General features: G+C 42.9%; 57 protein-coding genes (1 of these 57 running past the window's edge). 53 read left to right on the top strand and 4 right to left on the bottom strand.

Going from position 1 to position 57,671, the window contains the following annotated elements; genetic code table 11:
* Nucleotides 1-192: 192 nt before the first annotated feature.
* From GQA99_RS13805 to GQA99_RS13835, 7 genes are all read left to right on the top strand, one after another.
* Complete coding sequence (locus GQA99_RS13805) at nt 193-1,674, top strand: replication endonuclease (protein ID WP_276615959.1); 1,482 nt, start codon at nt 193-195, stop codon at nt 1,672-1,674.
* A 119-nt stretch (nt 1,675-1,793) separates the two neighbouring features.
* Nucleotides 1,794-2,282, top strand: a complete 489-nt coding sequence (locus tag GQA99_RS13810; RefSeq protein WP_160054539.1) for a hypothetical protein — start codon at nt 1,794-1,796, stop codon at nt 2,280-2,282.
* Between the two features lie 43 nt (nt 2,283-2,325).
* Entirely contained in the window at nt 2,326-3,504 is a 1,179-nt protein-coding gene (locus GQA99_RS13815) for an SIR2 family protein (protein WP_160054541.1), read from the top strand.
* Nucleotides 3,501-5,306, top strand: a complete 1,806-nt coding sequence (locus GQA99_RS13820; protein ID WP_160054543.1) for an ATP-binding protein — start codon at nt 3,501-3,503, stop codon at nt 5,304-5,306. Before GQA99_RS13815 ends, GQA99_RS13820 begins: the two co-directional genes overlap by 4 nt.
* 1 nt (nt 5,307) lies before the next feature.
* Nucleotides 5,308-5,514 (top strand): KTSC domain-containing protein, encoded by a 207-nt coding sequence (locus GQA99_RS13825; protein ID WP_160054545.1) that lies wholly within the window; start codon nt 5,308-5,310, stop codon nt 5,512-5,514.
* 114 nt (nt 5,515-5,628) lie between these two features.
* Nucleotides 5,629-6,129 carry an SLATT domain-containing protein gene (locus GQA99_RS13830; RefSeq protein WP_160054547.1) on the top strand — a complete coding sequence of 167 codons (501 nt, stop codon included), beginning with the start codon at nt 5,629-5,631 and terminating at the stop codon, nt 6,127-6,129.
* Between the two features lie 129 nt (nt 6,130-6,258).
* Nucleotides 6,259-6,867, top strand: coding sequence for a hypothetical protein (locus tag GQA99_RS13835; RefSeq protein WP_160054549.1), 609 nt, complete (start codon nt 6,259-6,261; stop codon nt 6,865-6,867).
* A gap of 20 nt (nt 6,868-6,887) precedes the next feature.
* Here the strand turns inward: GQA99_RS13835 and GQA99_RS13840 are convergent, their stop codons facing one another.
* A complete protein-coding gene (locus tag GQA99_RS13840) occupies nt 6,888-8,192 on the bottom strand; it encodes a tyrosine-type recombinase/integrase (RefSeq protein WP_160054551.1) in 1,305 nt (434 codons plus the stop codon).
* Between the two features lie 308 nt (nt 8,193-8,500).
* Here GQA99_RS13840 and GQA99_RS13845 point away from each other — a divergent pair, with 308 nt between their 5' ends.
* Nucleotides 8,501-8,980 carry a DUF2947 domain-containing protein gene (locus GQA99_RS13845; RefSeq protein ID WP_160054553.1) on the top strand — a complete coding sequence of 160 codons (480 nt, stop codon included), beginning with the start codon at nt 8,501-8,503 and terminating at the stop codon, nt 8,978-8,980.
* 122 nt (nt 8,981-9,102) lie between these two features.
* On the top strand, nt 9,103-9,675 hold the full coding sequence (locus GQA99_RS13850; protein WP_160054555.1) for a chalcone isomerase family protein: 573 nt from the start codon (nt 9,103-9,105) through the stop codon (nt 9,673-9,675).
* 159 nt (nt 9,676-9,834) lie between these two features.
* Here GQA99_RS13850 and GQA99_RS13855 read toward each other — a convergent pair whose 3' ends face one another.
* The 3 genes from GQA99_RS13855 to flgA form a co-directional block, all read right to left on the bottom strand.
* Nucleotides 9,835-10,260 carry a flagella synthesis protein FlgN gene (locus GQA99_RS13855; RefSeq protein ID WP_160054557.1) on the bottom strand — a complete coding sequence of 142 codons (426 nt, stop codon included), beginning with the start codon at nt 10,258-10,260 and terminating at the stop codon, nt 9,835-9,837.
* Nucleotides 10,261-10,355: 95 nt separating this feature from the next.
* Nucleotides 10,356-10,685 (bottom strand): flagellar biosynthesis anti-sigma factor FlgM, encoded by a 330-nt coding sequence (gene flgM, locus GQA99_RS13860; RefSeq protein ID WP_160054559.1) that lies wholly within the window; start codon nt 10,683-10,685, stop codon nt 10,356-10,358.
* A gap of 73 nt (nt 10,686-10,758) precedes the next feature.
* Nucleotides 10,759-11,466, bottom strand: coding sequence for a flagellar basal body P-ring formation chaperone FlgA (gene flgA, locus GQA99_RS13865; protein ID WP_160054561.1), 708 nt, complete (start codon nt 11,464-11,466; stop codon nt 10,759-10,761).
* A 447-nt stretch (nt 11,467-11,913) separates the two neighbouring features.
* On the opposite strand from flgA, the gene GQA99_RS13870 reads away from it, so the two are divergent.
* From GQA99_RS13870 to GQA99_RS14085, 44 genes are all read left to right on the top strand, one after another.
* Complete coding sequence (locus GQA99_RS13870; protein WP_160054563.1) at nt 11,914-12,834, top strand: chemotaxis protein CheV; 921 nt, start codon at nt 11,914-11,916, stop codon at nt 12,832-12,834.
* Between the two features lie 66 nt (nt 12,835-12,900).
* A complete protein-coding gene (locus GQA99_RS13875) occupies nt 12,901-13,734 on the top strand; it encodes a CheR family methyltransferase (protein WP_160054565.1) in 834 nt (277 codons plus the stop codon).
* Nucleotides 13,735-13,870: 136 nt separating this feature from the next.
* Nucleotides 13,871-14,269, top strand: coding sequence for a flagellar basal body rod protein FlgB (flgB, locus tag GQA99_RS13880; protein WP_160054567.1), 399 nt, complete (start codon nt 13,871-13,873; stop codon nt 14,267-14,269).
* A 2-nt stretch (nt 14,270-14,271) separates the two neighbouring features.
* On the top strand, nt 14,272-14,688 hold the full coding sequence (gene flgC, locus GQA99_RS13885; protein ID WP_160054569.1) for a flagellar basal body rod protein FlgC: 417 nt from the start codon (nt 14,272-14,274) through the stop codon (nt 14,686-14,688).
* A 24-nt stretch (nt 14,689-14,712) separates the two neighbouring features.
* Nucleotides 14,713-15,492 (top strand): flagellar hook assembly protein FlgD, encoded by a 780-nt coding sequence (gene flgD / locus GQA99_RS13890; protein ID WP_160054571.1) that lies wholly within the window; start codon nt 14,713-14,715, stop codon nt 15,490-15,492.
* A gap of 59 nt (nt 15,493-15,551) precedes the next feature.
* Nucleotides 15,552-16,937, top strand: a complete 1,386-nt coding sequence (flgE, locus tag GQA99_RS13895) for a flagellar hook protein FlgE (RefSeq protein ID WP_160054574.1) — start codon at nt 15,552-15,554, stop codon at nt 16,935-16,937.
* Nucleotides 16,938-17,188: 251 nt separating this feature from the next.
* Entirely contained in the window at nt 17,189-17,932 is a 744-nt protein-coding gene (gene flgF, locus GQA99_RS13900) for a flagellar basal-body rod protein FlgF (RefSeq protein ID WP_160054576.1), read from the top strand.
* Between the two features lie 11 nt (nt 17,933-17,943).
* Entirely contained in the window at nt 17,944-18,732 is a 789-nt protein-coding gene (gene flgG / locus GQA99_RS13905; protein ID WP_160054578.1) for a flagellar basal-body rod protein FlgG, read from the top strand.
* Nucleotides 18,733-18,741: 9 nt separating this feature from the next.
* Entirely contained in the window at nt 18,742-19,416 is a 675-nt protein-coding gene (gene flgH / locus GQA99_RS13910; RefSeq protein ID WP_160054580.1) for a flagellar basal body L-ring protein FlgH, read from the top strand.
* A 10-nt stretch (nt 19,417-19,426) separates the two neighbouring features.
* Complete coding sequence (locus GQA99_RS13915) at nt 19,427-20,524, top strand: flagellar basal body P-ring protein FlgI (RefSeq protein WP_160054581.1); 1,098 nt, start codon at nt 19,427-19,429, stop codon at nt 20,522-20,524.
* Between the two features lie 17 nt (nt 20,525-20,541).
* Nucleotides 20,542-21,678: a flagellar assembly peptidoglycan hydrolase FlgJ gene (gene flgJ / locus GQA99_RS13920; protein WP_160054583.1), complete on the top strand. Its 1,137-nt coding sequence runs from the start codon at nt 20,542-20,544 to the stop codon at nt 21,676-21,678.
* Complete coding sequence (gene flgK, locus GQA99_RS13925; RefSeq protein WP_160054585.1) at nt 21,678-23,597, top strand: flagellar hook-associated protein FlgK; 1,920 nt, start codon at nt 21,678-21,680, stop codon at nt 23,595-23,597. The genes flgJ and flgK overlap by 1 nt, the downstream gene beginning before the upstream one ends.
* A 10-nt stretch (nt 23,598-23,607) precedes the next feature.
* Complete coding sequence (gene flgL, locus GQA99_RS13930; RefSeq protein WP_160054587.1) at nt 23,608-24,813, top strand: flagellar hook-associated protein FlgL; 1,206 nt, start codon at nt 23,608-23,610, stop codon at nt 24,811-24,813.
* 171 nt (nt 24,814-24,984) lie between these two features.
* Nucleotides 24,985-26,463, top strand: a complete 1,479-nt coding sequence (locus tag GQA99_RS13935) for a flagellin (protein WP_160054589.1) — start codon at nt 24,985-24,987, stop codon at nt 26,461-26,463.
* A gap of 221 nt (nt 26,464-26,684) precedes the next feature.
* A complete protein-coding gene (locus tag GQA99_RS13940) occupies nt 26,685-28,160 on the top strand; it encodes a flagellin (protein ID WP_160054591.1) in 1,476 nt (491 codons plus the stop codon).
* Between the two features lie 185 nt (nt 28,161-28,345).
* On the top strand, nt 28,346-28,774 hold the full coding sequence (locus GQA99_RS13945) for a flagellar protein FlaG (RefSeq protein WP_160054593.1): 429 nt from the start codon (nt 28,346-28,348) through the stop codon (nt 28,772-28,774).
* Nucleotides 28,775-28,901: 127 nt separating this feature from the next.
* Nucleotides 28,902-30,263 (top strand): flagellar filament capping protein FliD, encoded by a 1,362-nt coding sequence (gene fliD, locus GQA99_RS13950; RefSeq protein WP_160054595.1) that lies wholly within the window; start codon nt 28,902-28,904, stop codon nt 30,261-30,263.
* A gap of 142 nt (nt 30,264-30,405) precedes the next feature.
* A complete protein-coding gene (locus GQA99_RS13955) occupies nt 30,406-30,738 on the top strand; it encodes a flagella biosynthesis chaperone for FliD, FliT (RefSeq protein WP_229785928.1) in 333 nt (110 codons plus the stop codon).
* 8 nt (nt 30,739-30,746) lie between these two features.
* Nucleotides 30,747-31,151, top strand: a complete 405-nt coding sequence (fliS, locus tag GQA99_RS13960; protein ID WP_160054597.1) for a flagellar export chaperone FliS — start codon at nt 30,747-30,749, stop codon at nt 31,149-31,151.
* A 668-nt stretch (nt 31,152-31,819) separates the two neighbouring features.
* A complete protein-coding gene (locus tag GQA99_RS13965) occupies nt 31,820-33,250 on the top strand; it encodes a sigma-54 interaction domain-containing protein (protein WP_160054599.1) in 1,431 nt (476 codons plus the stop codon).
* A gap of 743 nt (nt 33,251-33,993) precedes the next feature.
* Nucleotides 33,994-35,247: a sensor histidine kinase gene (locus tag GQA99_RS13970; RefSeq protein ID WP_229785929.1), complete on the top strand. Its 1,254-nt coding sequence runs from the start codon at nt 33,994-33,996 to the stop codon at nt 35,245-35,247.
* Complete coding sequence (locus GQA99_RS13975; RefSeq protein WP_160054601.1) at nt 35,240-36,589, top strand: sigma-54-dependent transcriptional regulator; 1,350 nt, start codon at nt 35,240-35,242, stop codon at nt 36,587-36,589. Before GQA99_RS13970 ends, GQA99_RS13975 begins: the two co-directional genes overlap by 8 nt.
* Before the next feature lie 188 nt (nt 36,590-36,777).
* Nucleotides 36,778-37,119: a flagellar hook-basal body complex protein FliE gene (fliE, locus tag GQA99_RS13980; protein WP_160054603.1), complete on the top strand. Its 342-nt coding sequence runs from the start codon at nt 36,778-36,780 to the stop codon at nt 37,117-37,119.
* Nucleotides 37,120-37,191: 72 nt separating this feature from the next.
* Entirely contained in the window at nt 37,192-38,871 is a 1,680-nt protein-coding gene (gene fliF / locus GQA99_RS13985) for a flagellar basal-body MS-ring/collar protein FliF (protein WP_170293546.1), read from the top strand.
* A complete protein-coding gene (gene fliG, locus GQA99_RS13990) occupies nt 38,864-39,910 on the top strand; it encodes a flagellar motor switch protein FliG (RefSeq protein ID WP_160054607.1) in 1,047 nt (348 codons plus the stop codon). Before fliF ends, fliG begins: the two co-directional genes overlap by 8 nt.
* 61 nt (nt 39,911-39,971) lie before the next feature.
* Complete coding sequence (fliH, locus tag GQA99_RS13995) at nt 39,972-41,144, top strand: flagellar assembly protein FliH (RefSeq protein ID WP_160054609.1); 1,173 nt, start codon at nt 39,972-39,974, stop codon at nt 41,142-41,144.
* Nucleotides 41,141-42,481 carry a flagellar protein export ATPase FliI gene (gene fliI, locus GQA99_RS14000; protein WP_160054611.1) on the top strand — a complete coding sequence of 447 codons (1,341 nt, stop codon included), beginning with the start codon at nt 41,141-41,143 and terminating at the stop codon, nt 42,479-42,481. The genes fliH and fliI overlap by 4 nt, the downstream gene beginning before the upstream one ends.
* Before the next feature lie 3 nt (nt 42,482-42,484).
* Nucleotides 42,485-42,931 carry a flagellar export protein FliJ gene (gene fliJ, locus GQA99_RS14005; protein WP_160054613.1) on the top strand — a complete coding sequence of 149 codons (447 nt, stop codon included), beginning with the start codon at nt 42,485-42,487 and terminating at the stop codon, nt 42,929-42,931.
* Between the two features lie 354 nt (nt 42,932-43,285).
* Complete coding sequence (locus GQA99_RS14010; protein WP_160054615.1) at nt 43,286-44,800, top strand: flagellar hook-length control protein FliK; 1,515 nt, start codon at nt 43,286-43,288, stop codon at nt 44,798-44,800.
* 92 nt (nt 44,801-44,892) lie between these two features.
* Nucleotides 44,893-45,414 carry a flagellar basal body-associated protein FliL gene (gene fliL, locus GQA99_RS14015; RefSeq protein ID WP_160054617.1) on the top strand — a complete coding sequence of 174 codons (522 nt, stop codon included), beginning with the start codon at nt 44,893-44,895 and terminating at the stop codon, nt 45,412-45,414.
* Between the two features lie 29 nt (nt 45,415-45,443).
* Nucleotides 45,444-46,472 carry a flagellar motor switch protein FliM gene (gene fliM / locus GQA99_RS14020; RefSeq protein ID WP_160054619.1) on the top strand — a complete coding sequence of 343 codons (1,029 nt, stop codon included), beginning with the start codon at nt 45,444-45,446 and terminating at the stop codon, nt 46,470-46,472.
* 10 nt (nt 46,473-46,482) lie between these two features.
* Nucleotides 46,483-46,866 carry a flagellar motor switch protein FliN gene (fliN, locus tag GQA99_RS14025; protein ID WP_160054621.1) on the top strand — a complete coding sequence of 128 codons (384 nt, stop codon included), beginning with the start codon at nt 46,483-46,485 and terminating at the stop codon, nt 46,864-46,866.
* Nucleotides 46,867-46,938: 72 nt separating this feature from the next.
* Nucleotides 46,939-47,349, top strand: a complete 411-nt coding sequence (fliO, locus tag GQA99_RS14030; protein WP_160054715.1) for a flagellar biosynthetic protein FliO — start codon at nt 46,939-46,941, stop codon at nt 47,347-47,349.
* 17 nt (nt 47,350-47,366) lie between these two features.
* Nucleotides 47,367-48,110, top strand: coding sequence for a flagellar type III secretion system pore protein FliP (fliP, locus tag GQA99_RS14035; protein ID WP_189386239.1), 744 nt, complete (start codon nt 47,367-47,369; stop codon nt 48,108-48,110).
* Between the two features lie 12 nt (nt 48,111-48,122).
* Nucleotides 48,123-48,392: a flagellar biosynthesis protein FliQ gene (fliQ, locus tag GQA99_RS14040; RefSeq protein ID WP_160054623.1), complete on the top strand. Its 270-nt coding sequence runs from the start codon at nt 48,123-48,125 to the stop codon at nt 48,390-48,392.
* Nucleotides 48,393-48,395: 3 nt separating this feature from the next.
* Nucleotides 48,396-49,199 (top strand): flagellar biosynthetic protein FliR, encoded by an 804-nt coding sequence (gene fliR, locus GQA99_RS14045; RefSeq protein WP_160054625.1) that lies wholly within the window; start codon nt 48,396-48,398, stop codon nt 49,197-49,199.
* A 9-nt stretch (nt 49,200-49,208) separates the two neighbouring features.
* Nucleotides 49,209-50,342 carry a flagellar biosynthesis protein FlhB gene (flhB, locus tag GQA99_RS14050; protein ID WP_160054627.1) on the top strand — a complete coding sequence of 378 codons (1,134 nt, stop codon included), beginning with the start codon at nt 49,209-49,211 and terminating at the stop codon, nt 50,340-50,342.
* Nucleotides 50,343-50,458: 116 nt separating this feature from the next.
* Nucleotides 50,459-52,558 carry a flagellar biosynthesis protein FlhA gene (gene flhA / locus GQA99_RS14055; RefSeq protein ID WP_160054629.1) on the top strand — a complete coding sequence of 700 codons (2,100 nt, stop codon included), beginning with the start codon at nt 50,459-50,461 and terminating at the stop codon, nt 52,556-52,558.
* A 29-nt stretch (nt 52,559-52,587) separates the two neighbouring features.
* On the top strand, nt 52,588-53,973 hold the full coding sequence (flhF, locus tag GQA99_RS14060) for a flagellar biosynthesis GTPase FlhF (protein WP_160054631.1): 1,386 nt from the start codon (nt 52,588-52,590) through the stop codon (nt 53,971-53,973).
* 4 nt (nt 53,974-53,977) lie between these two features.
* Complete coding sequence (locus GQA99_RS14065) at nt 53,978-54,859, top strand: MinD/ParA family protein (RefSeq protein WP_160054633.1); 882 nt, start codon at nt 53,978-53,980, stop codon at nt 54,857-54,859.
* On the top strand, nt 54,852-55,571 hold the full coding sequence (locus tag GQA99_RS14070) for an RNA polymerase sigma factor FliA (RefSeq protein WP_160054635.1): 720 nt from the start codon (nt 54,852-54,854) through the stop codon (nt 55,569-55,571). The genes GQA99_RS14065 and GQA99_RS14070 overlap by 8 nt, the downstream gene beginning before the upstream one ends.
* Nucleotides 55,572-55,616: 45 nt before the next feature.
* A complete protein-coding gene (gene cheY / locus GQA99_RS14075; protein WP_007649667.1) occupies nt 55,617-56,000 on the top strand; it encodes a chemotaxis response regulator CheY in 384 nt (127 codons plus the stop codon).
* A gap of 13 nt (nt 56,001-56,013) precedes the next feature.
* Nucleotides 56,014-56,751 carry a protein phosphatase CheZ gene (locus GQA99_RS14080; RefSeq protein ID WP_160054637.1) on the top strand — a complete coding sequence of 246 codons (738 nt, stop codon included), beginning with the start codon at nt 56,014-56,016 and terminating at the stop codon, nt 56,749-56,751.
* 15 nt (nt 56,752-56,766) lie between these two features.
* Nucleotides 56,767-57,671: the 5' portion of a chemotaxis protein CheA gene (locus GQA99_RS14085; RefSeq protein ID WP_160054639.1), read on the top strand. It continues 1,330 nt past the right edge of the window; only the first 905 of its 2,235 coding nucleotides appear in the window; it begins with the start codon at nt 56,767-56,769; its stop codon lies beyond the right edge, outside the window.

A 57,671-nucleotide genomic window follows, 5' to 3' on the forward strand; every position in this document is an offset into this window, starting at 1 on the left:
AGACGGCTTCATCTTTAAATACCTGCGGATAACTCTTATGTGATTTTTTTAAACTCATATCGACCCCTTAATTTATTGACCATACTGTCTCAAAATTAAGTGTCCGATGGAATTAGACCACTACACCCGTTAACGGATTCCGTCTTAACCAATCTACAAAACGATTGTTTAACTGATGATGAACACTCCAAGGTGATGGGAATGATTAAACGTGCTTGTGATGAGTCATGGTGGAAACCAAAACTAAGACGACTTCACAATCGGCAAATCGAAACTATTTCACGTTTATTAAATCAAGTGAGCAAACATCGTGGTATTTATGCCAGTAACATTACCGTTGAGAATTTTAAATCTCAGTGGAAAAGTAATCGTGAATTACTTGAAAATACATTAGCCACTAATGAGCTTGATTACAGTGTAAATCTTGCAGAGCTATCAGATCTTAATGTCTCAAACCCTAAAATTCGTAAAGCTGAGCTGATGGTGCGCATTCGTGGATTTGAAGATTACGCAACAAAAATGGGTTATAAAGCGGTTTTTCTTACAATGACAACCCCATCTAAATATCATCGTTGTTTTGCTAAATCTGGTGCAGAAAACCCTAAATGGCAAGGCGCAACACCTTTGGATGGGCTAGATTATCTCAATCGAACATTCCAAAGAATTAGAGCATCACTTAATCGTGACAAAATTACTCCATTTGGCTTTCGAGTGGCAGAGCCTCACCATGACGGCACACCCCATTGGCATTTATTGTTATTTGTTGAAACTGAACAGCAACAACAATTAGTCGAAACCTTTCAAGAATATTGCCTACAAGAAGATGGTGACGAACAAGGTGCAAAAGAGCGCCGTTTTAAGGTTGAATACATCGACCCAAATAAAGGTTCAGCAACAGGTTACATTGCTAAATATGTTGCTAAAGGAATAGACGGCGAGGGGATTGAACACGACCTTTATGGTACTGAGTCTGTCACCGCAGCCACACGAATTCGTGTTTGGGCTTCTTGTTGGGGCATTCGTCAATTTCAGCAAATTGGTGGGGTAGGTGTTACACCTTGGCGTGAATTAAGACGGCTAAGTAAAATCACTGACGAAAGCCTAGAGTGGGTAGAACAAATTAGGCAAGCCGCAGATGACTCAGATTGGGGTCGTTACACTGAACTCATGGGGGGCGTTTTTTGTAAACGTGATGATCAGCTAATTAGACCTTTATACGAACATAAAAAACAAAAGCCTTTAAATCATACTTTTGATGACAATTGCCGCAATGCCTATGAAGACTCTAGGGATGCAGTGGCTCAACCTACTTTGAGTTCAATCGGTGTGCCAATACCAATTTCGGAAAATGCTAAGTGTCATCAGGGATTGAACACTAATGGCATTTCTGGAAATTCAGGAAAATTCCAAGATGCCAATGCGGAAATTAATGCGGGAATAGATTCTGATAGAAGCGAGGTATTACCTAAGCAATCCTGTAATTCAGTTCATGATAATGCTGAATCTAGTATCTATAAACTTAATCGATATGGTGACGAACTTATCGTGCAGTTAAAAGGCATTGTGGCTTTAGGCTTTGAGATCGTCACTAGAGTACATGAGTGGACGTTAAGCTATTCACAAGCTAATGGGAAAATTGAGCCTAATCGCTCTAACTTGGAGTTCTGTCAATAAGTGTACGTAATCCGAAATTAATAGTTAAATGAGGTCGTAATAAAAATGTTCAACTAAGATAGAAAAAGGAGTATTGTTAGTGCGTTATAGAATATTCAACATATGCTTAAGGAAGAGTAATGGACCCATTTTCACAATTGTTTGCAGCCTACCTGCACACGGTAAGCAATAGTATTGCTGAAGTGTATGTTGATTCAATGAACACCACGGTTACCTCGCAAAGCTTAGTATACAACGATACTAATATCAGATTTCAGCATCAGCTATGGAAGATAAAACCCAATAGCGTTTGTTCAGACCTTGAGCAACAAGCCACTCAATTCTCTAAATGCACTCAACAAGCCAAGACTATGTTCACTGAACTTTGCACTCAGCTATCCAGCATGGAAAATCTGAATCAGAGAGGGCGAAGCTTGTCTAACATGTACTGTAATGCATCTTTGAATTACAAACCTATGGTTGCTTATATCAGTGAGCCCGAGCAGAAGACAGATCAAGAGTTAAGGCAGAAAGAGTGCAATTTGATGATCCTTAAGGCAATGCAGGATAGTAGTGATGAAATGTTAAAACAAAAAAATACGGTTTGTGATAATTCATTGCTTCGTTAGAAGCCTCCGTTAATGAAAATAATAATTTTAGATAAGGCACCAAATGACAACTACAGTCCATAACCCTGATCAATATATGTATGACTTTCAGCATGTGCTAACTCATAGTAAAAAGAAAATTGGAATACTGTTAGGTGCTGGAGCCCCTGTAAGCATTGATGTTGGTACTGACGGTAATTGGAAACCTTTAATTCCTGACATAAAAGGACTTACTAAAATTGTTAGCGATAGTTTATCTGGTGCAGATATCACGGCTTTCAATGCTCTAGCCTCATCATTAGGTGACAATAATATTGAACTTATACTTTCACGAATTAGATCTCTTGCCGAAGTAATTGATGAAGCGGAAATTCATGGTTTAAATTCTGCGGGTTATATATCTCTGTCTCAAAAAATTTGCCAAAAGATCAAAGAAGTGGTGAATCAATCATTACCTAAAGGAGAAAATCCATATTCTCACTTAATCTCTTGGATTAATGGAATTAATAGAGATTATGCAGTAGAGATTTTTACAACCAATTATGATCTTCTTTTAGAAGAAGCTATGGAGAAAGCTAAAACCCCATATTTTGATGGTTTTTCAGGTGCAAAAGCAGCTTTTTTTGATCCATCAAGTATTTCAAGTAATGACATGCCCCCGAGGTGGATACGACTATGGAAATTACATGGTTCAATCAATTGGTCTAAAAATGAAAACGGTGAAATAGTCCGTGGAGATGGACTAGACGAAGGCAATATGGTTTATCCATCCCATATAAAATATGACCAAACTCAATCAGCTCCATTTTCATCTTTATTTGAGCGATTAAAAAGTTTTCTTCTCGAACCGGACAGCTTATTACTTACCACAGGCTTCTCCTTTGCTGATGCTCACATCACAGCTAAATTAGATGAATGCTTATCAGAAAATAAGTCCGCAGCGATATTTGCATTCCAGTTCAAAAAATTAGCTGATGAAAAAAATGCAACTACAGCAGCCCTACGTAGGCCTAACATTAGTGTTTATTGCAGTGATGGTGCCGTAATTAATGGAGTTAGTGCAAAGTGGAAAATAGGGGATGAACCAAGTAGAAATTGGGGGCGGATTAGGCAGGAATATTGGGATAATGACAAATTTAATTTAGGTGATTTTGTTAAGTTTGCCAAATTTTTAGCCAACTCAGGCGGTGGTAAAAGTTCATCGCCGTTAACATCGCACGAAGGCGAAGGAGATGTTAAATGAGTAAAAACCCAACACTTCTAGGAAAAATAATTTCCGTATCAGGTTCGTCTATAACTGTTGAGTTAACTTCTCAAGTTCGATCTGGCTTGTTAATTATTGAGGGGAAAACTCATAGAGTTGGTCAAGTAGGGAGCTTTGTTCGCATTCCACAAGGTTATAACAACCTATTTGGCGTAATATCAGAGACAAATGAAAGCCCATCACCAACTGACGAACGTAAAGAGTTTGATCAGAAGAGAATCATCAAAGTTGAGCTAGTAGGTGAATCTATTGGCTATGACTTTGAAAGAGGTATAAGTCAATATCCATCAATTAATGAAGAGGTTCACCTTGTAACCGAAGATGATCTTAAAAGAATTTACGGTGAAAAAAGTAATGGCCAAGTAGTCATAGGTAAACTATCAAGCTCCGACAGCATCAATGTCAGTGTTGACTTAGATAGCTTAGTAAGCAGACATTCAGCAGTTCTTGGTTCAACAGGCTCAGGAAAGTCCACTAGCGTATCTAGTCTTATAAGAGCAATTATTACATCCCACACCTCTGAGATCGTCATGCCTTCTGCAAGAATAGTATTATTCGACATACATGGTGAATATGCAGCTGCGCTTGGTGATATTGCTAGTGTTTTCTCTATTACACCAGCCAAAAATGAAGATAATTTCTATATACCGTATTGGTGTGTTTCCCCATATAGCTTATGTAACTTCCTTTGCGGTCATAATGAAAGTTTAAGCAACAAATTCATTGAGTTAGTTATTGAGGAAAAGAAACAATATGCAACAAAACACCCCGAACTAGCTATTGACCCTATTAAAGTTACTTCAATGACTCCACTACCATTTCGATTAAAAAATATTTGGTATGATTTATCACATTATGACAATGTCAATTATAACGAAAACACAAAAACCACCCCTTCATATAAAGATATTGGGGCTGCCGAAGATTTAAGAGCACCAGTATTTAACCCACCAGGAAATGCAAGTAATCCACCATTTAAAGGTGGTAAGCAAATTTGGCAGAAACAATTAGAGCAAATGCGAGCAATCCTATTAGATAGCCAATACTCATTTTTACTAAATCCAGGTGACTGGAATCCAGACTCAAATAATGAAATCGAAAAAGATTTACCAGAACTCATCAGCGCTTGGTTAACTAATAATAACCCAGTCACCATACTTAACCTCTCTGGCATGCCTTCTTCGCGTTTAGAATTATTACTTGGATCAGTAGTTGAAGTATTATTCGAATCAGCAATATGGGGGCGTTATCTAGATGATGGAATGAATAAAAAGCCATTATTATTAGTCATGGAAGAAGCACATCGTTATTTATCTAGTGAGAATACAGGGCTAGCCAAAAGTTTGATTCGACGAATAGCCAAAGAGGGAAGAAAGTTTGGTGTCGGCTCAATGCTTGTAAGCCAGAGACCTTCTGAAATTGATGAAACAATTTTATCTCAATGCGGGACATTATTTTCATTAAGAATAAATAATTCAACTGATAGGGCAAGGGTCAAATCCGCTATGGCTGATGGTCTTTCTGGAATTATTGATGCCCTTCCTATATTGAGAACAGGGGAAGCTATCGTTACTGGTGAAGCGGCAAAATTACCAATGAGGTTCAAGTTCAGGATTCCACAAGAAGGTCAATTTCCCGATAGTAAAGATCCTAAAATAGCTGATAGTTGGTCGAAAGAACCCCAGCAATCAAATTTTAAAGAACTAGTAAACTGCTGGCGTTTACAAGACACAAAACCATCTTTACCAGTAAATGATAATCAACCAAAAGAAGGGAAATAGCATGGAAAGAACACCTGTAGATTCGAGTAATCTGGTTTCAGTTGGATATGATGAGGATACATCAACACTTGAAGTTGAGTTTAATAGTGGTCTTTATCAGTATTTTGACGTGCCTGTTCACGTATACGAAGAACTAATGAACTCGGACTCAAAAGGTTCATTTTTACATAGGCATGTAAAAAATACTTATAACTACGAACAAATTTAGTTGTTCTGGAAGCTTTCTTTACTTGAATGGTAAAAAGTCATTTAAAAAATGCTGAAAGTTATAACAAGCAATTAGCTTCCTTAACTTGAACTGTAAAAGGGTATTTAGACAATTATGAAAGATAGTAATGACAATATTACTGAGTTAGCTGCTATTCCAAACAATATAAAAACTCAAACACTAATAACAAATTGGATAAAAAGGCTTCATGATGCCCAAATAGGTCACTATACATGTTCAGAACAATTATATAATAGGGCAAATTTGACAGGTTATGCACTGATATTATCATCTACAGTTGTGACTGCAATGCTGTTCATGGATGCTGAGGGTTATTATAAATTACTGCTGGTTTTCATGAGTATTCTTTCTGCAATACTATCTGGTGTAGTATCTTTTGCAAGATTTGCAGAGAAAGCAGAGCAACACCGCGCGGCTGCTAGCTGCTATGGTAAGTTAAGACGACAGCTAGAAAAACTTAATACAGTAGAACAAAAAGATGCCAACGAAGAGTTAAATAAACAATTAAAAATATTAAGGATAGAGTGGGAATACACGTCTAGGAATGCGCCTTTAACCCCGTTGTCCGCTATTGAAAAACTGTCTAAAAATTAACATTGACAAATTGGTTTAATGTTCAGTTTAATTGTTTTTTATATATAAATCAATGGCTAAGGTTTTTGTCAGTATAAGAGAAATTATATTGTCAGTACCTTACGTAAATACCTTTAAAGGGGCGGGTAAATGGAACAGCTGAATGATATTACTATTTTCATTTCCATGATTGTAACTGTTGCAGGATTAGCAAAGACCATTCATTACTTTAGAACAAGTAAATTTGCTAAAGAGGTCAAGAAATATGAAATTTTTAAAGAAGTTAAAATTCTGATTGAGGAAGATGAGGTATCAAATCTACCAATAATTTCCATGGCAATACAATGTCTTTCAAAAAGGGACATGACATTAGAGGAAATTAAGTGGTTTATCTATACAACTAACTCTTCGAAACATTTAAGAACATATAGTGAGCAAAAGCAGTTTATTACAATCGCAACAGATAATAAATCATTTGTGTTTAAAGAAAAGTACAGCTCGTTAAAATCAAGAATTCTAGAGTTATGTAAGCTGTTGGCTTTATATTCTATCATTGCTGGTTACGGTTTCTACATAATAGCCGGTTTCAGTGCTTCAGTTGAGTTAGATATGGTTATTATTTACGGTTCTATTGCTGCAACTTGCATAATTATAGGTTTATTTTTCTTACTAAAGTTTTTCATTTTAATTGATGCACATAAAACAATAAAACATCGTTTTTCCTCTAACTTTAAAGATGCAGTGAAAATACTTCTGTAAATAATGATCAAGTTTTAAATTTAACACCTCTCAAACAGCTCTCTCTTTTCTTCCTCTGAGAGCTGTTTAATTTCCCTCACCAATCGATCCACATTCGACTCATTTTGAAAAGTCCCCAGTAAATGAGCAGTAGTGATACCTAGCTCTTGCCTAACATGTTCAATATCCAAGTGAGCATAGGTACTGGCTGTGATGCTGATATCACTATGGCCTAACAGTTTACTGGTGGTTTGAATGTTACCGCCTCGCATGACGCTCCAGCTGGCAATGGTTCGCCTTAAATCGTGAATGGTAACGTTATCACCTTTTTCAGTACCGCGAAGCTCTGCACGTTCTGTAATGCGATGCCAGAAGCTGCCTTTACCTGCCTTTTCGATAATATGGCCTGATTGACTGCGCTCACTCGGGAATACAAAGCGTTCACCTTTTACTGCTTCTTGGCTGCGTCTGGTCAGAATATCCATTACTTCTTTTGTCAGTGGTACAGCATGAGGTTTTTTAATTTTCATTTTGCTGGTTGGGATGAGCCAAATACCACGTTGATGATCTATCTCGCGCCATTCCATACTGAACACGCAGCTTTTGCGCTGGCCTGTTAATAGCAACATCATCACCACATCGCGGTAAATAGGAAGCTCTAACTCTAAGGCTTCTAGTAGTCGCTTAACTTCATGCTCGGCTAAAATACGTTCTCGCTTTGTGCCTGCAAGTTTTTTGATATGCACAAATGGATTGACAGGCTGATCATTGAACATCGATTTGAGCAAGGTCAGGCACTTGTTTCTAATGGCGGCGGAGTTTTTAGTGATAATCAGTTTAATGAAGTTGTCTGCATCCGTTTTAGAAATGCTTTCAACTCTTAAATGACCAATGCGCGATTTGATATGTTTGTTCCAAATGGAATGAACATCATCCAATGATTTTTGCCGACGTTCACCAGATTTAATCTTGATGTTGAACTCAGCAACGTATGCGTCAAATAATTGTTGAACAGATAAGGATAGGGCATCTTCAAGTGCTATGGCTTCTTTGGCTTGTCGTTTAGATTCGTTGGGGTTAATACCTTGGGCAATGTCTACCGCGATTAATTTAGCCTGCTTGCGTGCCTGTTCAATGGTCAAATTGGGGAAGAGGCCAATAGTGACGGCAACGTCTTTGCTTAAGTGCTTACGTCTAAAGCGAAAATACTTTTTTCCTGATGGCATAACTTCTAAAATTAGGCCTTTAACTGACTCTCTTTGGTCTAAATCGGCAATTCTATAGCGTTTCGAGGCACTTTTTAGCTGTTCAAAACAGCGTTTATTGAAAGTAAATTCTTTATCCATAATCACTTAGCCTCGAAAGTTGTGCCGCCTATGTGCCGCCTCTGGGAACTATTTTGACTAATTTACAGTAATTTTGGTTAATGTCAAAAACGCAGTTTTAGATTTAAGGCGTTGATAAATAACATTTAGTTAATTTTGGTTAACTTTGGTTAAAGTTAACCAAACTCTCCTGTGGGGAGACCATATTCAATCGCTTTATCTCCTCTCTAATTACAATCTTTGTGTTTATTTTCTGTTGCGCTCTATCGCAGTTCACCTTGTTTTAACGCTATAATTACGCCTCATTTTATGTTGCCAGGAGCAGTTGTTTGTCACACTCATATATTCCGTTTGAACTTTATAAGCGTAAGTGGATTTTTAACCATAAAGATTTGCCGGTGTCAGACGATGACAAGGCGTTGATCAAGCCATTGGCTGATAAAAGTGCCATGGAAGTATGGAATAAGTGGATAAGCAATAAAAGCAGCCGTGCGGAACTATTCGAGAAAGGTGATTGGCCAGCAAAGCAAGATGCCTGGAGTGCTACTGAGCATTGGCAGTCTGCGTGGGATTCTCATGATAATGCACTGCCTGAAGCCATTTTAGAACACATTAAATGGCCAGATGATACTGTGATTTATTTCTGTTATGAAAAATATCAAGTGTTAGAAACCCGTTGGGATGTGTTTGTTCGTAACTGGAAGTGCTTTTTGTTTTTTGATGATGGTCCAATTTTAATGGCGCCAAAACACAAACAAGCATTGATGTTTGAGCAAAACGGCCAATATAAATTAGGGGTTAGAGGTTAGCTCCACACAACCAATGAATGACACCTGATGTTGAAATCATTATGTGCTTTTCAAGATTGATAGGCTCTACTCAAACAGATAATAACCATTTTATGAATAACAGATTATTTAAAAGAGATGACATGAAACTTTATGCGTTAATTGGTTTGGCTTTTTCGGTGTTATTGCCAACATTAGTACCAACTGCTGCACAGGCAAAAATGGTTGCTGATGTGAATGTAGCTGATCAAGCAATGTTTGCTGAGCAAAACCTGATGCTAAATGGTGCTGGTGTGCGCAGTAAGTTTTTTATGGACTTATATGTTGGCAGTTTATATTTGCCCGCAACAGCAAACCAATTAGATAGCGTGCTTGAGCAACCGATCGCGGTTATTCAGTTAACCATTACCTCTGGGATGATCACCTCAGATAAAATGCGCAGTGCGATTGAAGAGGGTTTTGACGCGGCAACCGATAATAATATTGGTTCGATTAAAACGGATATTCAACATTTTACCCAATTGTTTGCCGATGAAATTGTTGAGGGCGATCAATTTACTTTTGTGACTCAAAAAGGCAGGGGCGTGACCAGCATTAAAAATGATCAGGTTCAAGGTGAGATTGCGGGTGAGGCTTTCCGTCAGGCGTTATTAAAGATTTGGTTAGGCGATAACCCAGCACAAAAAAGCTTAAAACAGGATATGTTAGCGCAGTAAATCATCAGCTAGCTTCTGCTAGGGCTGACTGCGTGTTGCTAGGTGCTAGGGCGGACTTTGTCCTGCTAGGTGCTCTGCGCGACTTGAGCTGTTGCGCAGATTTTATAGTTTCTAGCCGCGAAGCGTCCTAGCAGTGTAGCGCTCTAGTAGCGAAGCGTCCTAGGCAGTGAAATCATTACCTAAGCTCGAAATAGTCGAGGTTTTACCTTTGTCATTATAGGTGAGGCTGGTGGCATTGCGGCTCACTTGTAATGCCTGGGCTAAACGATTTATCGTGGCAATATTATGCTCTATCAAGCTAGCGTTTTGGGTGTTGATCTGTTTGCATTCGGCAAGGATAGTTTTGGCCGTTGCGACTTTTTGAGCCAGCTCTGGAATGGATTTGAGTTTGTCTTGCTCTGGATGCGCAGCGAGCTTTTCATCGGTTGCTTTGAGTAAGCTCATGCGTTGCATTTTGTCTTTGGCGAGCGCTAACAGTTTGTCAGCATCTTGCTTAAGCAGGGCATCTTTTTCTTCAGTAATAAGCTGTTTTAGCACAGTGAGAGTTTGATGCTGAGCATCAAGTAGCACAGTTATATCGGTCATATATTACTCTTTGGTTTACGTAGTCAACACTTTCCTATGATGCAAAAGTGCACCGATAACAAAGGTTAAAATACAATAAAGAGTAACGGACTAGGCTACTCTTTATCGAACGATAGGCCACTCAATTCTGCTTCAAAACTAGCGATATTCGCGGCTAATTTTTCTGGGTCGACTTTATAACGACCTTCTGAGATAGCTTGTTTAATTTCAGCGACCTTTTTTTGATCGACTTCAGGTAATGCAGCCATTTTGGCTTGAGCACCTTGCAGCTGTTGCGCTTGCGAAGTAATGCTGACCGAATCAGTTTTAACTGGCGTGCCAGATTTCTGCGGCGCAGCAGTGTTGGTTTGCGAAGTAGACTGCGTGTCACGTGCGGTGCGCATCTGTGTATTGGTCGCAGTGTTGTGCTTAATATCAATTGCCATGTGAGGCTCCAGCGTAATGTATCAGGTTTTCCTTACAGGCTATCGGCGCTTGAGGAAAAAACTTTAGCGTATTTTACATTCTTACTTCAACTTCGCCAACGGCAATCACTATAGCTTCTAATTGTTTGTTACTTTGATTGTTTTTAACTCTAATGGCTTCGCCAATATTACCATCTCGCAAGGCTTCACCTAGAGTTTTTATTTGAATGTTGGCGGTTTTGGCGTAAATAGACACCATGTCGCCTTTGCACACAAAACATAAATTATTGCCTATGATGGGTGAGTCTTTAGCCACTCGGCGTTTCACTCGTGAACCAAGCAAACTGTGAATGTCTGAAAAAAACTGACCTTTTAGGCTGTACTGGTCAACATACATGATAGCCAAATGGTGGCTGTCGATGATTTGATCTGTTGAAAGCAACTCTGTTGCGACTACAACAGGGTATTGAATATCGACTCGTACCGAAAGATACATTTGCCAGGGGTAGTCATAGTCTGGGGTGCTACAGCCTATTTTTACGGTATTGTTTCGGCTGATATCACGTTCGCTTGCAAGCTCAACTGAGAGCGGAGGATAACAACGCGGCGGCGTCAGCCTTCCTTCTAAATTTTGCGGGGTAATTTCGACCTTAGCGTTTGAGTCTACATCAATTTTTTTTTCTACCGCCTCTTTAGCTAATTGATAAATGGTCGATAAAGATGGAGCCGTTGCTTCTTCACTGGCTAATGCCGGTAAAGAAAGCGAGAGTGAGCACAGAAAACATAAAAAAAATACTTTCATAATGAAGATACTAGCTTGTTTTGCCAGAATGCACCTATACTTTGAAAAACGATTAATACGCACAATATTCGGGCGTATTGAATAGACTAATAATCGATTGGTATGACGGCGAATCATATTCCTTACCCTCCGTCAAAAAAATACCATATCGGCTAGTTTATTAACTTAAAGCAAGTTGTATGCCTAGTTGTGATGATAAGTATTCGTTGTATCGCTGAGCTGGCAATGTTTAACTGGTGATAACAACATATGCGATTAATGCAGTATCAAGGATTTTGCTATTATCATTGTCAGCACGATGCAAACCGGGTCTAGAGCGTTAAACGTGGATTTATTGCAGAATTAGGTTTATTAATAAGAGTTTAGGTTTATTATCAAAAGTAGGTTTTACGATAATTTTAATAACAAATGTATCCTTTGGGTGACAGTTAACTACAAGGCCGCGCTATGTCGAGCATTTTAGATTCAGTAAATAAACGTACCCAGCTTGTTGGGCAAAACAGATTAGAGTTGCTGCTATTTAGGCTTAATGGTCGCCAACGCTTTGGAATTAACGTGTTTAAAGTAAAAGAAGTGCTGCAATGTCCTCCTTTAACTACCTTGCCTAAATTGAACCCATATGTAAAAGGTGTCGCGCATATTCGTGGTGCCACTATTTCTGTTATTGATTTAAGTGCCGCAACAGGTGGCCGCCCACTCACGTCAACAGAAAATTGCTTTATTATTATTTCTGAATATAACCGCAGCGTGCAAGGTTTCCTGGTGAGTTCTGTTGAACGTATTATCAACATGAACTGGGCTGCCATTATGCCGCCGCCACAAGGCGCAGGGCGTTACTCTTATTTAACTGCAGTGACAGAAATTGAGGGCGAGTTGGTCGAAATTTTAGACGTAGAGAAAATCCTTGATGAGATTTCTCCGGTTAAAACGGCTATTAGTAAAGAGGTTAATGAAACACTGACAATCGACAGAGAGCAGCATTACCATATCATGGTGATTGATGACTCTGCCGTGGCGCGTAAGCAAATTATTCGCTCACTTGAATCGTTAAATCTGCAAATCGATACGGCTAAAGATGGCAGAGAAGCATTAAATAAACTTAAAGCGATTGCCGCAGAAATGGACGATGTATCGCAAGAGATCCCGTTAATTATTTCTGATATCGAAATGCCCGAAATGGATGGCTATACTTTAACGGCCGAAATTCGTGACGATCCAAAGTTGAAGAAAATTAAAGTGGTATTACACACTTCACTCAGTGGCGTATTTAACCAGGCGATGGTTCAAAAAGTGGGCGCGAACGATTTTATTGCGAAGTTTAACCCAGATGAATTGGCCGCCGCGGTAAACAAACATTTGAGCTTATAACCGATTATAATGACAATGGTTTGAGTTGTTAAGCATACAAAAGCTTACTTATTTTAGGATGTTAATGTGACAGATAAATCACTTGCTGAAGCAGAGTACAATCAATTTAGGCTGTTTTTAGAGCAGCATAGCGGTATTGTGTTAGGTGAGAACAAACAATATTTAGTGCGTAGCCGTTTAGCCCCTTTAATGGGTAAGCATAACTTACCTTCATTATCAGAGGTGGTTAAAAAGTCGATGAAACCGACTGAGCGCCAGTTACGTGCTGAAGTGATCGACGCGATGACAACCAATGAAACCTTATGGTTTCGCGACCGTTATCCTTTCGAGTTACTGCACAACACCTTATTGCCTGAGTACAGTAAGCTAGGCCGTCCATTAAAAATCTGGTCGGCTGCTTGCTCATCAGGTCAAGAACCTTATTCTTTAGCGATGACAGTGCTTGAGTACCAACAGCGTAAGCCTGGCGCACTGCCTGGCGGAGCATCGATTCAGGCCACTGATTTATCGCCTTCAATGCTCGAACGTTGTAAAAATGCTGAATACGACAGTTTAGCGTTAGCGCGTGGTTTGTCTGATGAGCGTAAGCGTCAGTTTTTTGATGCTTTACCGTCGGGCAATATGAAACTGAAAGACAATGTAAAGCGTTTGGTTAACTTTAGAGCGCATAATCTACTTGAAAGTTATAGCTTATTAGGTAAATACGACATCATTTTTTGCCGTAATGTACTGATTTATTTTGCGCCAGAGGCAAAGGCTAAAATTTTGCGGCAATTTGCTGCCGCACTTAATCCTAAAGGGATTTTATTCTTAGGTGCGTCAGAATCTATTGCCGGTTTAACCGAAGAATTTAATATGGTTCGTTGTAATCCTGGTATTTACTATCAAAAGAAAACCTAGTTAAATAAACAGCTTACTAATTATATCATGCCGACATTCGTCGGCATGTTCATTTAAAATACTTATTCATACATTATTGTAATTGTTGGCATAACCTTTGCTTTAATTCTATCAGTTAGCTGATGGAGGCAATTTTATGGCGATTAATTTCGATAATGCATTAGGTGTTCACCAATACTCGTTGGGCGTACGAGCTCAAAGAGCAGAAGTGATTTCAAGTAATATCGCCAATGCCAATACTCCTCATTATAAAGCGCAAGATGTGGATTTTGCTTCTGCGATGAAAGCCGCGAGCTCTCATCAAAATGGCTTAAGTATGAGTCAAACCACCGAAAAGCACTTTGATTTGACTTCTTTAACCCAGCAACATGTGCAATATCGTGTGCCGACTCAACCCGATACCGGTGATGGCAACACCGTCGACACGCAGAAAGAACAATCTGCATTTATGCAAAATGCGCTCGAATATCAAATGTCACTGGGCTTTCTTGAAAGCAAATTTAGTGGCATGCGCAAAGCATTGCGAGGTGATTAATCATGAGTTTATTTAATATCTTTAATGTTTCTGGCTCTGGGATGTCGGCGCAATCTGTCAGGTTGAACACCACCGCCAGTAATATCGCCAATGCAGATTCTGTGTCGAGCAGTGTCGATAAAACCTATCGTGCACGTCATCCAGTGTTTGAGGCTGAAATGGCTAAAGCCAGTAGTCAACAAAATCAATCTCCTGGTGTGTCGGTAAAGGGCATTGTTGAAAGTGATAAACCGCTAATTAAAGAGTACTCGCCAGATCATCCACTTTCTGATGCTGACGGATTTATTTACAAACCAAACGTGAATGTAATGGAAGAAATGGCTGACATGATTTCAGCTTCGCGGTCTTACCAAATGAATGTTCAGGTAGCAGATGCCACAAAATCAATGCTGCAACAAACGCTCAGAATGGGTAAATAGTTTTGATTTTTCAAGGAGGCAGTTATGAGCCTAATTAATTCTTACAGTCAGTCTTTACCGCAGACCTCAAGCAGTGCGTCAAATACGAGTGCAGTCACTAAGAGTTCGGTACAAAGCACAACAACAATAACAGGTAACTCATTCCTTGATTCAATTCGGTTACCTGAAGAGAGCGCGGTTCCTGAAGCAAATGATCAATTGTTAAAGCAAGAAGACTTCTTTGCTTTGCTCAGTCAGCAGTTATCAATGCAAGACCCATTTGAGCCTGTAGATAACGACCAAATGATTGCCCAAATGGCATCATTTTCTACTGTTGATGGTATTTCAAATCTTAACGATGAAATTTTAAACCTCAATACCGTGATGAGTTCAAGCCAGGCATTACAGGCTTCGGGGCTTGTGGGGCGTAAGGTGTTAATCCCTTCTGACACCGGGGCTATTTCAGCCGAGAGTCCGGCCATGAATGGGGTGATTAGCACGCCTTCCGCTATCGATAGCATTTCAGTGAGTGTGCAAGATGCTACCGGGCAGGTGATTAAAACCTTTACTGTCGATGGCAGCGCCGGCGGCAACGTTGACGTGTCCTGGGATGGACTGGATAAAAATGGTTCGCCAGTAAAAGAAGGCCTTTATTCTATTAAGGCGAGTGGAAAAGTCGATGGCGAAGCCCAGGACTTAGCAGTATCTACTTATGCTCATGTTAGCAGTGTGTCATTAGGCACCGCTGCAACAGGGGCTATTTTGAATTTGCGCGGTGTCGGCGGTATTAAGTTATCTGACGTACTTGCCGTATCTGAAACTTAACATCATCAACATTTTCCAAATAAACGTGTTGATTATGAATTAAACCTTTGAGGTGAATTATGTCCTTTAACATCGCACTGAGTGGTATTGCTGCCGCGCAAAAAGACTTAAACACAACGGCAAACAACATTGCCAACGTTAACACTGTCGGCTTTAAAGAGTCGCGTGCTGAATTTGCCGATGTGTACGCAAACTCGATTTTCTCTAACAGTAAAACGGCAGTGGGTGGTGGTGTCACAACCACTCAAGTGGCACAGCAATTTCATCAAGGTAGTTTGCAATTTACCAGTAATGCACTGGATATGGCGATCAGCGGCGGTGGCTTTTTTGTTACCTCATCGGGTGTTGGCACACAAGATTTATCTTACACACGTGCAGGTGCTTTTAAAGTCGATTCAGACAATTACATGGTTGATGCCGCAGGCAACTTTTTACAAGGTTTTCCTGTTGATGATGAAGGTAGTTCAACTTCAGTAAGTTTAACTACCACGCAACCAATCAAAATTCCCGATACTGCCGGCAGCCCAGTTAAGACCGCTAATATATCGTTACAAATGAATTTAAATGTAGGGGAGGTCGCATTAGATCCTGCCAATTTTAATCCTGATGATTCCGATACATTTAATAATTCTACTTCTGTGACGATTTATGACTCATTAGGCGAGTCACATATCATGACCACTTACTTCGTTAAGCCAACGGGGGGGTCATATACAGGGGAAAGTAACTGGGTGGCTTTTTATGCGGTAGATGGTAAGCCTACCAATGTAGATACTCCAGGTGTATATCAGAAAGATACAGATACAGATACCGATGGGGATGGCTCCATTAATCCTACAGGTACAGCAACGGCAACGAATCCGACTACAGGAGGTGCTTGGAATGGTTCCGTATTAAGTTTTAATTCTGTTGGTGCTTACACTGGCAGCAATCCTTCAACGATAACAACAGAAACTCTCGGTAATACAGGTGCTAGTGTATTAGATCCTGGTGCAGATGGTACTCAAACCGTTACAGTGACTTTCAGTGGTCCAACTCAATATGCATCACCATTTGAAGTCACTGAATTAACACAAGATGGTATTACCGTTGGCCGCTTAACTAACGTCGGCATTGGCTCTGATGGATTAATCACTGCCAGTTACAGTAATGGTTCAACCGTGCCACTAGCGCGTGTAGCACTAGTGCGTTTTGCTAATGAGCAAGGCTTAACCCAGGTGGGTAATACCTCATGGCAAGCCAGTTTGGATTCGGGCCCTGCATTAGCAGGTGAAGCTAACAGTGGTACTTTTGGTAGCATTCGCTCTTCAGCACTTGAGCAATCAAATGTTGATTTAACAACAGAGTTAGTTGATTTAATTTCAGCTCAGCGTAACTTCCAGGCTAACTCTCGTACCCTTGAAGTGAACAATACCCTAAACCAAACAGTATTACAGATCCGTTAATCTTTACTCACTATTTTTGATTAACACACAAGGTGTTGCCGTTGTCGGCAACACCTTGCCATTTTAAATTTATCCCACTTGTTTTATCGTCCCACTGATGTTTTTTTGACTCTCAACCACTCCTGCCTTCTGTTTTTACTCTTTTATATTCAGCGTGTTGAATATAACTCACTAGCAATAAACTCCATTGGCATGATGCTTGCTATAACTCTACATATATTCATTTTGTAGAAAGTTTGACGGAGCAGCAAATGGACAAATTTCTTTATGTTGCCATGAGTGGCGCTAAGCAAGGCATGAATGCCTTAGCGGTCAGTGCTAACAACCTTGCCAACGCCAATACTGACGGTTTCAAGGCTGACATGACTCAAGCTCGCTCTATGCAGGCGTTTGGTGAAGGTTTACCTAGCCGCGTGTTTTCAATGATTGAAAGCCCAGGCAGTAACTTTGCAAGCGGCCCTATTGTTACCACGGGTCGTAATCTTGATGTCGCCGTTAAAGGCGATGGCTGGTTAGCGGTACAAGCAGCCGATGGCTCAGAAGCATATACCCGAGCCGGTAGCTTAAAATTTGACAGTACTGGTTTGCTGGTAAACAGCAGCAACCGCCCGGTAATGGGCGATGCAGGGCCAATCGTATTACCACTGCCCATTGAGCACGTCGAAATTGCCGCCAACGGTATTATCTCTGTGAGACCACAAGGTGCAACAGCAGAAGTGATTGAAGAAGTTGCCCGCATCAAATTGGTTAATCCAGGTAACAATCAAATGATGCGTGGTGAAGACGGTTTATTTCGTCTTATGGCCGGCGGTAACGCGCCAACGGATCCCAATGTTGCAGTAGAAAGCGGCGCGGTTGAAGGCAGTAACGTTAACCCAGTACATGAAATGGTCGCAATGATAGATATTCAGCGTCAATACGAGATGCAAGTCAAAATGATGAAGAACGCCGAAGAGATTGATCGTGCGTCGACTTCCTTGATGAGAATTAGTTAGGAGTAATTATTATGATTCCAGCGTTATGGATAAGTAAAACAGGTGTTGATGCGCAGCAAACAAACATCGCGGTCATTTCTAACAACGTGGCTAACGCCAGCACGGTTGGATTCAAAAAAAGTCGCGCTGTGTTTGAAGATTTACTGTATCAAACAGTCAATCAAGCCGGCGGCGTCAGTGCAGACAACACCAAACTACCTAATGGCCTAAATATTGGTGCGGGTACCAAAGTAGTCGCCACTCAAAAAATGTTTACCCAGGGCAGCATGCTTACCACCGACAACTCATTAGATTTAATGATTGAAGGCTCAGGCTTCTTTGAAGTGCAAATGCCAGACGGCACAGCAGCTTACACCCGTAACGGTCAATTTAGCCTGGATGATACCGGCCAAATTGTGACTCCAGGCTCCGGCTATGTGGTGCAACCTGCCATTACTATCCCAGACGATGCCACCAGTATTACCGTGTCAGCAGAAGGTGAAGTGTCGGTGCAAATTCCAGGCACTGCAGAAAGCCAGGTGATTGGCCAGTTAACCATGACCGACTTTATTAATCCGTCAGGGTTAGACCCATTAGGGCAAAACCTCTACACCGAAACCGGTGCCAGCGGTACGCCAATTCAAGGCACTGCATCGCAAGATGGTTTAGGTGCCATTCGTCAGGGCGCGTTAGAAACCTCTAACGTTAACGTGACCGAAGAGCTAGTGAACTTAATTCAAGGTCAGCGCATTTACGAAATGAACTCAAAAGTCATTTCAGCGGTTGACCAAATGCTGTCTTACGTTAATCAGAATCTCTAAGGAGTTATCATGATTAAATACATAACGTTAGCGTCGATGATTTTATTGGCTGGCTGCAGTTCTACACAAAAAAAGCCCATTGCCGATGACCCATTCTATGCGCCGGTATACCCAGACACGCCGCCGACGCAGGTAGCCGCAACGGGATCTATTTATCTTGATACGCAAGCCTCGAGCTTGTTCTCCGACATTCGTGCGCATCGCGTCGGCGACATCATTACCGTCACCCTAAAAGAGTCTACTCAAGCCAAAAAAAGCGCCAATAATGACATCTCTAAAGGCAGTGACTTAAATGTAACACCTGTTTATGCCGGCGGTAAAAACGTGTCAATTGGCGGAGTGCCAATTGATCTAGGCTACTCAGATAGCATGAACACCAAACGTGAAGCAGATGCCGACCAATCTAACAGTTTAGATGGCAGTATTTCGGCTAACGTTATGCAAGTGCTCAGCAACGGCAACCTCGTTATTCGCGGCGAAAAATGGATTTCAATTAATAACGGTGATGAGTTTATTCGCGTTACCGGCATCGTTCGCAGCCAAGACATCAATCCAGACAACACCATCGACTCAACCCGTGTTGCCAATGCCCGTATTCAATACAGCGGCACAGGCACATTTGCAGACTCACAAAAAGTGGGTTGGTTGAATTCGTTTTTCTTGGGTGACTGGTGGCCTTTTTAAGGAGTAATACATGAAAATCAAATTGCTGGTTTCGCTAATGACCTCGCTGTTAATCCTAACAGCCCCTGTTCATGCAGAGCGCATAAAAGATATCGCCAATATTCAAGGCGTAAGAAGCAACCAGTTAATTGGTTATGGTTTAGTGGTGGGTTTACCCGGTACCGGTGAAAAAACCCGTTATACCGAACAAACTTTTCGCACCATGCTTAAAAACTTTGGCATTAATTTACCTGATTCGGTAAGACCTAATTCAAAAAACGTCGCGGTAGTGGCAGTGCATGCTGACATGCCAGCGTTTATTAAGCCGGGTCAAAACCTTGACGTTACCGTGTCGAGTTTAGGTGAAGCCAAAAGTTTACGTGGTGGTACGCTCATTCAAACCTTCTTAAAAGGGGTTGATGGCAACGTTTATGCCATTGCACAAGGCAGCCTTGTAGTGAGTGGTTTTAGTGCCGAAGGCCTAGATGGCTCGCAAGTGATTCAAAACACTCCAACGGTAGGCCGAATCCCCAGTGGCGCCATTGTTGAGCGCAGTGTTGCCAGCCCATTTGCAAGTGGCGACTACCTTACGTTTAACTTACGTCGATCAGACTTTTCAACCGCAAAACGCATGGCCGATGCCATTAATGATTTACTCGGCCCAGAAATGGCCCGCGCCATTGATGCAACGTCTATTCAGGTCAGCGCGCCGCGCGATGCATCACAACGTGTGTCATTTTTATCAACCCTTGAAAACATTGAAGTTGAGCCAGCAGACGAGTCAGCCAAAGTCATTGTTAACTCTCGTACCGGCACCATTGTGGTCGGTCAGCACGTTAAGTTATTACCTGCAGCGGTGACCCATGGCGGCTTAACCGTCACCATTGCTGAGGCCACTCAAGTGTCACAACCTAACGCGTTAGCGGGTGGCGATACCGTGGTGACCACCAACAGCACTATTGATGTGTCAGAAAAAGACCGTCGTATGTTTATGTTTAATCCAGGCACCAGCCTTGATGAGCTTGTAAGAGCCGTCAATCTAGTAGGCGCCGCACCATCTGATGTTCTTGCCATACTCGAAGCGTTAAAAATGGCAGGGGCTTTGCATGGTGAACTTATCATCATCTAAAAATTGTCGGTATGACTATGGAAAAGTTGTCAAATTCATCGAACTTTCTGGATCTAGGAGGACTAGATTCACTTCGTGTCCAGGCCCAGAAAGACGAGAAGGGGGCACTTAAAGAGGCGGCAAAGCAATTTGAAGGTATTTTTATTCAAATGCTCATGAAAAGCATGCGCGATGCTAATGCCGCTTTTAAGTCAGACAATCCGATGAACAGCCAAACTACAGAGTTTTTTGAGCAAATGCTTGACCAACAAATGTCGGTCGATCTGTCAAACAAAGGCATGTTAGGCCTTGCTGAGTTAATGGTGCAGCAACTTGACCCAAACAACAGTCCTGTTACGCCAGCGTCGGTATTGCGTGGTGACAGCGAGAGCAAAGTCAATCCATCAATGTTTGTCGCGCAGCCAAGCGAGCTTGATCAAGACACCTTAGACACTATCGCGCCAGCTGAGCAAGTCGCAACATCGCACCAGGCCATTAATCACAGCGACATGGCAGCGGTAATGCCACAGCAATTGGCCAGTGTATTACGCGGCGAGCAGTTAGCAAGCCAACCGTTTGCAAAGAAGCAAGCTGCCACACCGGAGAGTGCGGCGATAAGTGCAGGCAATAACTTGCCGCAAGAGACCAACAAATTAAAACCTAAAGGCGTGGCTGTGAGCGAATTTACCAGTCCACAGCATTTTATTTCAGTGTTGTATCCGCATGCAGAAAAAGCGGCTAAAACCCTGGGCACGTCAGCCGAAGTGCTCATTGCCCAGTCGGCACTGGAAACCGGTTGGGGTCAAAAAGTGGTTCGCCGTAACGACGGCACCATGAGCCACAACTTATTTAACATTAAAGCCGACAAGCGTTGGCAAGGCGAAAAAACCTCGGTCAACACACTGGAGTTTGAAAAGGGCATTCCGGTGCAACAAAAAGCAGACTTTAGGATGTACGACGACCTGGAACAAAGCTTTAGCGACTTTGTGTCATTTATTGGCCAAGGCGATCGTTACGAAGATGCGCGCAAAGTGGCGAGCGAGCCAACCCAGTTTATTCGCGCATTGCAAAAGGCGGGCTACGCCACCGACCCACAATATGCCAACAAGGTAATTAACGTGATGAAGTCGGTAAAAGAAGGCCTTAAATCTGTATTACCCCTGGAGACTAAATAATGGCGATTGATCTACTTAGCATCGCGCGCACCGGCGTTATGGCATCTCAGTCTCAACTTGGGGTAACCGGTAATAACATCGCCAATGCCAATACTGAAGGCTATAACCGCCAAACGGCAACCCAGGCAACGTTACAATCACAACGCCTTGGCGACAGCTTTTACGGCACAGGGACTTATGTGTCTGACGTAAAACGGGTGTACAACGAATTTGCCGCGCGCGAGTTACGCATTGGTCAAACCGGCATGAGCGCCGCCGAAACCACATACTCAAAATTGAGTGAACTTGACGAGCTTTACTCGCAAGTTGGTAGCATGGTGCCCAATAGCATCAATGAGTTTTTTGCTAGCATTAACAGCGTGGCAGATTTACCCACCGACTTAGGCATTCGCAGCAACAGTTTAAGTTCGGCTGAGCAAATGGCCATCAACATTAATCAAATGCAGTCGCAGCTTGATAATCAGGTTAAACAAACCAATAGCCAAATTGAGTCGGTGACCATCCGCGTAAACGAAATCAGTAAAGAGTTGGCCAACATCAATTTAGAATTGATGAAAGATCAAGGCGACAACAACGAGATTTTAGACAAACAAGATGCACTGATTTTAGAGCTAAGCGAATACGCACAAGTTAACGTTATTCCGCTAGATACTGGCGCCAAGTCAATCATGTTAGGCGGCTCGGTCATGTTAGTGTCGGGCGAAGTAGCAATGAGCATCGGTGTGAGCGCCGGCGATCCATTCCCTAACGAACCCAAACTTACCGCATCGATTAGTAATAAAACCCTCAATGTCGAACCAAGTAAATTAGGCGGTCAATTAGGGGCGTTATTTGCCTATCGCGACGACACTTTAATTCCTGCTAGCAACGAGTTAGGCCAGCTAGCATTAGGGGTTGCCGATACCTTTAATGAAATGCAATCAAGTGGTTTTGATTTAAATGGCGACGTGGGCAGCGATATTTTCCGTGATATCAATAACCCGTTAATGGCAACAGGTCGCGCAGGCAGTTATTCAACCAATACCAGTGCAGCGGCTTTATCGGTCAATATTGACGATGTCGGTGCATTGTCTGGTAGCAGCTATGAATTGAGCTTTACCACCGCCGATGGCTATCAACTTAAAGATACTCAAACCGGTAAAGCAACCCCATTCGCAGTATCGGGTAGCCAACTCACAACCGAAGCTGGTTTTAGCATCAATGTCGCTAATGGCCCCATTGCTGATGGCGATAAATTTGAAATTCGCCCAACCGCCGGTGCCGCAGCGGGATTAAAAGTGGTCATGACCGACCCTGAAGGCATTGCAGCTGCAGGGCTTAACATTACGGCGAATACTGCCAACTCTGGTGATGTTGCGGTAAAAGTCAATGCTGTTGATCGTACTAATACCAACTTCCCGTTAAAAGGCAGTGAACTCTCTGTACAAGTAAATACTACTGCAAATACTTTTGAAGTATTTAACGCTTCAGGGACGAGTGTCAGTGGCCCAACAACATATACACCACCTCAAATTAATACTGGCTTTGGTTTTAGTTTCGAAATTGACGACCAATCATCAGGCGTAACCGATACATTCACATTTGATTTGTCCTTTGCCGAAGGCAACAACAGCAACGCAGTTGAAATGGCCAAGTTGTCGGACGTCAAATTAATGAACAACGGCACCGGCACCCTAACCAGCGTGTTTGAAAACACCAAATTAGATATCGGCAGCCAAACTAAAGCCGCAGAAGTTCGCGTGGACTCCGCATCAGCTATTTATCAGCAAGCGTATGATCGAGTACAAAGCGAATCTGGCGTTAATCTAGACGAAGAAGCCGCCAATTTATTGCGCTTTCAACAGTCATACCAGGCCGCCGCGCGGATTATGTCTACTGCGCAAACAATTTTTGACACCTTATTAAGCTCGGTTCGCTAGGAGATAAGCCATGAGAATTTCTACCGGACAAATGTTTCAGCAAAGCACCAACAGCATTTTAGAAAAGCAATCGGCCACTAATAGCATCATGGGGCAAATCTCGAGCGGTAAAAGAGTCGAAACCGCAGGTGACGACCCAGTAGCCGCCATTGCGATTGATAATCTTAAACAAAAGAACACTTTGGTTGATCAATTTATTAAAAATATCGATTACGCCACTAATCATGTGCAACAAACCGAAAGTCAATTAGGTCAAGCTGATACGTTAGCCGCCAGCATGAAAGAATCTATGCTCCGTGCAGCAAACGGCAGCATGACTACTGCCGAGCGGCAAACCATTGCCGATGACATGCGTCAAAGTCTTGAACAATTAATGTCCATTGCCAACACCAAAGACGAGTCAGGGAATTATATTTTTGGTGGCACTAAAACTAACGACATTCCATTTGCTTTTGATAATGCGGGTCAAATTGTTTACAGCGGCGACTCAGGTATTCGTAAAAGCAATATTGCTACTGGTGCGCAGGTTAATACCAATACCCCAGGTGATGCCGCCTTTATGAACGCGCCTAATGCCATGGGCGACTATGGCGTCAATTATTCGTCATCACAGCAAGGCGACTTTGTTGTCACCAGCGCCAAAATAACTGACTCATCAACCTATATTGCTGGTTCTTATAGCTTTAGTTTCGCCGATGACGGTGCTGGTGGGCTTAATATTTCAGTAACCGATAGCGCGGTTCCTCCGATTACGACGGTGGCATCTTTTGACGCTTCTGTGCCAGTAAGCGTTAGCGGCATTGAAATTAAAATCGATGGCGAACCTAAAGCTGGCGATACTTTCAGCATCAATGAAGTCGCAGAAGTCAGTATTTTCGATACCTTCAGCAAGGCTATCACCTTATTTGAAAGTGGTTCTACAGTACAAACTCCTGCAGGTCAGTCAGAGTTGGCACAACTATTGAATAACCTAGACAGTGGTGTCAATCAAATGAGTCAGCAACGTAGCCTAACCGGCAACAGCTTAAAAGTGTTGCAACAGTACAGCGACAATCACACTGACGAAAAAATTATTAACACCTCAGCATTATCAAAGTTAGAAGACCTAGATTTTGCCTCAGCGATTACCGAGTTTGAAAAACAACAGTTAGCGCTTAACGCGGTATCCAGTTTGTTTACTAAAGTCGGCACGCTCAGTTTGTTTGATTATATATAAGTGAGCTTTAGATTTGGTTCAACACAAGGTCTTTTGCAGCAAGCTTTATAAGCAAGTAAATAAGCAAGCAAATAAGCATTTTATAAAAGCCACACATTAAACAGTTTACATGATTAACCGTTTAGCCAAGCTCCGAGTCTTGGCGTTCAACTAAGAAGAGGAATTTTACATATGGCTATTTCAGTTAATACCAACGTCACATCGATGAAAGCGCAAAACAATTTAAACGGCGCGAACAGCAAGCTTTCTATGTCAATGGAGCGCCTATCATCAGGGCTGCGCATCAACAGCGCTAAAGATGATGCAGCAGGTTTACAAATTTCAAACCGTATGACTAGCCAAATTAACGGTATCGGTGTCGCTATGCGAAATGCTAACGACGGCATTTCGATGGCGCAAACTGCTGAAGGGGCGATGCAAGAATCGACTAATATATTACAGCGTATGCGTGATTTGTCTTTGCAATCCGCTAACGGCTCAAACTCTTCTGAAGATAGAGCTTCGATGCAAAAAGAGTTAGCAGCGTTACAAACGGAATTGACTCGTATTGCTGAGACTACATCGTTTGGTAATCAAAAGTTGTTAGACGGCGACTTTGGGACGAAAGCATTCCAAGTAGGAGCAAACGCCAACGAAACGATAAGCGTAACGTTGGATAATGTGTCTGCTAATGCTATCGGGCAAAATAAAAACATTTTAGAAGGTGCTTCAACTGGTTTTGGTTATTTAACAGCAGCTGCGGCAGATACTACTGCTGCTGCTAGTGTCAATGGTGGTGGCATTTTAACTATCTCTGGCACAGAAACTAAGCCTGTTACAGTCGCCTCTGGAGCCACAGCAAAAGCTGTTGCAGCGCAAGTGAACGGTGAAAGTGCATCCACAGATGTCAAGGCAACTGCAAAAACACAGCTTAAAATTGATAATCTAGGCGATCCTGGTCAGGTCTCAATGGCAATTAATGGAACTGCAGTATCAGCAACTATTTCGGATAAAACAGATCTGACATCACTTGCCACAGCAATAAATGATAAATCTGATACGACAGGTGTAACTGCGTCAATTGATGATAATGGTGCTTTGATTTTGTTAGATAAAGATGGTGATGATATCGCTATCGGGGATTTCAATAATACAGGAACAACTAAGACCGTTGATTTTACTTCTGTAGGTACTGACGGTGTAGAGAATGGCTCCGCAGTTGTATTAACTGGAGGCGCTGCTACGGATTCTATTCGTGCAATGGGAAGCGTTGAATTAACGTCTCTAAAATCTTTCAGCACCACGGCCGCAAGCGCTACGTTTGCAACTGCAATAACCGTTCAAGGTTCAACTTTGGATGACGTTGATAGTATTGATATTAGTACAGATGATGGCGCCCAAAATGCAATTGCTGTAATTGATGCAGCGATTGCCGGTATTGATAGCCAGCGCGCTGATTTAGGTGCGATACAAAACCGTATGAACTTTACCATCAGTAACTTGAGTAACATTCAATCAAACGTAACAGACGCTCGTAGTCGTATTCAAGATGTAGACTTTGCCTCTGAAACAGCGGAGTTAACCAAGCAACAGATTTTGTCTCAGACGTCTTCTGCGATGTTAGCTCAGGCTAACCAGATCCCGCAAACCGCGTTATCATTGTTGGGTTAATCATTATTTCCAAATAAGTAATGCATTTAAAAGCAGGCTATATGGCCTGCTTTTTGTTTATTGATTTATAATAGATTTTTAGATTATTGAACAATTTATTTAAAATAGCTTAAATTTGCCCTAAAGGTTTTTTCTACCGCGCCGTTACAGTGTATGTAGAAAATAAACTTTGCCTGACAAGACTGACAGGCACTATTCAAGTTAGGTAGAGGGCATTAATTATGGCTATTTCAGTAAACACCAACGTCACATCAATGAAAGCACAAAGTAACTTAAATAGTGCTAACAGTGGTCTGCAAACATCTATGGAACGCTTATCTTCAGGTTTACGCATTAATAGTGCAAAAGATGATGCTGCAGGTTTACAGATTTCGAACCGCTTAACCAGCCAAATTAATGGTATTGGCGTTGCAATGCGTAACGCTAATGATGGTATATCTGTTGCACAGACTGCCGAAGGTGCAATGAGCGAGTCGACTAACATTTTGCAACGTATGCGTGATTTATCTTTGCAATCAGCAAACGGCTCTAACTCTGCAGAAGATCGTGCTTCAATGCAAAAAGAAATATCTTCTTTACAAACGGAATTGACTCGTATTGCTGAGACTACATCGTTTGGTAATCAAAAGTTGTTAGACGGCGACTTTGGTACGAAAGCGTTCCAAGTTGGTTCAAACGCCAATGAAACGATAAGCCTGACGTTGGGTGATGTGTCAGCTAATGCAATCGGGCAAAACAAAAACACTCTAGAAGGTGCTTCAACTGGTTTTGGTTATTTAACAGCTGCTGCGGCAGATACTACTGCTGCTGCTAGTGTCAATGGTGGTGGCATTTTAACTATCTCTGGCACAGAAACTAAGTCTGTTACAGTCGCCTCTGCAGCCACAGCAAAAGCTGTTGCAGCGCAAGTGAACGGTGAAAGTGCATCCACAGATGTTAAGGCAACTGCAAAAACACAGCTTAAAATTGATAATCTAGGCGATCCTGGTCAGGTCTCAATGGCAATTAATGGAACTGCAGTATCAGCAACTATTTCGGATAAAACAGATCTGACATCACTTGCCACAGCAATAAATGATAAATCTGATACGACAGGTGTAACTGCGTCAATTGATGATAATGGTGCTTTGATTTTGTTAGATAAAGATGGTGATGATATCGCTATCGGGGATTTCAATAATACAGGAACAACTAAGACCGTTGATTTTACTTCTGTAGGTACTGACGGTGTAGAGAATGGCTCCGCAGTTGTATTAACTGGAGGCGCTGCTACGGATTCTATTCGTGCAATGGGAAGCGTTGAATTAACGTCTCTAAAATCTTTCAGCACCACGGCCGCAAGCGCTACTTTTGCAACTGCAATAACCGTTCAAGGTTCAACTTTGGATGACGTTGATAGTATTGATATTGGTACTGCAGATGGTGCACAAAATGCCCTAGCAGTTATTGATGCAGCGATTGCGGGCATTGACAGTCAGCGAGCAGATTTAGGTGCGGTACAAAACCGCATGAACTTTACTATTAGCAACTTAAGTAACATTCAGTCTAACGTAACCGATGCACGTAGTCGTATTCAAGATGTGGACTTTGCTTCTGAAACCGCGCAGTTAACTAAGCAGCAGATTTTGTCTCAGACCTCTTCTGCGATGTTAGCCCAGGCTAACCAGATCCCTCAGACTGCGCTTTCACTACTATAATAGTGATCGACTAAGTTAAGGTAACAGATAGGGAGGATCGCTTGCGATACTCCCTTTTATGTTTTAAAAAGCCAACAAAGTAAATATTTATCCCAATTAATTTGATTGAGTGCATCAATCCTAAGGCGATAGCAGTAAACTGGTGTGAAATTTGCTTTGTTTAATAAGGTCAGTTGAGGTGTATCATGGATGTGAATGTAACAGCATCGAACAGTAATTTGCATAAAGAAGGCTTAGCCAACTCAGTTAACAGGCAGTTCGAGAGACCTGTGGGCAGCCAGCTAAACGGCCAGTCGAATGTGGAAAATGCAGCAGCATCGAGTGACGGTGTTCAAAAAACCGCCGACAGTGTCCGCACCACAGAGCAAGTGAATGCGACGACTCGAGTCGATGCCGAAGAGCTTAATAAAGCAGTCAATGACATTACCGAAAGTATGAGTATGATGCAAAAAGGCTTAGCCTTTAAAGTGGATGAAGACTTAGGCATTCAGGTAGTCAAAGTGATTGATGTCACTACTGGTGAACTGATTAGGCAAATGCCTAATGAAGAGGCTTTAGAAATCGCTAAAAAGTTAAACGAAGTGACTGGGTTGTTGATGAAAACCGAAGTGTAGTTTTTAAAGTAAATATTTAAAGTAAATATTTACTTTAAATAACAATGTGATTTTTGTTACAGCCGTTTAGATTATTGCGGCACCAATGAGTTGTATCGATAACCGTATATTGTAAGCAGAGGGTATTATGGCATTAACATCAGTTGGAATTGGCTCAGGCATTGATATCAGCGGTATTGTGACCGCATTGGTTGATGCCGAAAGTGCCGGTAAAATTGCCCAGTTTGATGCTAATGAAGGCACCATTACTGCAACTATTTCTGGTATCGGTGCGCTTAAAAGCGCGATGTCTGAGTTTAATACTAAACTTGCCACTTTAATGGAGGCTGATACCTTTGGTAGCCAAAAGGTTGCGGTATCAACTAAAGATTATCTCAGCGCAACAGTAGATGAAACTGCGGTTTCGGGCAGTTATCAAGTTAAAGTGGAGCAATTAGCCCAAAGCCAAAAAGTTAGCACTGCAGTAGTAGCTGATAATACCAGCACCATAGGTACAGGCTCATTATCCATAGCGGTTGGCAGTAACAGTTTTAATATTGATGTAGAAGCCACCGACACCTTAACTGAAATCATGAACAAGATTAACAGTTCAGATGATAACGATGATGTTACCGCCACCATTATTAATGGCGAGTTAGGACCACAATTAGTATTAGGTTCTAAAACCACTGGTTTAGACAGCACTATTAGTGTGACTGCAACCGATACTGACGGTAATACCGGCTTAGTAGATACTTTTACCATGACCGAAGTGACTCCTGCGCAAAATGCCATTGTGTATATTGATGGCGTAAAAGTGGTGTCGCAAGAAAACACCATCGAAGAAGGAATTACCGGAGTAACGTTAACATTAACCGCTGCTGATATTGATAAAGCCACCACGTTAACAGTAAGTAAAGACACCGCAAAAACCAAAACCGCCATTGAAGGTTTTGTGACCGCTTACAATAGCGTCATGACTACCATTAAAGATTTAAGCAGTTATGATGCTGACACAGAGCAAGCAGGGATTTTACAAGGCGACTCATTACCGCGCAGCATTCAAAGCCAGATGCGTAATATGTTATCTAGCCAGTACAGCACATCCGACGGTAATAAAATGTTAGCTAACCTGGGTATTACTACTACCACAGCAGGTTTGCTAGAGGTTGACTCAACCAAGTTAACCGCAGCCATTGCCAGTGACACAGGTGCTATTGCTGAAATGTTTAGCACTGAAGATACAGGCCTTGCCAGCAGAATGTCATCGTTAATGGACGGTTATGTTAAATCTGGCGGCGTGATGGATAGCCGTGATAGTTCACTTGATGATCAATTAAGTCGTTTAACCGATAGCCGTGAGGCTTTAGCGACTCGCATGTCTGCCTATAGCGATCGTTTATATGCCCAATACAACGCCATGGATTTAATTGTGGCGAGTTTAAATAGCACCTCTAGCGATTTACAGTCACGCTTAGATTCATTACCTGGCCTAGTCAATAACAACTAGTGTAACCAGCATTTTTTAGCGCAAGCGTTAGTTGTTATGCATTTAACGGAAAGTGTGTTGATTAACTCAATGAATAAAGAGTGTAGGTGTTAAATACTCATATCACTTACAGATAAACTAGCATGTTGGATAAGAGGTTTTTTTGACAAACTCAATCACTCAACTTAATGATATTAATAATAAGCTAATGTTTGTTATTGATAAAATTGAGAAATCTAAAGTTGAAGACGAAACTGTTTCAGATATGGTATCAGAATTGCAAGCTCTGATTGAGACGCGTCAAAAGTTATTGCATGCCCTAGTGTCTGATACAAATTTTACTGACCGAGAAGTGCTCGAGCAACAGTTTGATTTGACCCAGACATTTATCAAGCGAAGTCGCAAAATCATGGATTTTAGACAAGCCTTGTTGCAGACAGGCAATACCACAAAACGCCAAATTAATGTATATAAAGCAATAGATTCAAATAGGTAGGTGTAATTATGCGCGGTTCAATGCAATCATATCGTAAGGTTTCTGTTGACAGCAACATGGCTGTAGCAACCCCACATCGTATTATTCAAATGTTATTAGCGGGTGCCTTAGAGCGTTTAGCTCAGGCAAAACTTGCAATGGACAAAGGTGACATTGCCAATCGTGGAGTATTGATTGGTAAGGCTATCGGCATTGTTAATGGCTTAAACGGCAGTTTAAACATGGACGCCGGTGCCGATGTGGCCGGAAATTTGACTCAGTTATACGATTACATGCTGCGTAGAATGACGGAAGCTAACGTCAATAATGACCCACAAGCGATTGATGATGTGGTGTCGATTTTAAAAACCATTAAAGAAGGTTGGGATGCAATCCCACAAGATCAACATCACTTGACCTCTGAGGCAAGCTAAACGTTACAGCATACTGTATGTAACCTGAGCTCGGGGTAATAAACGCCTTTCAAACAGACCTTTGCTCTGCTAACTGCGTTGAATCGACTTACAATAGGCTAGCTATTGGTGTGTCAATTCGCCTTGTTAGCTGAACAAATGACAAGCTTGAAAGTGACGGTGGGTAACATTTTGATTTTAAATAGTATAATTCATCCCTTAACCCGAGCTCAGGCTATGTAAACTAAAAAAGACGCTTTGCGTCTTTTTTGCTATTGGGCCAAAAATAATGACTTTGTATCAGTTGTTCATTTAAGCAGTTCATATCAGTGACTCATTTTAGTTACTTATATAGGCGCAAAGATGATTAATTGAGTTTACGCGGTATTTTTAGACTGAAAAATCAGCATTTTCATTAAAATTGTGCCTTGATGTAGATAATATGTAACTGTTGCTTGCTTATGCCACGCTGATAATACAATATTTATGAGTAAACTCATTTTTCTTGCTGCTAAAATTGCAGATTAACGAGCCAATTAAGCTGTAATGATAGAATATTGTAAAGTGGTCAGTTTTTTGGCGACTTTTTTGCTACTATTTTTGATACAATGTATTTTGGTTTATGTGGCTGTTTTTTGCGGCATAATCATCCCTGATAAAACCTATAACAAGAGCTTTTGGCCTTCTGAATGATGCAAATAGAACAAAGAATGTTAATTGTCGGTACCCCATCAGAGCGCGTGACTCGTTTGTGCTGCATTTTCGAATTCCTGGGGGAGCAGTGCGAAATCGTCTCTCATCAATCTTTATTGCCGTTAATTGAGCAATCGCGTTTTCGTGCCGTAGTGATTGTTAATGACAACATCAGCGCAGAGAGCATCAAAAATATTGCCGCGATAGCGCCCTGGCAACCTATATTGTTGCTTGGCGAGTCTGAGGTGCATTTGTCTAATGTGCTGGGGCAAATAGAAGAGCCGGTAAATTACCCGCAATTAACCGAGTTATTGCATTTTTGTCAGGTTTTTGGCCAGGCCAAACGAGAACACACCTTAACCAGTGGTAATCAAACCAAATTATTCCGCAGCCTAGTCGGCCGCAGCGAAGGTATTGCCAACGTAAGACATTTAATTAATCAGGTATCTGGCTCTGATGCCACAGTGCTGGTATTGGGCCAGTCGGGTACCGGTAAAGAAGTGGTGGCGCGTAATATTCATTATTTGTCTGAGCGCCGCGATGGCCCCTTTATTCCGGTTAACTGTGGTGCTATTCCGCCAGAACTGCTTGAAAGCGAATTGTTTGGCCATGAAAAAGGCTCGTTCACTGGCGCGATATCTGCCCGTAAAGGCCGCTTTGAGCTCGCCGAAGGCGGCACACTGTTTTTAGATGAAATTGGCGACATGCCGCTGCAAATGCAAGTTAAGCTATTACGAGTATTGCAAGAGCGGGTGTTTGAGCGTGTTGGTGGCAGTAAAACCATTGCAACCGATGTGCGTATTGTGGCGGCAACCCATCGTGATTTAGAAACCATGATCACCGAAAATGAATTCCGTGAAGATTTATACTACCGCCTCAATGTATTCCCAATCGAAATGCCAGCCTTAAGCGAACGCCGTGACGACGTACCCTTGTTATTACACGAGTTAGTGAATCGCGTATTTAATGAAGGCCGTGGTAAAGTACGTTTTACCCAACGCGCCATTGAGTCGTTAAAAGAACATAACTGGTCTGGTAACGTCCGTGAATTGTCTAACTTGATTGAACGGTTAACCATTCTGTATCCAGGCGGCCTAGTTGATGTCAATGATTTACCGCATAAATACCGTTACATTGATGTACCCGAATACTGCGTTGAAATTAGCGAAGAGCAACTCGAACGCGATGCACTCGCATCGATATTCAGCGATGAAGAGCCTGTAGATATTCCTGAAACCCGATTCCCGAGCGAATTACCGCCTGAAGGGGTCAACCTTAAAGACCTACTGGCTGAGCTTGAAATCGACATGATCCGCCAGGCATTAGAGCAACAAGACAATGTCGTCGCCCGCGCCGCAGAAATGCTCGGTATTCGCCGTACCACCCTCGTTGAAAAAATGCGTAAATACGGCATGAGCAAAGAATAACATTTAGCTGATTATTGCTTTGATTCGTCATTAGCTATTCAATCTAAAAACACATCCACAGATGTGTTTTTTGCTTCTAGAACTAGCACCACCCGCACGTCATCCTCGAATGCTTTTATCGGGGATCCAGGTGTTGCTTATCACCTAGAACCTAGCCCCTAGCCCCCAGATGTTGACTACCCACGCACGTCATCCCCGAATGCTTTAATCGGGGATCCAGGTGTTGCTTATCACCTAGAATCTAGCAGGACGAAGTCCGCCCTAGCACCTAGAACCTAGCCCTCAGATGTTGACTACCCACGCACGTCATCCTCGAGTGTTTTAATCGGGGATCCAGGTGTTTCTATTGACTTAGATTTTAGCTCCCATTTCCTAGCACCTAGCACCTAGAACCTAGCCCCCAGATGTTGACTACCCACGCACGTCATCCTCGAATGCTTTTATCGGGGATCCAGGTGTTTCTGTTGGCTTAGATTTTTGCTCCCATTACTTAGGACTTAGACTTAGAACCTAGCAAACAGATGTTGACTACCCACGCACGTCATCCTCGAGTGTTTTTATCGGGGATCCAGGTGTTTCTGTTGGTTTAGATTTTAGCCCCCATTTCCTAGCACTAGCACCTAGACCCTAGCAGGACGAAGTCCGCCCTCAGGCGAGCCTGCGAGTTCCTAGCCCCTAGATCCTCGCCTTGGCACACTTAATGCATCCACCAGTTCAAATGTAATTCTTTTGACGGAGTGGCCATGTATTCAGCTCGAGTGTTATCAAATCCGCGTGGAGCGGAGGTTGAGTTGCCGATGACAGCATCGCCCTTTGCCACACAGCTTTCTGCCTCCCCGCTTATTGCCACTCCGCTCACAGCAACACCTTATGCAGCGGCTTATGCTGAGGCTCATGTCGACTACCGGCCGAGTGAGAGTGCTATCCGTCAAAGTATTACGCATGCGAAAGCACCGGTATTTACGCCGGTTGTAAGCGATTATTCAAGTAAGGCTGCCAATATGTCTAATCAAATGGCGCATATTCTTCAGGCTATGCCATCAGGCGTGGTGATTATTGATGGTGATGGCGTAGTGACGCTAGCAAACCCTGTGGCCACCGAACTATTAGGCCGTCCGCTACAAGGGGCGCGCTGGTTTGACATTATTCACCGCGCATTTGCGCCGCAAGACGATGACGGCCATGAAGTGTCTTTAAAAAATGGTCGTCGTGTTAAATTGGCGATTACGCCGTTAGCACCAGAACCTGGGCAGTTAATCGTTATCACAGATTTAACTGAAACCCGTTTACTACAAAAGAATTTATCTCATTTACAACGTTTGTCGTCTTTAGGCAAAATGGTTGCGACTCTGGCGCATCAAGTGCGTACGCCTTTGTCGGCGGCGTTGTTGTATGCCTCAAATTTGGCTAGCCCAAAGTTAACCGATGCAGCGCGAAGCAAGTTTCAATCTAAGTTGGTTGACCGCTTAAACGAATTAGAGCGTCAAGTTAATGACATGTTACTGATGGCCAGAGGTCGTCAGGACAGCATGGCTGAGTCGGTCACTATGGATGACATTATCACTCAAGTGATGGCTAACTGTGAGCCTATAGCAGACAAAAAACAGTGTCAGTTAGAAGCACAAGACACTTCGCATTCAAGTATGTTAGCCAATGCCAATGCGTTGAGCTCTGCGGTGAACAATCTGGTGATGAACAGCCTTGAAGCAGGCGCGACTAAAATTAAAGTGTCTGCCAGTGAAACCAAAGACGGACTATTATTAGATGTGATTGATAATGGTAAAGGGTTAGACCCTGCCATGCAAAAGCAAGTGCTTGAGCCGTTTTTTACCACTAAAAGTCAGGGCACAGGCCTTGGGTTAGCGGTAGTTCAGTCTGTGGTACGCAATCATGGCGGACAGATCCAGTTATCGTGCAAACCCGGAATGGGTTGCCATATTCGATTGATTTTTCCGCACGCTAAACAAGCACATCATCAGGAGGTGACACATGGCTGAAGCTCATATTCTATTAGTTGAAGATGATGCAGATTTACGCGAGGCATTACTCGACACCTTATTGTTAGCTCACTATGAGTGCGTTGATGTTGGCAGTGCTGAAGAAGCGATTATTGCCTTAAAAGCCAACCAGTTTGATATGGTGATCAGTGACGTGCAAATGGACGGCATTGGCGGCATGGGTTTGCTCGGTTATTTACAGCAGCACCAACCTAAATTACCGGTATTGTTAATGACGGCTTACGCCACGATTGACAGCGCGGTTAGTGCGATGAAGTTAGGTGCGGTCGATTACCTCGCCAAACCCTTTGCGCCCGAAGTGCTACTCAATCAAGTGTCTCGTTATTTGCCGTTAAAGCAACATCACGATAAACCTGTGGTAGCCGATGATAAAAGTTTAGCACTATTAGCACTTGCTCAACGGGTTGCAGTGTCTGAAGCCTCGGTGATGATTATGGGCCCAAGTGGCTCAGGCAAAGAAGTGTTAGCGCGATATATTCATCAACACAGCCAGCGTAATGGACAGCCGTTTATTGCAATTAATTGTGCGGCTATACCTGAAAACATGCTCGAAGCCACGCTCTTTGGTTACGAAAAAGGCGCGTTTACCGGCGCGTATCAAGCATGCCCGGGTAAATTTGAACAGGCCCAGGGCGGCACACTATTACTCGATGAAATATCGGAAATGGAGCTGGGCTTACAAGCCAAGTTATTGCGTGTATTGCAAGAGCGCGAAGTGGAGCGTTTAGGTGGCCGTAAAACCATTAAGTTGGACGTGCGGGTACTAGCAACCTCAAACCGCGATCTTAAAGCTATGGCAACGTCTGGCGAGTTTAGAGAAGATTTATACTATCGTATTAACGTGTTTCCGTTAACCTGGCCAGCATTACATCAACGCCCTGCAGATATTTTACCGCTGGCGCGCCATTTACTGGCTAAGCATGCTAAAGCCTTAAATATGACGTCAGTCCCTAAGCTTGATGATGCTGCTACCCGACGTTTATTAACTTATCGTTGGCCGGGTAACGTGCGCGAACTCGATAATGTCATTCAACGTGCGCTGATTTTACGCGTAAATGATGAAATTGGCGTCAACGACATCATTATTGATTCCGCAGACGTGAATCTATTATCTAACGATAACCTCGATATTGATAAGTCTGCTGATGTTGAAGGGTTAGGTGATGAGCTTAAAGCGCAAGAGCACGTGATTATTTTAGAAACCCTGAATCAATGTCAGGGGAGTCGGAAAATGGTCGCTGAAAAACTCGGGATCAGTGCGCGTACATTACGTTATAAGATGGCAAAAATGCGCGATATGGGTATTCAATTACCCGCGTAATGTTGTTTTTAAATCTATAGCTATCTGACTATAAAGTATTTAAATTGAATTCAACTTACCTTCATGAGTGCAGGTAAGTTGTTTTTATTGGTATTCTCCCATCTGTTTTACATCTTGGCATCTATATTGCTTTAACTCCTTATAAGATTATTGTTGTCGTCAAAAAGTCGACGAAAGGGAGTGACACCATGCAGATTAGCGCCAATCCATTATTACAAGAAATGCAATCGCTTCGTGGCGAAATAGCCCCTTCTATTGGTTCATCAATTGCCCCTAATTTGACTCAGCAAGTGAATAACACCACTGGCGCTGATTTTAGCCAGCTGTTATCGCAAGCGGTCGGCAGCGTGAATGGACTGCAACAAACATCATCGAGTTTAGCTTCACGTTTAGACATGGGTGACACAACTGTGAGCTTGTCTGACACCGTTATTGCGCGTGAAAAAGCCGGTGTGGCATTTGAAGCCACCGTACAAGTGCGTAACAAGTTAGTTGAAGCGTATAAAGAAATCATGAGTATGCCTGTTTAGCCGCTGTCGGTTTTAAGCGCTAGGTAATCCCAAACATCAGACATATAGCAGGTACATATTGTGAGCACAGACATAATGGTAGGTTCAGATTCAACAGTTGACGCCGGTGTCCAGCAGGAGAACAAGTCTGGGCTAATGGGCAACGTCGGCGGGGCTGACATGATGCGCCAGGTGATCATGATTTTGGCTTTGGCTGTGTGTCTTGCACTGGCTGTTTTTGTGATGATGTGGGCGCAAGAGCCGGAATATCGTCCATTGGGTAAAATGGAAACGGCTGAAATGATCCAGGTACTTGATGTACTGGATAAAAGCCAAATTGATTATCAAATTAATGTTGATGTGGTCAAAGTACCAGAAGACAAATATCAAGAAGTAAAATTACTCCTAAGCCGCGCAGGCATTGAAAGCAGCACCCAAAGCAATGATTATTTAAGTCAGGACAGTGGTTTTGGTGTGAGCCAACGTATGGAGCAAGCGCGTTTAAAGCACAGCCAGGAATTAAACCTGGCCCGCGCTATTGAAGAGCTTAAAAGCATTAGCCGCGCGAAAGTGATTTTAGCCCTACCAAAAGAAAACGTTTTTGCCCGCAATGCATCAAAGCCAAGTGCCACCGTTGTGGTTAACGTGCGCCGTGGCGGGTTAGGCCAGGAAGAAATTGACGCGATTGTTGATATTGTTGGTTCTGCTGTACAAGGCCTTGAGCCATCACGCGTCACCGTCACCGATTCAAATGGCCGCTTATTAAATTCAGGCAGCCAGGACGGTACCTCAGCTAGAGCGCGCCGCGAACTTGAACTGGTACAACAAAAAGAAGCGGAATACCGTCGTAAAATTGAATCGATTTTAATGCCTATTCTTGGTCCTGAGAACTTTACCTCGCAAGTGGATGTCAACATGGACTTCACTGCGGTAGAACAAACTGCTAAGCGTTTTTCACCTGATTTACCGGCTATTCGCAGCGAAATGACCATTGAGCGTAACTCGTCGGGTCAAAGTTCTGGCGGTATTCCTGGGGCCTTGAGTAATCAACCGCCTATGGAAGCTGACATTCCTCAAGTGGCGGGTGAAGCCTCGAGCTCAACCACCTCTGGCGATATGTCCAAAGAAGCGACCCGTAACTATGAGTTAGACACTACGATTAGCCACACTCGCCAACAAATTGGTGTAGTGCGCCGGGTGAGTGTGTCGGTAGCCATTGATTTTAAACCCGGTCAAGTTGATGAAAATGGCCAGGTGTCTCGAGTGCCTCGCACCGAAGAAGAGTTAACGAATATTCGTCGATTGCTTGAAGGTGCTGTTGGCTTTAGCACTCAACGCGGTGATGCGCTTGAAGTGGTTACCGTGCCCTTTATGGATCAGTTAATTGAAGCGCTACCAGAACCTGATATGTGGGAGCAACCCTGGTTTTGGCGCGCCATTAGATTAGGGTTAGGTGCGTTATTGATTTTAGTGTTGTTTTTAGCTGTGGTTCGCCCAATGCTGAAAAAGCTTACTAATCCACAAGGTACTGACATGCCAGCAGATACTCGCCCTGGTCATGAATTAGCTGAAATTGAAGATCAATATGCCGCAGACACCCTAGGTATGCTAAATACCAAAGAGGCGGAATACAGTTATGCAGATGATGGTTCAATTCATATACCTAATTTGCATAAAGATGATGATATGATTAAAGCAATTAGAGCACTCGTGGCCAATGAGCCTGAGCTTTCCACTCAAGTAGTTAAGAATTGGTTACAAGACAATGGCTAATGAAAAAGAAAAAGAAAAGGCAAAACCGACTGCATTTGACCCTGAGTCTCTGACTGGTGTTGAAAAAACCGCTATTTTGCTACTCAGCTTAAGCGAAGCCGATGCCGCGTCAATTTTAAAACACTTAGAGCCTAAGCAGGTGCAAAAAGTGGGTATGGCGATGGCCGCTATGGATGACTTTGGTCAAGAAAAAGTCATTGGTGTGCACAAGTTATTTTTAGATGATATTCAAAAATTCTCATCAATTGGTTTTAACAGCGAAGAGTTTGTCCGCAAAGCACTAACCGCAGCATTAGGCGAAGACAAAGCCGGTAATTTGATTGAACAAATCATTATGGGCAGCGGTGCTAAAGGGCTGGACTCGTTAAAGTGGATGGACGCTCGCCAGGTGGCGACCATTATTCAAAACGAACATCCGCAAATTCAAACCATTGTGTTGTCTTATTTAGAACCCGATCAAGCGGCTGAAATTTTTAGCCAGTTCCCTGAAAACACTCGTTTAGATTTAATGATGCGTATTGCCAATCTTGAAGAAGTTCAGCCAGCAGCGTTGCAAGAGTTGAATGACATTATGGAGAAACAATTTGCGGGTCAAGGTGGCGCACAAGCGGCGAAGATGGGCGGCTTAAAAGCAGCTGCAAACATTATGAACTACCTCGATACCGGCGTAGAAAGCCAGATTATGGAAACCATGCGTGAGTCTGATGAAGAGATGGCGCAGCAAATTCAAGATATGATGTTTGTGTTTGAAAACTTGATTGATGTTGATGATCGAGGTATTCAAGCCTTGTTACGTGAAGTGCAGCAAGATGTGTTAATGAAGGCACTTAAAGGCGCTGATGAAGCCTTAAAAGAGAAAATCCTTGGCAATATGTCTAAACGTGCTGCAGAATTATTGCGTGACGATCTTGAAGCCATGGGCCCAATTCGCATCAGCGAAGTGGAAGTGGCTCAAAAAGAAATTCTGTCTATTGCGCGTCGCTTAAGCGACAGTGGTGAAATTATGCTGGGCGGTGGCGGTGGCGACGAGTTCTTATAATCGATCGTTTGAGTGCCGTTATTACCGATAGCTAATTTACTAACAATACAAGTGATTGATTATGCCTGAATCTAAATCGTCTAAAAATGTCCTCAGTGTCGATGATGAAGTTGAATTCAGTCATTGGCAGCTTCCTGATATCACGCGAGATAAAAGCCAAGATCCCTCTAATATGTTTGGTAAGTCGTCTCAGCCTTACCAGGCTAAACCCATGGCTGCCGAAAAATCAATGGCTCCGCCAACCATGGCGCAAATTGAAGATATTCGCGCGGCGGCGGAACAAGAAGGCTTTGAGCAGGGCAAGCAAGACGGTTATCAACAAGGGTTAGAGCAAGGTCGTTTAGAAGGCCTGGAGCAAGGCCACAGTGAAGGTTTTACTCAAGGTGAACAACAGGGCCTTGAAGCTGGGCAAGTAGCCGTTAATCAATTAGTTGAGCAACTTCGCCAGCTTGTGAATCAGTTTGAACAGCCGTTATCGGTTTTAGACGCTGAGATTGAAGCAGAATTACTGGCGCTAACAATGAGCTTAGCTAGGTCGGTGATTGGCCATGAATTAAAAACTCATCCTGAGCATATTTTGTCAGCACTTCGTCAGGGGGTTGACGCGCTACCGTTAAAAGAGCAAAGAGTTAAACTGCGCTTAACTCAGCACGATGCCGACCTTGTGTCGCAAAGCTATCCACCAGAACAGCTGCAACAAAACCAATGGCAAATTGACATTGACCCGACATTATCAAATGGTGATTGTGTGATTGAAAGTGTGCGCTCTTCAGTCGACTTGCGGGTGGAACAACGTATTGAGCAAGTGTTTACTGAGCTTGAGGCTCAAGCAAACCAACTCACAAAAAATGCCCAACAGTTAAAAGCAACCACTCCTAATTATCAATCATCTGAAGTTGATGATTTAGCGGCTTTTACGCAAGCATCTATCAAGCAGGTCGAAGATTCTGATAACGTTGTTGAAACGGCTCAGGTTGAAAATAACCAGGCTGACGATGAGAGTACATCATCAGTTGATCAAGCTGCGGATAGTGATGTTCATACCCAAAGCTATACTCCGAAAGCAGACACTTCACTAACTGACTCGTCACAAATCGATCGTATAGAAGATAGCCATGCGAAAGCGGCTTTATCGCCTGCCATTAATCAACAACAAAATGTAAATGAGCCATCACCACAAGACGCGATAACACCAGATACTGCTAACGTTGATACTGCCAAGGACAATGGATGAGCGATCGTCAACAACAGTTGCTGAATAAATTTAGCGCTCATCACAAAAAAGTGTCGCCATTGCGCCCTGTGGCCAGCGGTCAATTAGTGCGTGTTGTCGGGTTAACCCTTGAAGCCACTGGATGTCGTGCGCCTGTAGGCAGTTTATGTTCAATTGAAACCATGGTCGGTGAGTTAGTGGCAGAAGTGGTTGGTTTTGATGACAAGCTACTGTATTTAATGCCAATTGAAGAGTTACGCGGCGTGTTGCCTGGTGCTCGAGTAAGACCTTTAGGCGAACAATCTAGTTTAAATGTGGGCTTATCATTACTCGGACGAGTACTCGATGGCAGTGGCGCACCATTAGATGGGTTAGGGCCATTAAATACTGACCAACAAGCGGCTCGCCATGGCCCTAATATTAACCCTTTATCTCGACGAGCCATTACCGAGCCTTTAGATGTTGGCGTAAGAGCCATTAACTCGATGCTTACCGTCGGTAAAGGTCAACGTATGGGCTTGTTTGCCGGCTCTGGTGTAGGTAAGAGTGTGCTGCTTGGCATGATGACTCGCGGTTCTACTGCCGACATTATTGTGGTTGGGCTGGTGGGCGAACGTGGCCGAGAAGTTAAAGAGTTTATTGAAGAGATTTTAGGTGAGGAAGGTCGAGCGCGTTCTGTCGTGGTAGCGGCTCCCGCTGATACCTCGCCGTTAATGCGCTTACGTGCCTGTGAAACCTCGACGCGTATCGCCGAGTATTTTCGTGATTTAGGCTATGACGTGTTATTGCTGATGGACAGTTTAACCCGTTATGCCCAGGCTCAACGTGAAGTTGCGTTAGCGGTGGGTGAACCGCCAGCTACTAAAGGCTATCCGCCATCGGTGTTTGCAAAATTACCCAGACTTGTAGAGCGCGCGGGTAATGGTGGTCCTGGTCAAGGCTCTATTACCGCATTTTATACTGTGCTTACTGAAGGTGATGATCAGCAAGATCCCATTGCCGATGCCTCTCGTGCCATTTTAGACGGCCACGTGGTGTTGTCTCGTCAACTGGCAGACTCTGGGCATTACCCGGCCATTGATGTTGAAGCCTCTATTAGTCGTGTGGCGCCAATGGTGATCAGTGGTGAGCATCTAGAAGCCATGCGCCGTGTTAAACAAATGTATTCGTTATATCAGCAAAATCGTGATTTGATTTCTATCGGCGCGTATTCACAAGGCAGCGATCCGCGCATTGATAATGCCATTCGTTTACAGCCTGCAATGAATGCTTTTTTACGTCAGGGCTTTAAAGAACCTGTAAGCTTTGATGACAGTAAACTCATGCTGACGCAAATTGCCGCGCAGTGCCAGGGCTAATCCATGGCTAAAACCGATCCGTTAGTCACCGTGCTTAAATTAGCTGTTGCCGCAGAAGAGAAAGCCGCCTTGCAATTAAAAGCCGCTCAATTTGAACGCCAAAAACGCCAGGGGCAGCTTGATGCGTTAAATAATTACCGCTTAGATTATATGAAACAAATGGAAGGCCACACCGGCACCACATTACGCGCTAATCAGTACCATCAGTTCCATCAATTTATCCGCCAGGTCGATCAGGCTATTTTGCAACAAATGGCCGTGGTTAAAGACGGTGAAAAACAAGTGGGTTATCGCCAACAACATTGGCAAGAGACTCAACAAAAGCGTAAAGCGGTTGAAATGTTGTTGGCTAAAAAAGCCACCAAAGAGCAAATAGCTGAGTCAAAACGCGAACAAAAAATGTCTGATGAGTTTGCGATGCAACAATATTTTCGTCAGAAAATGAAATAGTCATAAGATCTAGTATGGTTTTGTTGTCTATTTGAGGTAGCCACATTAGGCTCTTAGCGGGCTAGCCCTTCTGCTTAGCGTTACCTTCGCTGTTATCATGAGTATCTTCACTTCAATTTTTAACCTCAATGTTTAACTTTAGTGTTTTGAAACAAGTGGCACTTAAATTGCTTGATTCTGTTTATAGGAAAACACATCGTCAGCGAAGTGACAGTACTGAGTGGATGTTAAAAGTCCATACTGGTTGCTGTAGGGCTATCAATATACCAATGTAGCATTGCATATCGTGTTTGATACTGACCCTTTTCGTGATGATATTTCACCAAACTTGATTTGATTTAAGTGGAGCCGATTATGCAGCAGATGAGCAATATCTTACTTAGCAATAGCAGTAAATCTGCCGATGTGGGTTCGAAAGGTAACGTGCAAGATGTTGAAAATACGTCATTCTTATCTACTTTTAATCAGGCGAGCGAATCAAGTACAGCAGTAAAAAATGCTAGCGTTAAAACCGTTGATTCAAATATCGAAGCACCAATATATGATGCCGATATTGAAAACGAACTCAACAAAACAGCTGAACAACTTTCTGATGAAAATTCAGATGCGGATATGATTTTTGCCCAGCTGACGATGGCCGATACTTTGGGTAAGCGTAATCCTCATGGCGGAAATGAATTGCCGTATGTCGATAAGAGCGGAGAGTACATTGGTCGGAATGCTCAAATTGGGCCGATCTTTGATGAGTTAACTGAGATTAACACTGCAGATAAATCATTTAATGTTAATTCACTAGATCTTGACTCTATAGAGTTCGAAGGCGAGTTTTTGACAAACCGCATCAGTCTTGCTGAGCAATTAACTTCGTCAGAGGAAACCGTTGCTCAACTAAGTGAGCAAGAGCTCAGCAGTTTAATGTCATTTAGTGATTTATCCGCTCAAGAACTTCAAGCTTTAGATCATGGGCAGTTAAGTGCATTAATCAACGATTTTAATTTACAGCTTCCGGTGGTTGATGAGTCGATTTTAACGATAGCAGAAATAGCTCTAGATGACTCGGAACACATTTCGTTTGCCGCAACCATGGCATCACAACAAGGGGTTTCTAGCAGTGGAAGTGGAGCGACTTTGCCCGACTCATTAGCAGACCCTAAGGCTATTTTAGGCGATAAAGCGCGGATTGATGGTAATATTCAACCTGTTGCCGCTGAAGTCAAAACCTTAGAAAAAGCTGAGTTTTCGGTGGTGTTAGATTCGGTTGCCGGTAAGCGTGCTAATGAGTCTAGTGTAAACGTTAATTCCGCCACCAACGGGCTTGATATGTTTGCTGATGTCAGTGACGTTGACACTAAGTCGTTACAAAATCAAAGCAGTTTTACGCCAGTACATAAGAGTGAAGTACCGCAATTTCAACTTTCGTTAAGGCCGCAAGCTGAAGCGGGTAATCAAATGCAGGAGATGATCCAAAAGTTTTCTCCTGTTATGAAGCAACAGTTAATCACCATGGTGAGTAATGGCATTCAGCAAGCTGAAATTCGTCTCGACCCACCAGAGTTAGGCCATTTAACGGTAAAAATACAAATTCAGGGTGATCAAACTCAAGTGCAATTTCATGTTGCCCAATCGCAAACTCGCGATCTTGTTGAGCAAGCCATTCCACGTTTGCGTGACATGCTGGCCAGTGAAGGCTTACAACTGACCGACAGCCAGGTATCGCAAGGCGGTGGGGGGAGAGAGCAGCAACAAGAGTCATCTGATCATCAAGGCCAGACATCTGACAGTCAATTGGACGAAATAGCAGCACAAGAGGCCAGCTTGATGACAAATACATCAAGGAGTTTACATTCTGCTATAGATTATTATGCTTAAGCAGGTAACCTATACACATCATATGACTTTTTAATAACAATGGGTTATTGAGCTCGTCATCAAGTTAATCACATTGTTGATTGGGGACCATTATGGCTGAACAAGAATTAGAGTTAGAAGACACAGCTGCCGGCGGAAAAAAGAAGAACAAGCTAGTGTTATTTGGTGGCATAGGTTTGGTTGTGATTTTATTAGCTGCTGGTGGCGCCTGGTTTTTTATGGGTTCTGATGAACCTGCACCTGTTACCGATGGTGCTGAAGCGACTCAGGCAGATGCAGCACCTGTAGTTTCTGCCCAGGCAAATTATGTTGGTATGCCACGGCCCTTTTTATTCAATTTACCTGGCGTTGACCGTGCGCGGTTAGTTGAAATTAAAGTGCAGCTCATGGTGCGCGGTGATGATGATAGCATTCTAACCCAGAAACATATTCCTTTAATTGAAGATGCATTGCTAACCACATTTAGTGGCGCCGATGTGCAGAAGCTCAGTACCCAGGCCGGTAAAGATGAGCTACGTCAATTAGCATTACTTAATGTGCAAAATACGCTGCAACCAATAACAGGCAAAAACGTGGTTGAAAAAGTCCTTTTTACTGGTTTTGTGATGCAATAACCAAATGCATTAACTGCTAAGGCTACGATGTGAGTGATTTATTAAGCCAAGATGAAATCGATGCGCTACTTCATGGAGTAGACGACGTTGATGAGGACGATATTGAGGAGAGTAGCGAAGATGCTCGCTCTTATGATTTCTCGTCTCAAGACCGAATTGTACGTGGCCGTATGCCCACGCTTGAAATCGTTAACGAGCGCTTTGCACGCCATCTTCGAATAAGCATGTTTAATATGATGCGCCGTGCGGCTGAAGTGTCGATTAATGGCGTACAAATGCTAAAGTTTGGCGAATACGTACACACGTTATTTGTACCTACTAGTTTAAATATGGTGCGTTTTAGCCCGTTAAAAGGAACCGCGCTTATCACTATGGAAGCACGTTTAGTGTTTATTTTGGTTGATAATTTCTTTGGTGGTGATGGGCGTTTTCATGCCAAAATTGAAGGCCGTGAATTTACCCCAACAGAGCGTCGTATTGTTCAGTTGTTGTTAAAAATCATTTTTGAAGATTACAAAGATGCGTGGGCGCCAGTAATGGATGTTGAGTTTGAATATCTTGACTCTGAAGTGAACCCAGCGATGGCTAACATTGTCAGCCCGACGGAAGTGGTGGTGATTAACTCATTCCACATTGAAGTTGACGGTGGTGGTGGTGATTTTCATATTACCATGCCGTATTCAATGATTGAGCCTATCCGTGAACTATTAGATGCGGGTGTGCAAAGTGACAAGCAAGATACCGACATGCGTTGGTCGCAAGCGCTTCGTGATGAAATTATGGACGTACAGGTTGGCTTTGATGCCAATATCGTTGAACACGAAGTGACATTACGCGATGTGATGGGGTTTAAAGCCGGAGATATTATTCCTATCGACTTGCCTGAACATATTATGATGCGTATTGAAGACTTGCCGACTTATCGCTGTAAACTCGGTAAGTCACGCGATAATTTAGCATTAAAAATTAGCGAGAAAATAGCTCGACCAGAAACGGTCAAATCAGAACTCCAACTGGTTACGCGTAAAGGTAAGGCTCGTGAAATTTCAGATTTATAAGGTGATATAAATGAGTACAGAAGATACTGGTGACGATTGGGCTGCAGCAATGGCTGAGCAGGCGCTAGAAGAAGCACAACAGGTTGAGCTCGATGAGTTAGTTGACGATTCTAAGCCAATCACTAAAGAAGAAGCTGCTAAACTGGATTCGATCCTTGATATTCCGGTGACCATTTCAATGGAAGTGGGCCGTAGCTTTATTAGCATTCGTAACTTATTGCAATTAAACCAGGGCTCAGTGGTTGAACTTGATCGTGTTGCCGGTGAGCCGCTTGATGTGATGGTAAATGGTACGTTAATTGCGCACGGTGAAGTGGTTGTTGTTAACGATAAATTTGGCATCCGTTTAACCGATGTAATCAGCCAAACAGAACGCATTAAAAAGCTTAAATAATCTTGATAAGCAAAACCGGCCTCGTACAGGTTTTGCTAAAGGTTCACAACACAAGGAATGACCGTGGCAAATATGATTTCAATGCTCAGTGTGATGGCCCAAGCATTGACCGATGCCGAAGTGCCTAACGCGGCAAACTCTGCAACTACCGCTGTACTCACTCGCACCTCTGAAGTCTCAAATACTGCAACGCTTGCCAATATGGTGGGTGGATTAATTGTGGTACTGGCGGTCATTTTTGTCTTAGCCTACATTGTAAAACGTTTAAATCTTGTGCCATCAAATGGTGGCGTAATTAAAACGCTGGCAGTAACGCCTATAGGTCAACGTGAAAAAGTGGTGCTCATTGACGTCAATGGCCAGCAATATCTTCTTGGTGTTACTCCGCAAAGTATTAATCTCATCGATAAATTAGACACTGCAGTTGACGTCCCTGTAACGTCTTTTGCCAGCCGTTTGAAACAAGCCAAGGAACAGCAATAATGAATAAATACACCGGTATGGTGCTAATGGCCATTATGGCATTAGTCGGCTTGTTTATGACACCTGACGCGTTCGCACAAGATGGCATTTTACCCGCAGTTACCGTGACCACAGGTGCAGACGGTGCTACAGAGTATTCAGTAACACTACAAATTTTGTTGCTGATGACGGCGATGAGCTTTATCCCTGCGATGGTGATTATGCTGACATCGTTTACGCGTATCATTGTGGTATTGTCGATATTAAGGCAAGCATTAGGTTTGCAACAAACCCCATCAAATCAAGTGTTGATTGGCATTAGTTTGTTTATGACGTTTTTTATCATGGCGCCGGTATTCGATAAAATTTATGTTGAAGCGGTTGAACCCTATGTGAATGAAACCATGACCTTAACCCAGGCGTATGATGTCGGCAAAGAGCCGATTAAAACCTTTATGTTGTCACAAGTTCGCACCACAGACTTACAAACCTTTATTGAAATTTCTGGCTACAAAGATATTCAGTCACCAGAGCAAGCGCCTATGAGCGTGGTGATCCCCGCATTTATTACCAGTGAACTAAAAACTGCCTTTCAGATTGGTTTTATGTTGTTTGTGCCGTTTTTAGTGCTCGACTTAGTGGTCGCCAGTATTTTGATGGCCATGGGTATGATGATGTTGTCACCGATGATCGTATCGCTGCCTTTTAAAATTATGTTGTTTGTTCTCGTTGATGGTTGGGGCCTAGTGATGGGCACATTAGCCAATAGTTTTGGAATATAAGGCAGCCTATTTATGTCTCCAGAATCGCTGATTGATATCTTTAGAGAAGCATTGTCGGTCATTGTACTGATTGTGTCGGCGATTATTTTGCCCGGTTTATTCATTGGTTTAATTGTGGCGGTGTTTCAAGCGGCCACCTCTATTAACGAACAAACCTTAAGTTTTTTACCTCGTCTTTTAGTGACCTTGTTTGCACTGATGTTTTTAGGCCATTGGCTGGTACAAACCATGATGGATTTTTTCCTTGATATGGTAAACCTCATTCCTGTAGTGATAGGTTAAGTTATGGATATTTTGTTTGATGAAATCAGTCAAACAATTGCAGCCTACCTGTTGCCGTTTTTTCGTATCTCTTCAATGTTAATGGTGATGACAGTATTTGGCGCTAATACCACGCCATCTCGTGTTCGTTTGCTGTTATCTGTTGCGATTACCGTTGCCGTTGCGCCAGTATTACCGCCTATTGAAGCTGTCGAACTCATGGCGTTTAGCTCAGTATTTGTCATTGCTCAACAAATTCTTATCGGTGTATCGATGGGGTTTGTGACCTTAATGGTGATGCAGACATTTGTGTTAACGGGGCAAATTATTGGTATGCAAACCAGCTTAGGTTTTGCCTCTATGGTTGACCCCGGTTCAGGTGAACAAACACCTGTGGTGAGTAATTTCTTTTTACTGCTCGCGACTCTGATATTTTTAGCCGTTGATGGCCATTTATTGATGTTTAGAATGCTGGTGGCCAGTTTTGAAACGATCCCTATTTCGACTCAAGGTATTTCAATTGCCAATTATCGCGCGTTAGCTGAATGGGGCAGTTATATGTTTGGGGCAGCACTAACCATGTCTATCTCGGCGATTGTGGCCTTATTACTGATTAACCTCTCTTTTGGTGTGATGACAAGAGCGTCACCGCAGTTAAACATTTTCTCTATTGGTTTTCCCGTTACCATGGTCAGTGGTTTGCTGATTTTATGGTTAACCCTTGGGCCTATCATGGCGCACTTTGATGAAGTCTGGCAGGCAGCACAGCTACTGATGTGTGATGTGTTACAACTTCAATGTCAAACCGACGCAGCAATCGTGTTCTAAGGAGGGAAAATGGCCGAAAATGACAGCAGTCAAGAACGCACAGAAGAACCCACCAGTAAACGACTTGAACAAGCACGTGAAAAAGGCCAAGTCGCTCGATCAAAAGAACTTGGAACCGCCGCTGTGTTATTGGCGGCATCTGTTGGTTTTGCCATGACAGGACCTTCAATTGCCATTAGCCTTTACACCATGATGAAGCAAATTTTCACCATGGAGCGCGATCAAATATTTGATACCAACTCGATGTTTCGTGTTTGGGGCGTCGTGGGTAATGAGCTTGCCTGGCCATTATTGAGCTTTATTGCTTTGTTGGCGTTTGTGTCTTTTTTAGGCAATATCGTGTTAGGCGGCATGTCTTTTTCGGTCAAAGCCTTTATGCCTAAAGGCAGCAAGCTTAATCCGATGAATGGCTTTAAACGCATGTTTGGTACCCAGGCACTGGTTGAGTTAACCAAAGGTATTGCTAAGTTTTCTGTTGTCGCTCTGTCGGCATATTTTCTATTAACCTTCTATTTTTACGATATTTTAATGTTATCGAGCGACCATTTGCCGGGTAATGTTTATCATGCGCTAGATCTGCTGGTATGGATGTTTATTTTATTATGCAGTTCAATGTTGTTGATTGTGATTATTGATGTGCCGTTCCAGATTTGGAACCACAATAAACAGCTCAAAATGACCAAGCAAGAAGTCAAAGACGAATATAAAGATACTGAGGGTAAACCTGAAGTAAAAGGTCGCATTAGGCAAATGCAGCATGAAATGGCTCAGCGCCGGATGATGACCGAAGTGCCAAAAGCCGATGTGATTGTGGTTAACCCCGAGCATTATGCGGTAGCGGTTAAGTATGATGTGACTCGTTCATCGGCACCATTCTTAATCGCCAAAGGCGTAGACGATGTTGCGTTTAAAATACGAGAAATTGCACGTGAACATAACGTTGCGATTGTATCGGCGCCGCCTCTTGCCAGGGCTATTTATCATACCACCAAGATTGACCAACAAGTGCCAGAAGGGCTATTTACTGCGGTTGCTCAAGTATTAGCCTACGTGTTTCAGCTCAGACAATATCAAAAAGGTAAGGGGCGTAAGCCTAAACCTATTCCTTACAAACAGCCTATCCCAGATGATTTACAATATTAAAATAAACATGCAATTTTGATAATGCTATTTATGGCTTAATTCTTGCTTTGTAAGTTTATTCGCGTCAATTAACAGTCCATTGGCGCAGTAAACTGACACAAAGGGTTCATCTAAATATGGATGCAAAAGCAGCTTTTGGGCAATTTAAACAAATAAGACCATCTACTTTTAAAGGTATCGGTACGCCTGTATTAGTATTGGCTGCCTTGGGTATGGTGATTTTACCCATCCCGCCATTTTTGCTCGATATCTTGTTTTCTTTCAATATTGCCCTCGCGTTAGTGGTGTTACTCGTCGCAATTTATACCGACAGACCCCTTGATTTTGCTGCTTTTCCTACTGTGTTATTAGTTGCGACCTTGTTGCGATTAGCGTTAAACGTCGCTTCAACTCGAATCGTATTATTAGAAGGCCACAATGGTGGAGATGCTGCGGGTAAGGTGATTGAAGCCTTCGGTTCTGTGGTGATTGGCGGCAATTATGCTGTGGGTTTGGTTGTTTTCATTATCCTAATTATCATTAACTTTGCAGTAGTGACCAAAGGTGCTGGACGTATTGCTGAGGTGAGTGCTCGCTTTACCCTTGATGCAATGCCTGGCAAACAAATGGCCATTGATGCTGACTTAAATGCCGGAACGCTTACCCAAGACCAAGCACGTATTCGCCGTGCTGAAGTGACCCGTGAAGCTGACTTTTATGGCGCAATGGACGGTGCGTCGAAGTTTGTTAAAGGTGATGCTATTGCCGGTATTATGATCCTGGTGATCAACATTCTCGGCGGTTTTGTTATTGGTATTGTGCAGCATGATCTCGATTTCTCCAGTGCGGTTGAAATTTATACCTTACTGACTATTGGTGATGGTTTAGTGGCGCAAATACCTGGCTTACTATTGTCTATTGCCGCAGCTTTAATGGTCACGCGCCAAAATGAATCTGGCGATATGGGTCAGATGATGATGAGTCAGATGTTTGACAATCATAAGTCATTAGCCATTGCTGCTGGTCTGCTGTTTATTATGGGTATTGTGCCTGGAATGCCTCACGTGGCATTTTTAACGTTCGCATTTATCACCGCTGGTGCTGCTTATTTTGTCTACAAACGTAATATGGATAAAAAGCAAGCCGCGTTAGTGGTGGCAACTAAAGGCCCTGCAGAAACTAAAGATAAAGAACCAAAAGAATTGAGTTGGGATGATGTACGTCATGTTGACACCATCGGTCTTGAGGTCGGCTATCGGTTAATTCCATTAGTTGATAAATCCCAGGGTGGCGAATTATTAGGCCGTATTAAGGGTGTGCGTAAGAAATTATCTCAAGAGTTAGGATTTTTAGTGCCAGCAGTGCATATTCGTGACAATCTAGACTTATCACCTAATGCGTATCGCATTTCATTGATGGGGGTTGTAGTAGGTGAAGCTGAAGTGAGACATGATTGTGAGCTGGCGATTAACCCAGGTCAGGTTTATGGCAAGCTTGATGGCATTGAAACTCGCGATCCTGCATTTGGTTTAGAGGCCGTATGGATCACTCCAGAGCAACGTGAGCATGCACAAACATTAGGCTACACCGTTGTTGATACCGCTACCGTTGTCGCAACCCATATTAGTCAATTGCTAAGTAACAACGCTGCTAAACTATTGGGCTATGAAGAAGTGCAACAGTTAATGGATATGCTAGCGAAGAATTCGCCAAAACTCGTGGATGGTTTTGTGCCGGACATTATGCCGCTGGGCTCTGTGGTTAAAGTGATGCAGAACTTGCTCAATGAAGGCGTATCGGTTCGAGATTTACGCACAATAGTCCAAACGTTATTAGAATATGGCAATAAGAGTAATGACACTGAAGTATTAACCGCAGCGGTTCGTATCGCGTTAAAAAGGATGATAGTTCAGGAGATCTCAGGACCGGAACTTGAAATCCCCGTCATTACATTGGCACCTGAGTTGGAACAGATGTTGCATAAGTCTATGCAGGCGACAGGTGGAGAAGGGCCAAATATTGAGCCAGGCCTCGCAGAACGCATGCAGCAGTCACTTCTAGATGCTGCCCAGAAGCAAGAAATGGTAGGACAACCAGCCATATTATTGACATCTGGTATGCTGAGATCCACGCTGTCACGATTTGTTAAATACACTATTCCAAATTTACGGGTGATTTCTTACCAAGAAATCCCCGACGAGAAACAAATCAGAATTGTTTCGGCTGTGGGTCAATAGTGATAACGTCAGTTTAAAGAGGTGCGTACGTGAAAATTAAACGATTTTTTGCCAAAGATATGCGTGCAGCATTGGCACAAGTTAAAGACACCCTAGGGTCTGACGCTGTCATTATGTCTAATAAGAAAGTGACCGGTGGTATCGAAATTGTTGCCGCGGTTGATTATGACGAGCCCAAAGCCGCTATCGCGTCGCAAGCGCCAACAAATAGCTTCATGGATGTCAGTGAAGACAGAGTCTCATTGGGCGCTAAACCTGCCGTTAAAGCCCATTCAAAAGTGAGTCCGCCTCCTGCAGCTGACTCGTTACAAGCATTACTTGAAAAACAGCATAATCGTATGGCACAGCAAATGTCTGTGCATCAAGATGAGCCAGAGTTACCTGAGTGGGCGCGCCAACTACAAGGTGCGAAAACGCCAAAGCCCGCGCCTAGCGCACCACAGGTTAACCATTTAGAAAAACCATCTAAAAGTAATAAAAATCAATCAGCTGAGCTAGACTCACTGCGCGAGGAAATGGCATCGTTAAGAAGTTTGCTGACTCATCAAGTCTCTTCGTTGATGAAGGATCACAAAAAGCGCTCGGATCCTGTTGGAGCAATGTTAGAAAGTAAATTAGTCGCTGCTGAGTTTTCTCCAGCAGTTGCTGCTAAACTAGCAGGGTTAAGCCAACATTACACACCAGCAGACTTAGTGCGTGCATTGCCACAAAGCTTAGCTAACTTACTGGATAACCAGGGTGATGATATTGTTAAACGTGGTGGTGTGGTTGCGTTTGTTGGGCCTACAGGTGTGGGTAAAACGACTTCTCTGGCTAAAATTGCTGCGCGGTTTGCTGCACACCATGGCCCTGAGCAAGTTGCATTGATAACTACGGATCATTATCGCATTGGGGCATATGAGCAATTAGCGACATATGGTAAAATTATGGGCTGCCCAGTTAAGCAAGCACATGATTTAAGTGAATTAGAACAAATTTTGTATCAATTTAGAAATCGCAAGCTAGTGTTAATTGATACCGCGGGTATGGGACAACGTGATATGCGTCTTTATCAACAACTTGATAATTTGACAGCAAACAGTAGGATCCCTATCCGCAGTTATTTAGTTATGTCAGCTACTGGCCAGCGTCGTGTACTGCAAGATGCGGTAGAACATTTTAAACGTATTCCGTTATCGGGCGCTATTTTGACCAAATTAGATGAATCAGTATCAATTGCAGGTGCATTGAGCGTATTGATTCAAAATGAGTTACCATTGAGTTATGTTACTGACGGTCAACGTGTTCCTGAAGACATGAAAGTGGCTGATACACTAGAATTAGCCAAACAAGCACTAGCAGCATTAAACGAAACAGAACAACCAACGTCACAAGACACGGCATGGTCAAATGACACTGCCTATGCATTTGAGTAAAGATATGACTCGGGATCAAGCAAGTGGTTTACGTATGATGAATCAACCAAATAACGATAAAGTTAAAGTAATTGCCGTATCCGGTGGTAAAGGCGGAGTCGGTAAAACAAGCGTGTCAATTAATACTGCAGTCGCATTAGCCGAAAAAGGCAAACGTGTACTGGTGCTTGATGCTGACTTAGGTTTAGCCAACGTTGATGTGATGCTAGGGATCCGTGCAGAGAAAAATTTATCTCATGTTTTGTCTGGCGATGCCGAATTAGATGACATCATTGTACGCGGACCAAAAGGTATCGGCATTGTGCCGGCAACATCTGGGACTCAAGCGATGGTTGAATTGACCCAGGCGCAACATGCAGGCTTAATTAGAGCATTCAGTGAAATGCGCACCCAGTTTGACATTCTAATTGTTGATACTGCGGCGGGTATTTCAGATATGGTGTTGAGTTTTTCACGTGCATCGCAAGATGTGCTTATTGTGGTATGTGATGAACCTACATCCATTACCGATGCTTACGCCCTGATTAAAATTTTAAGTCGTGAGCACGGTGTGTTCCACTTCAAAATTGTGGCAAATATGGTGCGCAGTTTACGCGAAGGCATGGAATTATTTGCTAAACTCAGTAAAGTGACTGATAGATTTTTAGATGTGGCGCTAGAGCTCGTCGCAACAGTTCCTTTTGATGAAAATTTACGTAAAGCGGTTCGTAAACAAAAACTGGTCGTAGAAGCGTTTCCAAAGTCTCCTTCTGCGATTGCATATCATGGTTTGGCCAATAAGATTATGACATGGCCTGTTCCACAGCAACCGGGTGGCCATTTAGAGTTTTTTGTTGAACGCTTAGTACAACGTAAACCCGTTGAAGAGGGGAGAGCGAGTGAATAAAGCCGCAGCGTATACTCAGTTCGATAACAAAACATCAATTGTTGAACAGTATGCACCGCTGGTGAAACGCATTGCTCATCACATGTTGGCAAGGTTGCCAGCGTCAGTGCAACTGGATGATTTATTACAAGCAGGTATGATGGGGCTGCTTGAAGCTTCATCAAAATTTGATGGCAGTAAAGGCGCTAAATTTGAAACCTTTGCTGGTATTCGTATTCGTGGCGCAATGATTGACGAAATTCGCCGCGGTGACTGGGTTCCACGCTCAGTTCATCGGAATAATCGCCGTGTAGCCCAGGTAATTGACGAACTTGAACAACTGTTAGGGCGTGATGCACGAGACACAGAAATTGCTGAAAAACTTGATATGTCTCTCGATGAGTACCATCATATCCTAAATGATGTTTCTGTCGGTAAAATCATAGGCATAGAAGACCTTGGTGTTTCTCAGGATGTATTAACTACAGACGACGAATCACCAGATGAAGCTTTTGATTCTCTCGCCGAGACTCAGTTCCAATCTGCACTGGTTGAAGCAATTAAAACCTTGCCAGAAAGAGATGCTTTAGTGTTGTCGTTATATTATGACGAAGCATTAAACTTAAAAGAAATTGGTGCCATCCTTGAGGTAAGTGAGTCGCGAGTCAGCCAGATATTAAGTCAGGCTATGCTCAGACTAAAAGCCAAGCTCAAGCATTGGACACAAGAATAATAACTAATTATAGAGCAAACGAGTGTCAGCTCACCGGAGGAAACCTTGGACAAGAATATGAAGATTCTTATTGTTGACGATTTTTCAACAATGAGACGTATCATTAAGAACTTGTTGCGAGACTTGGGATTTAATAATACCCAAGAAGCAGATGATGGCTCAACAGCCCTACCTATGTTACAAAAAGGTGATTTTGACTTTGTTGTAACCGACTGGAACATGCCGGGAATGCAGGGTATTGACTTGCTCAAAGCAATCCGTGCAGACGATTCACTAAAACATTTACCCGTATTAATGGTGACCGCTGAAGCTAAGCGTGAACAGATCATTGCTGCGGCCCAAGCGGGTGTTAATGGCTATGTTGTAAAGCCTTTCACTGCCGCTACGTTAAAAGAAAAGTTAGATAAAATCTTTGAACGACTCGCATAAGCAAGGATAAGTCATGCAGGCATCAATATCGGGGTTAATTACTCTCGAACAGGCCCAGCAACTTGTTGAACTGCTATCGGCGGGAGAGCAAGATAAAGCTGACGAAATAATTAGAGATCTTGCGACTCCTCTGCAGCGTGAGCTGTTTGAAGAAGTCGGCAAACTCACTCGCCAATTGCACAGCGCATTAAAAGATTTCCAAGTTGTTAACCGTTTATCTGAATTAGCCAAAACCGAAATTCCGGACGCTAAGGAAAGATTAAACTATGTTATTGATATGACCGAGCAAGCTGCTAATAAAACCATGGATGCAGTTGAAGAATGTTTGCCTTTGGCCGATACCATTATAAGCAACATTCAATCTGTAACGCCTATGTGGGATAAATTAATGCGTCGAGACATCGAGCTAGGTGAATTTAAGTCACTTTGCCATGATGTTCAGCAGTTTATGTCTAATAGCGAACATGACTCTAACCGTCTTCGTGAATTGCTCAATCAGATACTGATGGCGCAAGACTTCCAAGATTTAACCGGTCAGATGATCCGTAGAGTGATTGAGCTGGTGCGCGAAGTAGAGAATAATTTAGTGTCTATGTTAACCGTCTTTGGTGAGCATACAACTGAGTCATTACCTGCAATTAAAGATAATAAGATAGAGGCAGAAGGCCCAATCATGAACGCCGAGTTACGTGAAGACGTGGTCACGGGTCAGGATGAAGTTGATGATCTACTATCAAGTCTGGGTTTCTAATTAGGAGTCAATTTAATGTCATTTGATGTTGATGAAGAGATACTCCAGGACTTTTTAATTGAAGCTGGTGAGATTTTAGAGCTTCTACAAGAGCAGCTGGTCGCTCTTGAAAATAATCCTGATGACAGTGATTTACTTAATGCCATTTTTCGTGGTTTTCACACTGTAAAAGGTGGGGCTGGTTTTTTAAGTCTGACACCCATGGTTGATGTTTGTCACGAAGCCGAAAACACCTTCGATCTTTTACGCACAGGTAAACGCGTTGTCAACGCAGAATTAATGGATATTATTTTGCAAGCGGTTGACGCAATTAATACCATGTTTGCTCAAACTCAACAGGGACAACAACAAGACCCTGCAGATTCAGACTTGCTCGCAAAACTAAAATTATTAAGCTCTGGTGCTCCTTTGCCGTCTGAAATGGGTGAGTCATCTGCTGAACCTGAAATCATCGAAGATGCCATCGAAATTGCTGAGCCTGAGTACGTCGAAGACATAAGTGTGCAAGCTACTCCTGCAGCCAGCTCTGCTGGTATTGATGAAATTGACGAATCTGAATTTGAAGCATTACTCGATGCATTACATGGATCAGGAAAAAGCCCAACCTCAACAGCCTCATCTGCTGTAAATCAAGACGCTATTGCACCCCAAGCTACAGCTTCACCAAGCAATAGTGATGAAATCACCGATGATGAGTTTGAAGCATTACTCGATGAACTTCATGGTTCAGGATCGTTTAAAGCTAAAGCTGAAACCGCGAGTGAGCCAATTAAGCCAGCACAACCGGTTGTTGAACCATTAGTCGACTCCGATGAAATTACCGACGATGAATTTGAACGCTTATTAGATGAATTGCATGGCAAAGGCAGTGCTCCAGCGGTTGCTAAACCCGCTTCTCCAGTAGCAGCTGCTACACCTAC

Origin of the sequence: Shewanella litoralis (assembly GCF_009828585.1) — a bacterium.
GTDB classification, from domain to species: domain Bacteria; phylum Pseudomonadota; class Gammaproteobacteria; order Enterobacterales; family Shewanellaceae; genus Shewanella; species Shewanella litoralis.

Excerpts from the sequence above, each read along its gene's own strand:
- GQA99_RS13820 (WP_160054543.1), top strand. The coding sequence starts at position 3,501 with ATGAGTAAAAACCCAACACTTCTAGGAAAAATAATTTCCGTATCAGGT.
- fliJ (WP_160054613.1), top strand. The coding sequence starts at position 42,485 with ATGGCTAAAACCGATCCGTTAGTCACCGTGCTTAAATTAGCTGTTGCC.
- GQA99_RS14010 (WP_160054615.1), top strand. The coding sequence starts at position 43,286 with ATGCAGCAGATGAGCAATATCTTACTTAGCAATAGCAGTAAATCTGCC.
- GQA99_RS13850 (WP_160054555.1), top strand. The coding sequence starts at position 9,103 with ATGAAACTTTATGCGTTAATTGGTTTGGCTTTTTCGGTGTTATTGCCA.
- fliP (WP_189386239.1), top strand. The coding sequence starts at position 47,367 with ATGGTGCTAATGGCCATTATGGCATTAGTCGGCTTGTTTATGACACCT.
- GQA99_RS13830 (WP_160054547.1), top strand. The coding sequence starts at position 5,629 with ATGAAAGATAGTAATGACAATATTACTGAGTTAGCTGCTATTCCAAAC.
- GQA99_RS13810 (WP_160054539.1), top strand. The coding sequence starts at position 1,794 with ATGGACCCATTTTCACAATTGTTTGCAGCCTACCTGCACACGGTAAGC.
- GQA99_RS13970 (WP_229785929.1), top strand. The coding sequence starts at position 33,994 with ATGTATTCAGCTCGAGTGTTATCAAATCCGCGTGGAGCGGAGGTTGAG.
- GQA99_RS13965 (WP_160054599.1), top strand. The coding sequence starts at position 31,820 with ATGATGCAAATAGAACAAAGAATGTTAATTGTCGGTACCCCATCAGAG.
- fliN (WP_160054621.1), top strand. The coding sequence starts at position 46,483 with ATGAGTACAGAAGATACTGGTGACGATTGGGCTGCAGCAATGGCTGAG.
- flgK (WP_160054585.1), top strand. The coding sequence starts at position 21,678 with ATGGCGATTGATCTACTTAGCATCGCGCGCACCGGCGTTATGGCATCT.
- fliD (WP_160054595.1), top strand. The coding sequence starts at position 28,902 with ATGGCATTAACATCAGTTGGAATTGGCTCAGGCATTGATATCAGCGGT.
- flgC (WP_160054569.1), top strand. The coding sequence starts at position 14,272 with ATGAGTTTATTTAATATCTTTAATGTTTCTGGCTCTGGGATGTCGGCG.
- flgG (WP_160054578.1), top strand. The coding sequence starts at position 17,944 with ATGATTCCAGCGTTATGGATAAGTAAAACAGGTGTTGATGCGCAGCAA.
- GQA99_RS13940 (WP_160054591.1), top strand. The coding sequence starts at position 26,685 with ATGGCTATTTCAGTAAACACCAACGTCACATCAATGAAAGCACAAAGT.
- flgJ (WP_160054583.1), top strand. The coding sequence starts at position 20,542 with ATGGAAAAGTTGTCAAATTCATCGAACTTTCTGGATCTAGGAGGACTA.
- GQA99_RS13840 (WP_160054551.1), bottom strand. The coding sequence starts at position 8,192 with ATGGATAAAGAATTTACTTTCAATAAACGCTGTTTTGAACAGCTAAAA.
- flgM (WP_160054559.1), bottom strand. The coding sequence starts at position 10,685 with ATGGCAATTGATATTAAGCACAACACTGCGACCAATACACAGATGCGC.
- flgA (WP_160054561.1), bottom strand. The coding sequence starts at position 11,466 with ATGAAAGTATTTTTTTTATGTTTTCTGTGCTCACTCTCGCTTTCTTTA.
- GQA99_RS13935 (WP_160054589.1), top strand. The coding sequence starts at position 24,985 with ATGGCTATTTCAGTTAATACCAACGTCACATCGATGAAAGCGCAAAAC.
- GQA99_RS13835 (WP_160054549.1), top strand. The coding sequence starts at position 6,259 with ATGGAACAGCTGAATGATATTACTATTTTCATTTCCATGATTGTAACT.
- GQA99_RS13825 (WP_160054545.1), top strand. The coding sequence starts at position 5,308 with ATGGAAAGAACACCTGTAGATTCGAGTAATCTGGTTTCAGTTGGATAT.
- flgB (WP_160054567.1), top strand. The coding sequence starts at position 13,871 with ATGGCGATTAATTTCGATAATGCATTAGGTGTTCACCAATACTCGTTG.
- flgE (WP_160054574.1), top strand. The coding sequence starts at position 15,552 with ATGTCCTTTAACATCGCACTGAGTGGTATTGCTGCCGCGCAAAAAGAC.
- GQA99_RS13855 (WP_160054557.1), bottom strand. The coding sequence starts at position 10,260 with ATGACCGATATAACTGTGCTACTTGATGCTCAGCATCAAACTCTCACT.
- GQA99_RS14065 (WP_160054633.1), top strand. The coding sequence starts at position 53,978 with ATGACTCGGGATCAAGCAAGTGGTTTACGTATGATGAATCAACCAAAT.
- flhB (WP_160054627.1), top strand. The coding sequence starts at position 49,209 with ATGGCCGAAAATGACAGCAGTCAAGAACGCACAGAAGAACCCACCAGT.
- fliG (WP_160054607.1), top strand. The coding sequence starts at position 38,864 with ATGGCTAATGAAAAAGAAAAAGAAAAGGCAAAACCGACTGCATTTGAC.
- GQA99_RS13975 (WP_160054601.1), top strand. The coding sequence starts at position 35,240 with ATGGCTGAAGCTCATATTCTATTAGTTGAAGATGATGCAGATTTACGC.
- fliE (WP_160054603.1), top strand. The coding sequence starts at position 36,778 with ATGCAGATTAGCGCCAATCCATTATTACAAGAAATGCAATCGCTTCGT.
- fliQ (WP_160054623.1), top strand. The coding sequence starts at position 48,123 with ATGTCTCCAGAATCGCTGATTGATATCTTTAGAGAAGCATTGTCGGTC.
- flhA (WP_160054629.1), top strand. The coding sequence starts at position 50,459 with ATGGATGCAAAAGCAGCTTTTGGGCAATTTAAACAAATAAGACCATCT.
- flgF (WP_160054576.1), top strand. The coding sequence starts at position 17,189 with ATGGACAAATTTCTTTATGTTGCCATGAGTGGCGCTAAGCAAGGCATG.
- fliH (WP_160054609.1), top strand. The coding sequence starts at position 39,972 with ATGCCTGAATCTAAATCGTCTAAAAATGTCCTCAGTGTCGATGATGAA.
- fliR (WP_160054625.1), top strand. The coding sequence starts at position 48,396 with ATGGATATTTTGTTTGATGAAATCAGTCAAACAATTGCAGCCTACCTG.
- flgD (WP_160054571.1), top strand. The coding sequence starts at position 14,713 with ATGAGCCTAATTAATTCTTACAGTCAGTCTTTACCGCAGACCTCAAGC.
- fliO (WP_160054715.1), top strand. The coding sequence starts at position 46,939 with ATGATTTCAATGCTCAGTGTGATGGCCCAAGCATTGACCGATGCCGAA.
- fliL (WP_160054617.1), top strand. The coding sequence starts at position 44,893 with ATGGCTGAACAAGAATTAGAGTTAGAAGACACAGCTGCCGGCGGAAAA.
- GQA99_RS14080 (WP_160054637.1), top strand. The coding sequence starts at position 56,014 with ATGCAGGCATCAATATCGGGGTTAATTACTCTCGAACAGGCCCAGCAA.
- GQA99_RS13870 (WP_160054563.1), top strand. The coding sequence starts at position 11,914 with ATGTCGAGCATTTTAGATTCAGTAAATAAACGTACCCAGCTTGTTGGG.
- GQA99_RS13915 (WP_160054581.1), top strand. The coding sequence starts at position 19,427 with ATGAAAATCAAATTGCTGGTTTCGCTAATGACCTCGCTGTTAATCCTA.
- GQA99_RS13945 (WP_160054593.1), top strand. The coding sequence starts at position 28,346 with ATGGATGTGAATGTAACAGCATCGAACAGTAATTTGCATAAAGAAGGC.
- fliS (WP_160054597.1), top strand. The coding sequence starts at position 30,747 with ATGCGCGGTTCAATGCAATCATATCGTAAGGTTTCTGTTGACAGCAAC.
- flgH (WP_160054580.1), top strand. The coding sequence starts at position 18,742 with ATGATTAAATACATAACGTTAGCGTCGATGATTTTATTGGCTGGCTGC.
- fliI (WP_160054611.1), top strand. The coding sequence starts at position 41,141 with ATGAGCGATCGTCAACAACAGTTGCTGAATAAATTTAGCGCTCATCAC.
- GQA99_RS13815 (WP_160054541.1), top strand. The coding sequence starts at position 2,326 with ATGACAACTACAGTCCATAACCCTGATCAATATATGTATGACTTTCAG.
- flgL (WP_160054587.1), top strand. The coding sequence starts at position 23,608 with ATGAGAATTTCTACCGGACAAATGTTTCAGCAAAGCACCAACAGCATT.